This is a genomic window from Pseudomonas sp. DSP3-2-3 (assembly GCF_049898225.1).
Lineage (GTDB): Bacteria > Pseudomonadota > Gammaproteobacteria > Pseudomonadales > Pseudomonadaceae > Aquipseudomonas.
This window is the reverse complement of the sequence record NZ_JAFCXH010000002.1, coordinates 288,358-346,028: the sequence shown is the minus strand read 5'-3', so window position 1 is coordinate 346,028 and position 57,671 is coordinate 288,358. Positions and strand designations below refer to the sequence as shown.

At 59.6% G+C, this 57,671-nt stretch carries 44 protein-coding genes (2 of these 44 only partly in view); 27 read left to right on the top strand and 17 right to left on the bottom strand.

The window, feature by feature from the left end:
* The 3 genes from ACP7E4_RS04240 to recQ form a co-directional block, all read right to left on the bottom strand.
* A protein-coding gene (locus ACP7E4_RS04240) for a FimV/HubP family polar landmark protein (protein WP_426111599.1) crosses the window boundary here: on the bottom strand, window positions 1-1,246 show its 5' portion. 917 nt of this gene lie to the left of the window's left edge; only the first 1,246 of its 2,163 coding nucleotides appear in the window; it begins with the start codon at window positions 1,244-1,246; the stop codon falls past the left edge of the window.
* Window positions 1,247-1,351: 105 nt separating this feature from the next.
* A complete protein-coding gene (locus ACP7E4_RS04235) occupies window positions 1,352-1,786 on the bottom strand; it encodes a MarR family transcriptional regulator (RefSeq protein WP_331149481.1) in 435 nt (144 codons plus the stop codon).
* A gap of 117 nt (window positions 1,787-1,903) precedes the next feature.
* Entirely contained in the window at window positions 1,904-4,030 is a 2,127-nt protein-coding gene (recQ, locus tag ACP7E4_RS04230; RefSeq protein WP_331149482.1) for a DNA helicase RecQ, read from the bottom strand.
* Between the two features lie 176 nt (window positions 4,031-4,206).
* Between recQ and ACP7E4_RS04225 the strand changes: the two genes are divergently transcribed.
* Together ACP7E4_RS04225 and ACP7E4_RS04220 are read left to right on the top strand one after the other, a co-directional pair.
* Complete coding sequence (locus tag ACP7E4_RS04225) at window positions 4,207-4,794, top strand: YecA family protein (RefSeq protein ID WP_020290419.1); 588 nt, start codon at window positions 4,207-4,209, stop codon at window positions 4,792-4,794.
* A gap of 10 nt (window positions 4,795-4,804) precedes the next feature.
* Window positions 4,805-5,200, top strand: coding sequence for a YbaN family protein (locus ACP7E4_RS04220; protein WP_426111602.1), 396 nt, complete (start codon window positions 4,805-4,807; stop codon window positions 5,198-5,200).
* A 246-nt stretch (window positions 5,201-5,446) separates the two neighbouring features.
* Here ACP7E4_RS04220 and ACP7E4_RS04215 read toward each other — a convergent pair whose 3' ends face one another.
* Window positions 5,447-9,040, bottom strand: coding sequence for a retention module-containing protein (locus tag ACP7E4_RS04215; protein ID WP_426111604.1), 3,594 nt, complete (start codon window positions 9,038-9,040; stop codon window positions 5,447-5,449).
* A 418-nt stretch (window positions 9,041-9,458) separates the two neighbouring features.
* Here ACP7E4_RS04215 and ACP7E4_RS04210 point away from each other — a divergent pair, with 418 nt between their 5' ends.
* The 3 genes from ACP7E4_RS04210 to ACP7E4_RS04200 are packed head-to-tail and all read left to right on the top strand — an operon-like array spanning window position 9,459 to window position 14,357.
* Window positions 9,459-10,814, top strand: a complete 1,356-nt coding sequence (locus ACP7E4_RS04210; protein WP_426111606.1) for a TolC family outer membrane protein — start codon at window positions 9,459-9,461, stop codon at window positions 10,812-10,814.
* 24 nt (window positions 10,815-10,838) lie between these two features.
* Window positions 10,839-12,995, top strand: a complete 2,157-nt coding sequence (locus tag ACP7E4_RS04205) for a type I secretion system permease/ATPase (RefSeq protein ID WP_426111608.1) — start codon at window positions 10,839-10,841, stop codon at window positions 12,993-12,995.
* Between the two features lie 12 nt (window positions 12,996-13,007).
* A complete protein-coding gene (locus ACP7E4_RS04200) occupies window positions 13,008-14,357 on the top strand; it encodes an HlyD family type I secretion periplasmic adaptor subunit (RefSeq protein WP_426111610.1) in 1,350 nt (449 codons plus the stop codon).
* A gap of 162 nt (window positions 14,358-14,519) precedes the next feature.
* Here ACP7E4_RS04200 and pap read toward each other — a convergent pair whose 3' ends face one another.
* Window positions 14,520-16,016 (bottom strand): polyphosphate:AMP phosphotransferase, encoded by a 1,497-nt coding sequence (gene pap, locus ACP7E4_RS04195; protein ID WP_426111612.1) that lies wholly within the window; start codon window positions 16,014-16,016, stop codon window positions 14,520-14,522.
* 133 nt (window positions 16,017-16,149) lie between these two features.
* Entirely contained in the window at window positions 16,150-20,898 is a 4,749-nt protein-coding gene (locus ACP7E4_RS04190; protein WP_426111614.1) for an NEL-type E3 ubiquitin ligase domain-containing protein, read from the bottom strand.
* Window positions 20,899-21,016: 118 nt separating this feature from the next.
* Here ACP7E4_RS04190 and mnmC point away from each other — a divergent pair, with 118 nt between their 5' ends.
* The 8 genes from mnmC (at window position 21,017) to ACP7E4_RS04150 (ending at window position 33,099) form a co-directional block, all read left to right on the top strand.
* Window positions 21,017-22,993 carry a bifunctional tRNA (5-methylaminomethyl-2-thiouridine)(34)-methyltransferase MnmD/FAD-dependent 5-carboxymethylaminomethyl-2-thiouridine(34) oxidoreductase MnmC gene (mnmC, locus tag ACP7E4_RS04185; protein ID WP_426111616.1) on the top strand — a complete coding sequence of 659 codons (1,977 nt, stop codon included), beginning with the start codon at window positions 21,017-21,019 and terminating at the stop codon, window positions 22,991-22,993.
* Between the two features lie 276 nt (window positions 22,994-23,269).
* Window positions 23,270-23,938, top strand: a complete 669-nt coding sequence (locus tag ACP7E4_RS04180; RefSeq protein ID WP_426111618.1) for an ABC transporter ATP-binding protein — start codon at window positions 23,270-23,272, stop codon at window positions 23,936-23,938.
* Between the two features lies 1 nt (window position 23,939).
* Complete coding sequence (locus tag ACP7E4_RS04175; protein WP_426111620.1) at window positions 23,940-26,420, top strand: ABC transporter permease; 2,481 nt, start codon at window positions 23,940-23,942, stop codon at window positions 26,418-26,420.
* Window positions 26,410-27,504, top strand: a complete 1,095-nt coding sequence (locus ACP7E4_RS04170; RefSeq protein WP_426111622.1) for a lipocalin-like domain-containing protein — start codon at window positions 26,410-26,412, stop codon at window positions 27,502-27,504. The genes ACP7E4_RS04175 and ACP7E4_RS04170 overlap by 11 nt, the downstream gene beginning before the upstream one ends.
* Before the next feature lie 351 nt (window positions 27,505-27,855).
* A complete protein-coding gene (locus ACP7E4_RS04165; RefSeq protein WP_426111624.1) occupies window positions 27,856-29,628 on the top strand; it encodes an N-acetylglutaminylglutamine amidotransferase in 1,773 nt (590 codons plus the stop codon).
* Window positions 29,629-29,632: 4 nt separating this feature from the next.
* Window positions 29,633-31,381 carry an N-acetylglutaminylglutamine synthetase gene (ngg, locus tag ACP7E4_RS04160; RefSeq protein ID WP_426111626.1) on the top strand — a complete coding sequence of 583 codons (1,749 nt, stop codon included), beginning with the start codon at window positions 29,633-29,635 and terminating at the stop codon, window positions 31,379-31,381.
* Between the two features lie 96 nt (window positions 31,382-31,477).
* Window positions 31,478-32,680 carry an osmoprotectant NAGGN system M42 family peptidase gene (locus ACP7E4_RS04155; protein ID WP_065831328.1) on the top strand — a complete coding sequence of 401 codons (1,203 nt, stop codon included), beginning with the start codon at window positions 31,478-31,480 and terminating at the stop codon, window positions 32,678-32,680.
* A 191-nt stretch (window positions 32,681-32,871) separates the two neighbouring features.
* Window positions 32,872-33,099 (top strand): YheU family protein, encoded by a 228-nt coding sequence (locus tag ACP7E4_RS04150; protein WP_426111628.1) that lies wholly within the window; start codon window positions 32,872-32,874, stop codon window positions 33,097-33,099.
* Window positions 33,100-33,111: 12 nt separating this feature from the next.
* On the opposite strand, the gene csrA is transcribed toward ACP7E4_RS04150, so the two are convergent.
* The 4 genes from csrA to ACP7E4_RS04130 form a co-directional block, all read right to left on the bottom strand.
* Window positions 33,112-33,318, bottom strand: coding sequence for a carbon storage regulator CsrA (csrA, locus tag ACP7E4_RS04145; protein ID WP_426111630.1), 207 nt, complete (start codon window positions 33,316-33,318; stop codon window positions 33,112-33,114).
* 132 nt (window positions 33,319-33,450) lie between these two features.
* Window positions 33,451-33,783: a YnfA family protein gene (locus tag ACP7E4_RS04140; protein ID WP_426111632.1), complete on the bottom strand. Its 333-nt coding sequence runs from the start codon at window positions 33,781-33,783 to the stop codon at window positions 33,451-33,453.
* A 150-nt stretch (window positions 33,784-33,933) separates the two neighbouring features.
* The gene (locus ACP7E4_RS04135) at window positions 33,934-34,743 is read right to left on the bottom strand and encodes an SDR family oxidoreductase (RefSeq protein ID WP_426111634.1); all 810 of its coding nucleotides are present in this window, start codon (window positions 34,741-34,743) and stop codon (window positions 33,934-33,936) included.
* A gap of 105 nt (window positions 34,744-34,848) precedes the next feature.
* A complete protein-coding gene (locus ACP7E4_RS04130) occupies window positions 34,849-35,226 on the bottom strand; it encodes a DUF2784 domain-containing protein (protein WP_426111636.1) in 378 nt (125 codons plus the stop codon).
* Window positions 35,227-35,459: 233 nt separating this feature from the next.
* Here ACP7E4_RS04130 and ACP7E4_RS04125 point away from each other — a divergent pair, with 233 nt between their 5' ends.
* A complete protein-coding gene (locus ACP7E4_RS04125; RefSeq protein ID WP_020290439.1) occupies window positions 35,460-35,618 on the top strand; it encodes a DUF3309 family protein in 159 nt (52 codons plus the stop codon).
* Between the two features lie 281 nt (window positions 35,619-35,899).
* Here the strand turns inward: ACP7E4_RS04125 and ACP7E4_RS04120 are convergent, their stop codons facing one another.
* The 3 genes from ACP7E4_RS04120 to ACP7E4_RS04110 form a co-directional block, all read right to left on the bottom strand.
* Window positions 35,900-37,558, bottom strand: a complete 1,659-nt coding sequence (locus tag ACP7E4_RS04120) for a cation acetate symporter (protein WP_426111638.1) — start codon at window positions 37,556-37,558, stop codon at window positions 35,900-35,902.
* Complete coding sequence (locus tag ACP7E4_RS04115; RefSeq protein WP_003314526.1) at window positions 37,555-37,866, bottom strand: DUF485 domain-containing protein; 312 nt, start codon at window positions 37,864-37,866, stop codon at window positions 37,555-37,557. Before ACP7E4_RS04115 ends, ACP7E4_RS04120 begins: the two co-directional genes overlap by 4 nt.
* A gap of 277 nt (window positions 37,867-38,143) precedes the next feature.
* Complete coding sequence (locus ACP7E4_RS04110; RefSeq protein WP_426111641.1) at window positions 38,144-38,992, bottom strand: glycine betaine ABC transporter substrate-binding protein; 849 nt, start codon at window positions 38,990-38,992, stop codon at window positions 38,144-38,146.
* A gap of 359 nt (window positions 38,993-39,351) precedes the next feature.
* Here ACP7E4_RS04110 and ACP7E4_RS04105 point away from each other — a divergent pair, with 359 nt between their 5' ends.
* Window positions 39,352-40,971: a glycosyl hydrolase family 17 protein gene (locus ACP7E4_RS04105; RefSeq protein ID WP_426111643.1), complete on the top strand. Its 1,620-nt coding sequence runs from the start codon at window positions 39,352-39,354 to the stop codon at window positions 40,969-40,971.
* Between the two features lie 620 nt (window positions 40,972-41,591).
* On the opposite strand, the gene ACP7E4_RS04100 is transcribed toward ACP7E4_RS04105, so the two are convergent.
* Window positions 41,592-41,963, bottom strand: coding sequence for a hypothetical protein (locus ACP7E4_RS04100; protein ID WP_426111645.1), 372 nt, complete (start codon window positions 41,961-41,963; stop codon window positions 41,592-41,594).
* Between the two features lie 237 nt (window positions 41,964-42,200).
* On the opposite strand from ACP7E4_RS04100, the gene ACP7E4_RS04095 reads away from it, so the two are divergent.
* The 3 genes from ACP7E4_RS04095 (at window position 42,201) to ACP7E4_RS04085 (ending at window position 45,476) form a co-directional block, all read left to right on the top strand.
* Window positions 42,201-43,499, top strand: a complete 1,299-nt coding sequence (locus ACP7E4_RS04095) for a serine/threonine protein kinase (RefSeq protein ID WP_065831319.1) — start codon at window positions 42,201-42,203, stop codon at window positions 43,497-43,499.
* The gene (locus tag ACP7E4_RS04090) at window positions 43,492-44,304 is read left to right on the top strand and encodes an MlaA family lipoprotein (RefSeq protein WP_426111647.1); all 813 of its coding nucleotides are present in this window, start codon (window positions 43,492-43,494) and stop codon (window positions 44,302-44,304) included. Before ACP7E4_RS04095 ends, ACP7E4_RS04090 begins: the two co-directional genes overlap by 8 nt.
* 317 nt (window positions 44,305-44,621) lie before the next feature.
* Window positions 44,622-45,476: a pirin family protein gene (locus tag ACP7E4_RS04085; RefSeq protein WP_426111649.1), complete on the top strand. Its 855-nt coding sequence runs from the start codon at window positions 44,622-44,624 to the stop codon at window positions 45,474-45,476.
* Between the two features lie 40 nt (window positions 45,477-45,516).
* Here ACP7E4_RS04085 and ACP7E4_RS04080 read toward each other — a convergent pair whose 3' ends face one another.
* Together ACP7E4_RS04080 and ACP7E4_RS04075 are read right to left on the bottom strand one after the other, a co-directional pair.
* Window positions 45,517-46,698 (bottom strand): patatin-like phospholipase family protein, encoded by a 1,182-nt coding sequence (locus ACP7E4_RS04080; RefSeq protein ID WP_426111651.1) that lies wholly within the window; start codon window positions 46,696-46,698, stop codon window positions 45,517-45,519.
* A gap of 18 nt (window positions 46,699-46,716) precedes the next feature.
* Window positions 46,717-47,649 carry a lipid A biosynthesis lauroyl acyltransferase gene (locus ACP7E4_RS04075; RefSeq protein ID WP_426111653.1) on the bottom strand — a complete coding sequence of 311 codons (933 nt, stop codon included), beginning with the start codon at window positions 47,647-47,649 and terminating at the stop codon, window positions 46,717-46,719.
* Between the two features lie 119 nt (window positions 47,650-47,768).
* Between ACP7E4_RS04075 and minC the strand changes: the two genes are divergently transcribed.
* From minC to ACP7E4_RS04040, 7 genes are all read left to right on the top strand, one after another.
* Window positions 47,769-48,509, top strand: coding sequence for a septum site-determining protein MinC (gene minC, locus ACP7E4_RS04070; protein ID WP_426111655.1), 741 nt, complete (start codon window positions 47,769-47,771; stop codon window positions 48,507-48,509).
* A gap of 208 nt (window positions 48,510-48,717) precedes the next feature.
* Complete coding sequence (gene minD, locus ACP7E4_RS04065; protein WP_020290795.1) at window positions 48,718-49,530, top strand: septum site-determining protein MinD; 813 nt, start codon at window positions 48,718-48,720, stop codon at window positions 49,528-49,530.
* Complete coding sequence (gene minE, locus ACP7E4_RS04060; RefSeq protein ID WP_020290796.1) at window positions 49,530-49,784, top strand: cell division topological specificity factor MinE; 255 nt, start codon at window positions 49,530-49,532, stop codon at window positions 49,782-49,784. The genes minD and minE overlap by 1 nt, the downstream gene beginning before the upstream one ends.
* Window positions 49,785-49,877: 93 nt before the next feature.
* Complete coding sequence (locus ACP7E4_RS04055) at window positions 49,878-50,513, top strand: RluA family pseudouridine synthase (protein ID WP_426111657.1); 636 nt, start codon at window positions 49,878-49,880, stop codon at window positions 50,511-50,513.
* Window positions 50,514-51,281: 768 nt separating this feature from the next.
* Window positions 51,282-52,571 (top strand): M18 family aminopeptidase, encoded by a 1,290-nt coding sequence (locus ACP7E4_RS04050; protein ID WP_426111659.1) that lies wholly within the window; start codon window positions 51,282-51,284, stop codon window positions 52,569-52,571.
* Window positions 52,572-52,745: 174 nt separating this feature from the next.
* Window positions 52,746-52,910, top strand: a complete 165-nt coding sequence (locus ACP7E4_RS04045; protein WP_426111661.1) for a hypothetical protein — start codon at window positions 52,746-52,748, stop codon at window positions 52,908-52,910.
* 179 nt (window positions 52,911-53,089) lie between these two features.
* The gene (locus tag ACP7E4_RS04040; protein WP_426112062.1) at window positions 53,090-55,243 is read left to right on the top strand and encodes a mechanosensitive ion channel family protein; all 2,154 of its coding nucleotides are present in this window, start codon (window positions 53,090-53,092) and stop codon (window positions 55,241-55,243) included.
* Between the two features lie 113 nt (window positions 55,244-55,356).
* On the opposite strand, the gene ACP7E4_RS04035 is transcribed toward ACP7E4_RS04040, so the two are convergent.
* Window positions 55,357-56,076: a UTRA domain-containing protein gene (locus tag ACP7E4_RS04035; protein ID WP_426111663.1), complete on the bottom strand. Its 720-nt coding sequence runs from the start codon at window positions 56,074-56,076 to the stop codon at window positions 55,357-55,359.
* Window positions 56,077-56,436: 360 nt separating this feature from the next.
* Here ACP7E4_RS04035 and ACP7E4_RS04030 point away from each other — a divergent pair, with 360 nt between their 5' ends.
* Window positions 56,437-57,504, top strand: a complete 1,068-nt coding sequence (locus ACP7E4_RS04030; protein WP_426111665.1) for an ABC transporter substrate-binding protein — start codon at window positions 56,437-56,439, stop codon at window positions 57,502-57,504.
* A 123-nt stretch (window positions 57,505-57,627) separates the two neighbouring features.
* On the top strand, window positions 57,628-57,671 hold the 5' end (the start) of the coding sequence (locus ACP7E4_RS04025; protein ID WP_426111667.1) for an alkaline phosphatase family protein. Its footprint extends 763 nt past the window's final position; the window shows 44 of its 807 coding nt (coding positions 1-44); it begins with the start codon at window positions 57,628-57,630; the stop codon falls past the right edge of the window.

Genomic DNA, 57,671 nt, shown 5'->3' with positions numbered 1-57,671 from the left:
AAACCGAAGTTTCGGTAGCTTGCGCGGGCTTGATCAGCGGCGAGTCTGCCGGGACTGCGCCCGCCAAATGTTGCTGCTTGCGGCGGTTGCGGCGTACCGAATAAGCCAGGGCCAGCAGCAACAGCAGCACCAGGATCGCCCCCGGTAGCAACAGCGACGACAGCAACGAATCCTCCTGAGGCTCGACCACTACAGGCGGCTGCGTAGCGCTGGCGGGTAACGGCGCAATTACCGGCGCGCCTGGCGCGGGCGCCGGGGTTTTCTCGGACAGCTGGGTCTGCAAACCGACGATTTGCCGATCCTTGCCCGTCATTTGCTCTTGCAGGGCGGCAATCTGGCCTTTCAAGTCATCCAGATTTTTGTTCAATTGCTGATTTTCAACGGCAGCGGTAGCCAGTTGTTCAGCGCTGCGTTGCACCTCGGCAGGCAATGCTGCGGCCTTGGCTGGCGCAGCGGAAACAGGGGTCGGCACTGCATTGCGAGCGCTGGGCACGACGGCGGCGTCCGGCAGTAACAGGTTTTGCCCGACCTTCAGGACGCTGCCTTTACCGTTGGCGAAGGCTTGCGGGTTCAATGCCTGGATGCCATCGGCCAATCGGGCCGCCGAAGCATTGGCACCTTTGCCCTGCACACGGCGGGCAATCGAGTCCAGCGTATCGCCGCTGGCAACCGAATAGCGCTTGTCCTGAGAGGTGGCTGGCGGCGCAATGGGCATACGTGATTCAGGCGTTGCCTGGACCGACGCGTCCCGGGTCCGGCCACTTGTCGCTGCCATGCCTGCCGGCGAGGTGGCCGGGTCGAGCAGCACGGTGTACTCATGCAGCAGGTTGCCGTTTGGACGGACCACTTGCACCAGGAAATTCAGATAGGGTTCGGTGACCGGCTTGGTCGAAGCCACGCGTATCACGCCGCGATTGCCCTTGATAATCGGGGTAAAGCGCAGATCGTTGTAGAAAAAAACCCGCTCGACACCGGCCTTGGCGAAATCGTCCACCGAGCCCAGCCTCGCAACGATGTCCTCGGGGCTCAACCCGCCGGTTTCCACCAGTTCAATGTCGGCGTTCAGCGGCTGATTCAGGGCAGAATGCAGGGTAATATCACCCATTCCCAATGCCGACGCGATGGAAGCATGCAGCATCGAGACCGATGAAATGGCCGCCAGCAAGGCCGCTCGGCGCAGTGTTTTGCCCATGTGACTGGAATGGCGATGATAGCCCAGCGCAGCAGCCTGAAAACTCTTCAGCATACAGACCCTTATGGAAACCAAAGCAGGCTTCTCGGCATGTTCAATATAAAGCGCAGGCTTCAGCACCTGAGATCACAAGTATGAGCGAGAAGCTGCTCGCCTGCCTCAGGATCTTTCGAGGTTTGCCTGAATTTGCGCATGAACACGCATGCAAGTGCGCAGATCTTCCTCGTCGATACCCTCGAACACCTCGATACGCAGCGCCGTGGCGATGGCTTCGATTTTTTCGATCAGAGGCAAGGCGGTGTCGCAGAGGACGATTTTCTTCGCGCGGCGATCTTCCAGTACCGCCTGACGTTGCACCAGGCCCTGGGTTTCCAGACTGTCGAGCAAACGTGCCAGCGTAGGACCTTCAACAGCAACACTTTGCGCCAGCTCGCGCTGGGTAGGCGGTTCCTTGAAGCGGGCCAGATGCAGCAACACCAGCCAACGGGCCTGGGACAGCCCCATGTCAGCCAATCGTCGGTCAAGCTCGGCTCGCCACCCGCGGGTGATTTGCGCAAGTTGCATACCGAAACGGTGTTCATCAGTCATTGGCATAGAAAACTCATGGTTGAAACTAATTATTAGCCAGCTAACCATGGACCCCGGACGGAGGCAAGTTTCCTGCTGTGGCCTTTGGTCGCAGCACTGCCAGCGTCTGGGCTGCAGCCAATGTCAGACTTCGAATTCGGACTGCAATGCAGCGCGCACGCAATACAGCACACCTTCGGGCACGCGCCCGCTGAATTGCTCGGCAATGGCCGCTACAGGCGGCAGTTCGCCTTCACCATCAAGGAACGCGTCCTGAACTTCGCCCAGCAGGTCTTCCGGCAGATCAAGAGCCTGTTCAAGCGACAACTGCTGCTTGCCAATTGCCTCAGCGAGCATGGTGTAGACGTTTTTCTCCGAACATTGCAGCTGACCGGCAATCTGCATCGGGGTCATCCCGGCGCGAGCCAGACTGATCAGTTCATGGCGCACATCGGCAACCACTTTCGGCGTCTCGGCGGTGCCGCTCAGTACCTCAAGGAACGCCTGACCATAACGCTCCAGCTTGCGTGCACCAACGCCGCTGACCTGCGCCATGTCCGACAAGGTGTCGGGTTTGCTGCGCAGCATTTCCAGCAAAGTGGAGTCCGGGAAAATCACATAAGGCGGCACGCCATGCTCTTCGGCCAGCTTGCGACGCAGGGCACGCAAGGCTTCCCATTGTTCGCGTTCTTCGCCACGCACCAGTTGGCTGGCCGGGCTGGAACCGCCTTTGGCGGTGGTTTGCGGTTTCAGGTCGCGACGCAATTCCAGACTGACTTCGCCGCGCAATAAAGGCCGACACGTATCACTCAAGCGCAAGCCGCCGTAGCCTTCCAGATCGATATCAGCCAGCCCGCGCGCGACCAATTGCCGGAACAACGAACGCCACTCGCCTTCGGAGCGGTCCTTGCCGACACCAAACACGGCCAGGTGCTGATGGCCGAAGCTCTGCACCTTGTCGTTGGATTTGCCCAGCAAAACGTCGACCAGATGACCGACGCCATAGCGCTGCCCGGTGCGATAAATCGCGGAAAGCGCCTGTCGTGCAGGCTCGGTGGCATCCCAGGTTTGCACGCCATCGACGCAGTTGTCGCAATGCCCGCAAGGTTCGGGCATGTCTTCGTCGAAGTAGGCCAGCAGTGTCTGACGGCGGCAGCGGGTTTCTTCGCACAAGGCCAGCATCGCATCGAGCTTGTGTTGCTCCAGACGCTTGTGCCGTTCATCGCCTTCGGAGTTCTGCAACATCTGCTTGAGCATCACCACGTCTTGCAGGCCGTAGGTCATCCAGGCATCGGCTGGCAAACCGTCACGGCCTGCGCGCCCGGTTTCCTGATAGTAGGCCTCCAGCGACTTGGGCAGATCCATATGCGCGACGAAGCGCACGTTGGGTTTGTCGATGCCCATGCCGAAGGCGATGGTCGCAACCATGATCAAGCCTTCCTCATTAAGGAAGCGCTTCTGGTTGGCGGACCGGGTTTCCGCTGGCAGGCCGGCGTGGTACGGCAGCGCCGGATACTTGTTGTCGCAGAGAAACGCGGCAACTTCGTCGACTTTCTTGCGCGACAGGCAATAGACGATGCCTGCATCGCTGCGCCGCTCGGAGAGGAACGCCAGCAACTGTTTGCGTTGCTGCTCCTTGGGCACGATGCGATAAAAAATATTCGGCCGGTCGAAACTGGACAGAAAGCGCTCGGCGTTCTGCAAATGCAGGCGCGTGACGATCTCTTCACGGGTCCGTTTGTCGGCAGTGGCGGTCAGGGCGATGCGCGGCACGTCGGGAAACAACTCGGCCAACTGGCCCAGTTTCAGGTATTCCGGACGGAAGTCATGGCCCCATTGGGATACGCAGTGGGCTTCATCGATGGCGAACAGACCGATTTGCAGGTTTTGCAAAAACGCCAGCATGCGCGGCTGGACCAGACGTTCCGGGGCCAGATAGAGCATTTTGACCTCGCCCAGACGAATCCGGTTGGCCAGGTCACGTTGCTGTTCGGCGCTGAGCGTGGAATTCAACGCTGCGGCGGAAACGCCCAATTCCTCAAGCGTCGCGACCTGATCGTCCATCAAGGCGATCAACGGCGAAACCACGACCGTCAGGCCGTCGCGCAACAGACCCGGAACCTGGAAACACAAGGACTTGCCGCCGCCGGTGGGCATCAGCACCAAGGCGTCGCCGCCATTGGCCACGCGTTCAATAATGGCACCCTGGCGACCACGAAAGCTGTCATAGCCGAAGATGTCTTTAAGTACGCGTTGTGCCTGTTCGAGCATAAAAACCCCAGATTGTCCTGCTGCACTGCAAAGCGCGGCAGTATACCCGACCGCTCAAAGGCAAAGGACAGCGGCGACACGAGCGGTCGAAATTAACCTCAAACCGCCTCGCCGCTGGCGCCCACGGCTCTCAGAGCCTAGAATTCAGCATCGTTTATTTCCAAGGTAGTCTTTCAATGTCCTTCGCTGAGCAACTAAACCGCCTGCAAGCCTTCCTCGATGCCGATGAGCTGCATGACGAGGCGCTGGACTACGTGGCCGCTCACGGCTACATGACCGCCCTGTCCATCTGTGCCGAAACCGTTCCTGAGCGTGAATGGATTGATGCATTGTTCTCCGAGCCGCCGCATTACGAAAGTGATGCCCAGCGCGAAGAAATCGAAGCCACGTTGATCCAGTTGCAAGCGCACATCGCTCGCCAGCTGGCGTCCGACGAGGAATTCGAGCTGCCATGCGATCTCGATCTGGGCGACGAGCCTGACGATTCCGATCTGCGCGGCTGGTGCATCGGCTTCATGGAAGGCGTGTTCCTGCGTGAAAACGCTTGGTTCGAAAGCGCCGAAGAAGAAGTCAGCGAAATGCTCCTGCCGATCATGGTCGGTTCGGGCCTGTTCGACGAGCAGCCGGAATTCGCGGACATCGCCCAGGATGCCAATCTGATGGACGACATGATCGTGCAGATCCCGGAAGCCCTGACCGCGCTGTACCTGCTGTGCCAGGCTCCGGACGAGAAACCGGCGATCCTCAAGCCTCGCCACCACTGAGTCAGCGCCTATGGCGCAAGATTCACCCCGCACGAGTCGCAACCGGCTCGTGCGGTATGCCCTTCAAGCCATTGGCTGGGTGAGCGTGACGCTGGGTGTGATCGGCATATTCCTGCCCATCCTGCCCACCACGCCATTTCTGCTGCTGGCCGCCGCCTGCTTCGCCCGCAGCTCGCCGCGCTTTTATCACTGGCTGGTCAATCACAAACGACTCGGTCCGTGGATCCGCGATTATCTCGAAGGCAACGGCATCCCGCTCAGGGGCAAGGTCTACGCCATCGGCCTGATGTGGATCAGCATCGGTTTTTCCTGCTACCTGATCGCCCTGCCCTGGGCACGCGGCTTCATGCTGACCAGCGCGGTGCTGGTGACGATTTATATCGTGCGGCAGAGAACCCGGAAATAAACCTGCGCAGGCCTTTAGCGGATTCTTTGAAATCTGTTGGAGATTCTATGTCTGGGGGCAACCGCCAGGCGCCGCAGAAGTTTTGTCTGAACCGACGCCTTCCCGGCTAAAGCCGGTCCCACTGTGGGACCGGCTTTAGCCGGGAAGACGGCATTCCAGTAGACGCGAATGCATCGGCTGTACGTCCAGATCCGTTGGAGGCTTGCCCGCGAATGGGCTTGTCGGCCGACTGCGGTGGCGCACGCTTCAGACCGTATCGGTCTTCATCGAATGATCCCCCAGCATGCCGGTAATGATCGACGCGGTATCTGCGCCGCCAGCGACCATGCCGCCGGAGCCGGGAGTTACGCCGTAGTGAGTTGCCAGATCGACGCCCGCCAGATCAATGGTCTGGGTGGGAGCCGCGCCAGCGGTGGCGCTTACTTCGATGCTCGATACCAGATCCGCCCCGCTGCCGGTGACTTTGAAATGCAGATAGTCTTCCAGTGAATCCCCGGTAGCGTTGATGCCCTGCAGCAATTGCGAGAGGTCCAGGGTATCGGCGCCGATGGAGAAATCCGTGACCTGATCATGGCCGCTATCGCCCGCCAGCCATTGAAACGTGTCGTTACCCAAGCCGCCGGTCAGCGTGTCGTCACCGGCAGCGCCGTTTAGCACGTCGTTACCCTGCCCGCCGTTGATCACGTTGGCTTCCCAGTCGCCGGTCAAATGATCGTCGTAGTTCGATCCGATGAGGTTCTGGATGTTGATCAACGTGTCGGTGCCCCCGCCGCCCGTGTCCTGCGGTTCTGTCGAGGCGCTGGTGACAGTGACGCCGGCAGTCGCCAAGGCATAGCTGGCCGTGTTGTTGCCCGCGCCGCCATCCAGCACGTCATTGCCGGGTCCGCTGAACAGCACGTCATTACCATTATCGCCGTACAGGTCGTTATTCCCGGCGCCGCCATAGAGCACATCGTTACCATCGCCGCCCGACACGCTGTCATCGCCCGCGCCGCCAATCAGTACGTCATCACCCTGAGTTCCCTGCAGGATGCAGCCTTCCTGATAATCGATGCTCACGGCCGCCGAATCGCTGCCGCCGTGAGCATCGTTGACGGTGTAAAGGCTTTCATACGTGGGCGTGGTATCCACTGCGCTGTAGTCAATGGACAGGTTCAGCGTGTAGTGCTCGCCGGTATCGCTGACACCGGGATCGGGCTGATTGACCAGCAGGATGCGGTAAACGCCGTCTTCAGTGGCCGTGAAAGTCCCATCGGCATTCAGCGACTGAAACGCTCCCTGGTCCAGCTGCCAGAGCACGCCAATCGAATCGTTGGCGTTATGCACATCAACCAATACCGATTCACCGGCCTTAAGCTCGACGCTGTACTGATCGTGAGCATTGGCCGGAGCACCGCTGAAGGCGCCGAGATATCCGGTCAGGACCACCATGGCGGTAATCGCGCTGTTGCTGAAGAAATCGCTGCGTTCCAGGGTTTTCAGCTGATTGCTGACCTTGTCGCGGGTGCCATCGAAATCGATGGTCTTCAGGTGACTGGCAGAGAAGTCTTCGCCGCGCACCTGCCAGCCGGTGTTGAACACCGTCGGCGCGGCACTCAACGAATCGCCGTTGGCCGAGACGTCATTGACCAGCAGCAGCGCCGCTGGCACCTCGATGTTTGATGACAGCACGTTGGTGATAACGTGGTCGGCCACCGCCGTCGGGCCTTGATCCGCAACAGGGCTGCCCGGAACATGAATCAGCAGATTGGCACCGGACAGGTCGCCGTCGTTATCGCTGATGACGTAGCTGATCTGTTCCGTCAGCGCCGCGCCGCCCACCTCGCTCGCCGGGGTGTAAGTGAAGGCGCCGCTGAGCACATTGACCACCAGCGTGCCGCCATGATCGCTGACAACGGTAAGGTTGCCGGTCGTGGCGTTGAAACTGCCGTGATCCGCCCCTTGTGCAGTGACAGCGCCGGTTTTCGGGTCGTAGGAATAGACCGTCTGATCCACCGTGATCGACTGGATAAAGCCACCGTCAGCGCCGAATGTTCCGCCGCTCAGCAGGCTGCCGCTGGTGCCACCTTGCACAGTACCCGTGAGCACGGCGCTCAACTGGCCGAGATCGGTGACGATGACCGCGCTGCCGGTGCCCTGGGTGTTATGCGCGACAGGGTCAAGGTAAGTGCTGCTGACATCTTTACCCAGACCGATGGCGTAGGCATCGATGCCATGGCTGTCGAGAAAACTCACCCACGCGTCATGTTCGCCGGGATCGATGCCGTCGCCCTGTTGCGGATCGGGCTGTGGATTGGGGTTGGAATGGCTTGGCGACAAGGTTGGATTGCCGTCCGAGAAAAAGTAGGCAAGGTTCTGCGCTCCAGCCAGACTGCCCTCGGCAACAAAGGCGGCTTGCGCCCCCGCCAGCGCCGCATCGTAGTTGGTACCATTACCGGCATCCAATGCGTTGACCAGGCTCTTTGCCGTGGCGACATCAACCCAGACATCACTCAACACCCCGGCCTGACTGTTGAACGAGACGATCTGCACTTTCACATCGCCCATGGCGGCGTAGTTATCCAGCAGCTCACTGATGGCCTGCTTGGCCAACTCCAGGCGTGACAAGCCATCCACGCCGGACGGGTCTTTCATGCTCTCGGAATTGTCGATTATCAGCAGCAGATTGGTGCAGACCGGCTCGGTGGTCACCGCAACCTCGATGTTCGCAGCCTGCGGCAGGTCATCGACGATGGTGATGTCCAGCGTGCTGGTCGCCGAGTCGTTATCAAGGTCGGTGGCAATCACGCTGATCTGCTCGCCGGTCGTATTGGCGCCCTCGCCGTCCGCATGCGCTGTCGAGCCGTTCAAGGTGTAGCTGTAGCGCACCTCGCCCGTGTCGGGGTCATAACCGGTAACGCTGAAGGTGTTGCCCAGTCCCGTCGTGATGGGTTGCGAAAAGTCGGCGATCACACCACCGCTGACCACAACAATGCCGCCCACGGTCAGGTTCTGTAGACCATCCACGGCCGTCACCTTGAAACTGCCGGTCTGCGTCAATGCATCGCCATCACTGGCCGAACCTGATGGCAGATTCGCTTCGTTGAGGGTCAATGCGCCGCCAGACAGCTCTACGCCGTGGTTGGCTGGCGGTTCTACCGGAGGCTCGACCGGTGGTTCAACGGGCGGGGTAACCGGCGGCTCGGTTGGCGGTTCAACCGGTGGCTCGGTCGGGGGCGTCACCACGGGTGGCTCGATGGGTGGTTCTAGCGGCGGTTGCTCAGGAGGTTGCACAGGCGGCTCGATGACCGGCGGCAGGATGACCGGCGGCGCATCGGGCGAAGCATTGCGAAAGCCGTCGATCCGCCCTTCGGGAAATTCGGGCACATCGCTGAATCCGGCTGTCGGGAAGCCGATCACCGGGGTCACCACGCCAGCGGTTTCGGTCAACAGCACAATCGAATGACCGCCACCCAATGCGCTGGGGGCACCGCCGGGATTGTCGGGACCGGTCGCCGGCGCGTCGCTGACCTGCGTCGGGTCGGCCCCGGCGGCAATGGCCTGCTGCAACTGCTGGACTTCAGTGAGCTGGGCGATGGTCGGCGTGATCGGGTCCGCTGTGTCGACATGGGTGGCGTGATTGGCAAGGATTTGCGCCGTGAGCGGCAGCTGACTGTCGCGCCCGAGCGTCAGCTCGCCACCGGCTGCCAGATGCACCGCCACTGCGCCATTGGCGCCGGTCTGCAGTTGTTCTCCCGCAAACAGCCTATCGCCTTCTTGCAAGGCGCGGCGCGTACCGTCCCCCGCGACTGCAAAAACTTCCCCTACCACTTGTCGCACCGTACCGATGAGCCTGGCCATATTCCCTCCATTAATCACAACAATCAGGTTCGCAAACCTTACAAATTCGCTTGAAACTGCATCTGGTGCGTTACGGCACAGCGCAAAATTCCTGATATCGACAAAATAATGACACTTCGAAAAACGCCATATTTGCCTTAAAAATCAGCCAATTCGGACCAGTCAAAATATCGCCATTACGCCAGATTTATGAATTTATGACGCTTAAGCACCTGTATTTATTCAGTCAATCCAACCAACAATCGCTGTTCTCTGAAAAAACGCATAAGTTTTTTTTGGCATAAGGCTTATGAAAAAAACGTCTTGGCAACGCCCAAAGTTGTTCTTAGCTGTGATGTTACAAACCTGATACGGTTTCCATCGCAGTAAACGCCATTTTTATGGCGAATTGAACATTACTACTTAGGGAGAAGTACTCATGCGCGATTTGACCCCGCTCTACAGTGCAGTCGTGTTGGCGGTGGCCTGTGCCCAAGCGCAAGCCATGTCCTTGACCGATGCGATTCAAAGCACCATCGACAATCACCCGGAAATCCACGCCAGCAAGAACAATCGACTGTCCGCCGACGAGGATGTGAACGTCGCCAAGGGCGGGTACTTGCCCACCGTGGATTTGATCGCCGCTTATGGCCGGCAGCGCGTCGACAGCCCGACGACTCGTGCGCTCTACGGCCACGACGACAACTCCCTGAACTACACCCAGTCGGAGCTGCGCCTGCGCCAGTTGTTGTTCGACGGTTTCAACACCCCCAACGAAGTCGGGCGTACCAAAGCGGTGGTCAACTCCCGCGCCTATTACGTGCAAGGCACTTCGGAAAGCCTCGCCTTGCGCGCTATCGAGGTGTACCTGGAAGTCCTCAAGCGCCGGGAGCTGCTGACCCTGGCCAAGAACAACCTGCAAGCCCACTTGCGCATCAACGATCAGATCGGCTTGCGCAGCGAGCGCGGCGTCGGCAGCACCGCCGACCGCGACCAGTCCCGAGCCCGTCGGGCACTGGCCGAGAACAATTTCTATACCGCGCAAGTCGACCTCGCCGACGCCGAAGCGAACTTCTTCAGTGCCGTGGGACGCCTGCCGGACGAGCTGGAATCGCCGCCGTCGATCAAGGGTGAAGTGCCGCTGAGCCTGAGCGATGCGCAGAAAAGCATGCTGGTCAACAACCCGTACCTGAAGTCGGCCCAGGCCGATGTGCAGGCGGCAGAAAAGCAGTATGAGATCGCCAAGTCGCCGTTCTACCCGCGCTTCGACGCCGAACTGGCAGTCGGCGCCAACGACAATCTGCAGGGCGAGGAAGGCCACGACAACGAATGGCGCGCCGCCGTGGTGATGAATTACAACCTGTTCAACGGCAACCGCGACAAGGCGCGCATGCGTTCGGATTCCTACAAGACCGGCCAGGCCATGGATATCCGCAACAACGCTCTGCGCATGCTCAACGAAAACATGTCCCTGGCCTGGAACGCCATGAACAACGCCCGCCGCCAAACCCCGGTAGCGCGTGAATACGCCGAAACCACCACTCGGGTGCGCGCCGCGTATCAGGATCAGTTCGGCCTCGGCCAGCGCACATTGCTTGACCTGCTGGACAGCGAAAACGAGCTGTACAACGCCAGCCGTCGTTACACCGAAGTGCGCTACACCGAAGAGTTCGCCATGTACCGGGTGCTGGCCACCGAAGGTGAACTGCTACGCAAACAGCGAGTGGTGTTGCCCGCCGAAGCGCTGGCGCTGACGGAAGTCAAAAGCGAAGCCCGCCTGCCCGAACTGAAATAGTGCATCCGCCCAGGGAGTACGCCCGTGACAAGCATGGAATTGCCTCAACCCCTCGACCCTCGTTCAAGCTTTGACGACCCATTGCTCGACGGCTTGCTGATCCTTTGCAAGCTGCACGACCGCACGGCCAGCCGCTCCAGCCTCAGCGCCGGCCTGCCGCTGGCGCAACAGCGTCTGAGCGCGGATCTACTCCCCCGCGCCGCGGCCCGCGCCGGCTTGCAGGCACGCTGGTTGAGGCGCGAGCTGAACGCCATCGACCCCTTGAGCCTGCCGGTCCTGTTGTTGCTCGAAGGGCAAAGCTGCGCGGTATTGCGCGGCTGGGGCGAAGACGGTCGGGCGTTGATCCTGCCTTGCGAGAGCGACGGCGGTGAACAATGGGTCACGCGTGACGAACTGAGTCAACGCTACAGCGGCCAAGCGTTGTTCGCCCGCCCGCGCCATGAGCTGGAAGACCTGCGCGCGCCGCTGGTGCCAAGGGTCAAAGCGTGGTTTCGCGACACGCTGAAGCTGTCGCGCTGGCTGTACAGCGACGCCGTTCTCGCCAGCCTGTTGATCAACGTGCTGGGCTTGATGGTGCCGCTGTTCGTCATGCAAACCTACGACCGCGTGGTGCCCAATCAGGCGTTGTCGACGCTGTGGGTGCTGGCCATCGGTTTGCTGATCGGCACACTGTTCGAGCTGGCGTTGCGCTTGATTCGCGCCCATTTGCTGGATCAGGCGGGTCGCAAAACCGACGTGATCCTGTCCGCGACGCTGTTCGAACGCATCACCGGCATGGCCATGAAGGCGCGCCCCGCCACCGTCGGCGGCTTCGCCCAGAGCATTCACGACTTTCAGGGCCTGCGGGAATTTCTCACCGCCGTCACCTTGACCAGCATGATCGACCTGCCTTTCGCCGCCTTGATGCTGGTAGTGATCGGCCTGCTGGGCGGCTGGCTGGTGGTGATTCCGCTGCTGGCTTTTCCATTGACGATTCTGTTCGCCTGGCTGATCCAGGTTCGCCTGCGCGACACCGTGCAAAAAAGCCTGAGCCTGGGTGCCGAACGCCAGGCCCTGCTGATTGAAACCCTCGGTGGCCTGGAAACCCTCAAGGCCTGCGGCGCCGAAAGCCAGCGCCAGCATCAGTGGGAAACCACCCACGGCGCCCTGACCCAACTGGACAGCCACGCACGCAATCTCGCGGCGCTGGCCAGCAATGGCACGCTGTTCGTGCAGCAGTTTTCCGGCATGGCAACCATCGTCGCCGGGGTGTACAGCATCGTCGCCGGCAATCTCAGCGTTGGTGCGCTGGTCGCGACTTATATGCTCGGCAGCCGGGTCCTGGCGCCGCTGGGGCAGATCGCCGGGTTGATCACACGCTACCAGCAAGCGCAACTGACCATGAAAAGCACCGACGCGTTGATGTCCCTGCCCCAGGAGCGTGACACCGCCCAGCGATCCCTTGAGCGCACGCCGCTGCTAGGTGCCATCAGTTTCAGCCAGGTGAGTTTTCGCTATGGCAAGCCAGGCCCGGAAGCGCTGTCAGGCATCAGCTTCAAGGTTCGGCCGGGCGAGCGGATCGGCATTATTGGTCGCAGCGGTTCGGGAAAAAGCACCCTGGCGCGCCTGATGATGGGTTTCTATGAGCCCGAAGAAGGCCAGCTGTTACTCGACAATCTGGACCTGCGGCAGCTGGACATCGCTGACCTGCGCCAACAGATCGGCTATGTCGCCCACGACCTGCCGCTGCTGGCCGGTAGCCTGCGCGACAACCTGACATTGGGCGCGCGCTACATCAGTGATTCGCGAATGCTGGAAGTCGCACGCATTACCGGCGTCGATGAACTGGCCCTGCGTCACCCGCAAGGTTTCGACCGGCCGGTGGGCGAGCGCGGCCAGCTGCTTTCCGGTGGTCAGCGCCAGGCCGTTCTGCTGGCCAGGGCATTGTTGCTGGACCCGCCGATCATGCTGCTGGACGAACCCACCAGCCACATGGACAACGGCAGCGAAGACGTTCTGCGCCAGCACTTGTATGAACTGATGCCTGGCAAGACCCTGCTATTGGTCACTCATCGAATGTCGATGCTGACCCTGGTCGACCGGCTGGTGGTAATGGACAGCGGCAGGATCGTCGCCGATGGCCCCAAGGACGCGGTCATTGAAGCATTGCGCAAAGGCCAGATCGGCTCAGCCTCGGTTTAAGGAGCAACACTTATGGCAACCACTCAAACTCCGCGTTATTTCAACCCGCGCCTGCGCGACGACCTTGAATTCATCCCTTACCGGGCCGGCGCCTTGAACCATGACGCGTCCCGAACTTCGCGGGTGACCGTGTGGGTCATTGGCGCCCTGATCGTCACCGCGCTGGTCTGGGCCAAATTCGCCGTCCTCGAAGAAGTGACCATGGGCGAAGGCAAGGCGATTCCGTCGAGCAAGGTTCAGGTTATCCAGAATCTGGAAGGCGGCATCGTCACCGAGATATTTGTCCGCGAAGGGCAGATGGTCAACAAGGGCGAAACCCTGCTGCGCCTGGATGACACGCGCTTTCGCTCGAACAAGGGTGAAAGCGAAGTGGACCGCTACACCTTGACCGCCCAGGTTGAACGCCTGTCCGCCGAGGCGGAGGGTCGTCCCTTCAAGCTCTCTGATGAAGTGATCGCCAAGGCACCGCAAGTCGCGGCGGACGAATTGGCGCTGTATCAATCCCGGCAACGGCGTCTGGCCAGTGAGCAACGCACGCTCACCGAACAGCTGCGGCAGAAAACCCAGGAGCTGGCGGAATTTCGCTCCAAGCAGGATCAATACCGCAACAGCCTCGGCCTGGTTCAGCAGGAGCTGAACATGTCCGCCCCGCTGGTGGGCTCTGGCGCGGTTTCGCCTGTGGAAATCCTGCGCCTGAAACGCAGCGCCGTGGAAATCCGCGGCTCCATGAACGCCACGACCTTGGCGATCCCACGCGCAGAATCGGCGATCAACGAGATCAGGAGCAAGGTTCAGGAATCCGAATTCGCTTTCCGTTCGGACGCCTCGAAGGAGCTCAATGAAAAGCGCTCGGACCTGTCCAAGATCAGCGCCAACAGCATCGCCATCGACGACCGCGTGACGCGTACCACGGTGGTTTCGCCGGTGCGCGGCATCGTCAAGATGCTCAAGGTCAACACCATCGGCGGCGTCGTCCAGCCGGGCAGCGATCTGCTGGAAATCGTGCCACTGGAGGACAACCTGCTGATTGAAGCCAAAGTCCGTCCGCAGGACGTGGCCTTCCTGCACCCCGGCCAGAAAGCCATGGTCAAGTTCAGCGCCTACGACTACACCATTTATGGCGGCCTGCCGGCCAAGCTGGAACTCATCGGCGCCGACACCACTACCGACGACAAGGGCAACAGCTTCTACCTGATCCAGGTGCGCACTGATCGCAATCACTTGGGCAACGACGCCAAACCCCTGCTGATCATCCCCGGCATGATCGCCACCGTGGACATCATTACTGGCGAAAAAAGCGTGATGGATTACCTGCTCAAACCGGTGCTGAAAGCCAGGACCGAGGCGCTGCGGGAGCGGTGAATCACCACGAGATATCTGGTCTCATCGAGGACAAGTCCTCTCCCACAGGTTCTACACCGTCCTTGCTCTCCCACAGGTTCTACACCGTCGTTGTGGGAGAGGACTTGTCCTCGAAAGACTTTCAGGTGCCGCGGATTTGCTGGCTGATCTACACCTTCCCGGTTACTTCTTCTTGTCCCGCGCAAACGCCGCTTCCAGTGCTTCGTTCAAGGTGCGCAAAACCTTGACCCGCGCCCAGCGTTTATCGTTGGCTTCGATCAAGGTCCACGGCGCGATTTCGGTGCTGGTGCGGTCGACCATGTCGCAGACCGCGTCGCGGTATTGCGGCCATTTCTTGCGATTGCGCCAGTCGTCATCGGTGATTTTGTAGCGCTTGAACGGGATTTTCTCCCTGGCCTGGAAACGTTCAAGCTGGGTTTTCTCGTCAATGGCCAGCCAGAATTTGACCACCACGATTCCGGACTCGGTGAGCTGTTCCTCGAAGTCGTTGATCTCCCCGTAAGCCCGCAGCCAGTCCGCCTCGCTGCAAAACCCTTCGACCCGCTCGACCAACACCCGGCCATACCAGGAGCGGTCAAAAACGGTGAACTTGCCTTTGGCTGGAATCTGCCGCCAGAAGCGCCATAGATAAGGCTGCGCCAGTTCGTCCTGGCTCGGCGCGGCGATGGGCACGATGTTGTACTGGCGCGGATCAAGCGCCGCCGCGACCCGGCGAATCGCCCCGCCTTTGCCCGCCGCATCGTTGCCCTCGAACACCGCCACCAGCGCATGCTTGCGCATCCGTTTGTCACGGATGTTGCCGGACAGACGCGCCTGCTCGGTGATCAACTGCTCTTCGTAATCGTCCTTGCTCAGGTTCAGGGTCATGTCGAGGCTGCTCAACAAGGTGACTTCACCATGGCTTGCAGGTATCGGTGCCACCGTCACCAAGGTTGACTCGGAATTTGGCGTTTTCAATGCCGCCTGCAAGCCTTCAAGCAACAAGCGCCCGACAGTCAGGCTGCGGTAATAAGGGTCGACGCCCTCGATCACATGCCAAGGCGCGTAGTCGCGGCTGGTGCGACGCAACACCCGCTCGCCGAAGCGCACGAATTTGTCGTAGGTTTTGGACTGCTGCCAGTCCAGCGGGCTGATGCGCCAGCTGTGCAGCGGATCGTCCTTGAGTTGTTTAAGGCGCGATTTCATCTGTTTCTTGGACAGGTGAAACCAGAACTTGAAGATCACCGCGCCTTCATCGCAGAGCATTTTTTCCAGACGTTCGGAGCCGTTGATTGCCTGATCGAGCACAGCGTCCTTGAACAGCCCGTGCACGCGCCCCTGCAGCATCTGGCTATACCAGTTGCCGAAGAAAATCCCCATTCGACCCTTGGCGGGCAGCTGCCGCCAATACCGCCATGCCGTGGGATGCGCCAGTTCTTCATCGGTTTGCTGATCGAATGTACGCACCTCAATAAATCGCGGGTCCATCCATTCATTCAACAGTTTGACCGTTTCGCCCTTGCCCGCGCCCTCAATGCCATTGATCAGCACGATAATCTGGCGACCTGCCTGCTCGTGGAGTTCAAACTGAGCGTCCAGCAACGCCTCGCGCAAGGCGGGTACTTCGGCGTCGTAGGTTTCTTTGGCGATGACGTGACCAATTTCAGCGGATTCGAACATGAGCGCCTCTCTTCAGATGTCTGCGGCTAATGTAGACCAGCTTGATGCGCCGGCGATCCTCGTGGATCAATTAAAAGGCCCGCGAGTTTTAATCGCGGGCCTCTGACCGGGCAAAAGATGGCAATCCCGGCGTTTACCAGTTCTGACGCAGGTTGTTGGTCAACTGCTCCAGCAAGGCCTTTTCCGCAGCGGCCAGCCGGGCGATCAATGCCCGGCCCTGACGGTCGAATTCATCGTGATCCACAGGCGGGTTGGCGTTCAGCTCGGCAAAGTCCCTGGTGGCCGCCGCCAGCGCCGCTCGGTCATTCGCCGCATGTGCCGCATTCAGACGCTCGTAAATGGTGCCATGGCGACGAAGGTTTTCCGCCATATCGACCGGCGGGTGCTCCAACAGTGCTTCCTGCTCCGCCCGAATGGGTGCCGTAACGCGTTGCAGATCAGCTTGATACTCAACACGCAGGCGCTCGGTCCAGCGTCGATCCGCCAGGGCGTAGTCGAGAAACTCTGGCCCGGCTTCGCGCTGCCTGATCACACGCCCGGCATCGAGAATGTTCCGGTGTTCCACGGCAGCGACTCGATCCCAGACCATGCTGACCGGTTGCCCCGGCAGGTTCAGTTCGGTAGCCAGACCAATGCGGTAGGCCATGCGCACTTCGGCTGGGTCGACACGCACCCCACGCGCTTCTCGAGTGGCAATTTCGACATCGGCAATAACCTGAACTTCATTCAGGCGAAACAGGCTGCGAATCACGCCGAACAATACTTCGGTCTGCTGCGCTTCAGGCACGTCCCGCAATGCAGCCTCGGCATACACCGCAACCTGAATATCGCTGAAGATCAACCGCGCTCCGTCCTGACAAGTCTGGTCAGCGCCAAACAGGCGATCATTGGCCATGATTTCCAGCTCGGCGCGCAGCTGACTATTTTCCGCTGCGGCTTCAAGCACGCGCATGACATCACTGGCCAGCTCCTCATGAACCCGAGTGAAATCACGGCTTTCCCTTAATCTTTGCAGCAATATCAGCAAATTCGGTGCGTCACCTGCCTGCTCAACAACGTTCCAGGCGACACAAATTCTGGAATTGAGTTCAGTGCGCCCTTCCACGATCCAGATGCTCACGGTAGCCGTCGGTGCTGACTGAGGCTGGTCAAAGGAGTGGTTGTGCCCGACGTTGTCACCGTCCGACGAATAGCCGTCGTAGTCGGCTTCGGAGGTCGTCGGCGAGCGCGCCCGGTCACGAATGCTCGCGGGGAAATCGTATTCCAGTTCATACATATTGCTGTCGCGCTGGTTCAGCCAGCATTCGAGCAGTTCATCGTGATCGAACGGGTTTTCACTGCCGTAAACCGTCATCTGAAACAGCGGCCCCTGCTCGTTATCGATCAGAAACCGAGGCAAATGCACAATCTGGTTACCGCTGACATCCAGCACATTCAACAAAAGATCGTGAGTCCAGTCCGGCCACTCGGTCAATTGCATGTTCGCCATGTACAGCCGGGTGACATGCAGGCGGCTGGTGTCCGTCAAGTCGCCCAGCGTATTGCCTGACACGTCCAGCATTTCGAGGTCAGGCAGACTCATGAACAAGTCCATGGCCGCTTGATCGATGGTCAGCCCCGTATCCTCGAAGGACAGGTCAGTCAATCTGGATAATACGCCGAGCCCTTGGGGTACGCGGTTGAGCCCGCTTCCGAGGATTTCCAGCCGCGTCAGCCGGAGAAAACGCTGCAGAAACCGGTTCATCTGTTCTTCCGTCGTGGTGATGCTGTCGAGCGTGATTCTTCTGATTGTGCCCAGATACTCGGACAGCTCCGGCAGGTCTTCCAACAGCGAGAAATCAACTGACTCCAGCACCAGACCGCGTGAACTGAGAGGCGAGTACATCTGACTGGAACGCCAGCCATGGCTGATGGCCTCGGCAATGGAGCGGCGCGCGGCCGTCTGCGTTGCACCGCCGACCTCGACCCAGCCTTCCAGCACGGATCGGAGCACGTCAAACTCCCGCTGACTTTCCAGGGTAATGTTCAGCAAGGTTTGCACGTCATTGCCATTGTTTATCAGCCTGCGCAACACGTAGCCCTCAATATCAGCGGCCTCCGGGTATAACGTGCGCAAGGTTGCCACCAGCTCGCGTCTGGCAGCGGCCTGACCCTCGAATCGCGGAGCCTCCGGGTTGAGCTGACCCCTGCCACTCAATTTGTAGCCAATCCGCCCGTCGGCCAGTCGTCCAGGCCAGCGCACACCGGGCTTGAGCGCCCACTGGCGGAGGATTTTCGAGAGCCGAGGGCGATCCTTGAACGCTGCATCGATGATGCGATTGCGCAGCGCAGCGGCATCTGCCGAAACATCCAGAAAACCCATGGCCTGACGAGACGCCTCGGGCAACGCTTGCAAGACTGCGGAAAAGAAATTGTCCTGCTCGCCGCTGGCTTGTCCCGGTTCAGTACCCAGCCCGTCAACTGCCTGGAACGCCAGACCACGCTTGATCAGCACCCGGCGCTGCAGCGCGTCAGGTTTGCCAAGGCTCTCGATCAGCTCACCGTTCCAGGCACCATCACGAACATCGAGACGCAGATCGTTCGGCCAGCCCGGCAGATCGCCCAGCAACCCCAGGGAAACCTTGAGTGTGTCGACGTTATCCGCTTTGGACACAAGGCAAAAACCTTCCAGCACGCGATCAATGCGGATCTGCTGAACGTAACCATGGGCCTTGCCTGCAATTTCCAACGGCACGCGCCCTGTGGCGGTCATGCCAGCGATCTGTTCTGCAGAGGCGCAGGACAGCAGTTCCCGGGCGTCAGTTACCGGCAGTGCAGGAAAGTCGCGTTTGATCAGGTTGACCAGCGGGTCGTTGCTCACGTCCCGGCCCTCATACAGCCGGTCAAAAAGCCACGCAGAGCGCCCCTCGGCAATGCGGGCAATGTGCGCCGCAAGAGTCTCCGGCGTACGGGACGTCGAACGAGCAAAGACGCGGTTTTGCCCACCCTCGCCCAACCCTTCGATGACCGCTTGCAGAAGCTGGCCGTCGGCGATTTGCGTTTGCCTCACCAGCAACGGTTCAAGGCTCGGCACACGGTTGGGATGAGCCTGCGGTAGGGCGCTGGAACCGTATTCGGCGATTTTCAGCCCTTGAGTGTCAAGCACATGAATCGGCCGCCCGACAGGCCAGCCCGGCAATGTAACCAATAGCTCCATTTGCAACTGCGCGTCGGCCGAGGTGTAAGCGGCGACATCATTGATCTGCTGGCGGAACCTGTGGATTTCCTGGTCCAGCGCTACACGTTGCAGAACATCGGCCGCGCCCGGCAGCGGTGTGTCGGGCAGATGAGAATCGTGGGTGAAGGGCGTCGGATCCGGGGACGCCAAGCGTATCTCGCCACCTGGCAGCCTGGTCGGGACCAGTTTGTCGATAAAGGACGAACGTTTGAGGGGCGGCATCTCTGGCGCTTGTCCTGCCTTGACCAGCGCACCGAACGCGGCCATGAACGCGAGGTTTTCCGCGACGCTGCCCAGATGTTCCAGAGCCTCATCCATGTCGGAGTGGCTCCAGGCGTCGATACCCTGGAAAGTCTCTGTCAGCAATTGCGCACCGGCCACGACCATCATCGCCTCGCCCAGCAACGGCACAAACAGCGCGGCAAGGTTCACCGCGTTCAGGCCCAGGGAAAAGTATCCGGACAATCGAGCTCGACGCGACGCTTCATCTTCGTCGCCGGTTGGCACTGCCAGCACACGGGCATCGTCCTTGATGCGCAGCATTGTCTGGAAATAGAAATGGCCGAACAGGTCGTAGGGCATTTCATCGAGCTCAATATTCAGATCGAAATCAGCGTCGACTTCGCGAATATGGATCAAACGCGGAATAATAGTAGTGTCATCAGGATCCAAGCGCAGTCGGCCAGGCGCGACGCGATCCGCCACCTTGCTATAGAAAGCCGCTTTGCTGCGTTGCGCGATAAAACGGTTCATGAATCCCTTGCAATACGTCGGCGTGAACCTGTGGTTCAACAGCCTCTTGAGCTGTGCGAAGGAGTCGAACTCTTTCATGCCCTGCACCGGCTCACCGGGGACGTAGATGACGCAAGTTTCTTCACTTTTGATTCTGAAAACCAAAATGTCGCGCACGCTGAAGCCGCAGATTTTCAGGCAGCCGTAATCCAGTGCGCTGCTTCTGGCGCGCTCGGGAAGAGCCAGCAGGTGGGTGTAAAACGTTTCGGAAATATCCTTGCGCATATAGGCAATGTGCGCCTGAACCTGCAACGCGTTGAGCTCCTTGCGGCCGCACAGATCGGCGACCTGTGCAGCAGTCTCGGCTGGATCGCCGCTAAATGAGCCGACCACACTGTCCAGATGCAGCTGGTATTTACCGCCCAGATCCAGTTCGCGGCAGACCCGCATGAATCGGCCCGGATCGATATTCATAGGATGACGCGGGTACTCGTCATAACTGCCATAGCGCTGGTCGGTGACATGCCTGATGTCGACGATCCGCACGCGTCCCGACTTGTGCGGTGCATCGACCTCTTCCTGATGGAAGTTTTGCAACGCGGCATGCAGCAGCGTTTGCAGGCAAACCTCAGGAGGCGCGAGCTGCAACTGACCAAAAGCACCGCGCTGGTAAATATCTTTGAAGACGTAGGTGTTGTCGACGTCCAGGCCTGGGCCGAACTCATCGTCCAGTGCCTTGATCAGCAGCGGCCGGGCAAACTCGTCCAGTGGTTGGATATCCGCCAGGGTTTGGTCCCATTGCTGGCGCAGCTGTTGGCCACTGACCATGTCGCGATTCAAGGTTTGCCGGGTTGCCGCAGTCGCTTCTACGTACCACGCGGGCAGCGTATCGCTGATCAATTGATGATGGGGCTGGGCGATAGTCGAGGTCATGCTCAATGTCCTTATCGAGAAGAAAAGAAGCGAGAGCTGACCAGCTATTGCTCCGTGCCAAGGTATAAATAATTAATAGCCGTTAAGATGCTGCCCCCCGCGCACAGGCCCGACCGACATGACCGTTACCCGCCACGCCCAGATCGACTGGGATGAACAAGGCAATCCCCACTCACGGGAATTTTGCGATGTGTATTTCTCCACCGAATCCGGCCTGGCGGAGACGCGGCATGTGTTCCTCGTGCAGAACGATCTGCGCAATCGTTTCACTGCGCTGCCCGAACATGGCCGGTGGGTCATTGGCGAAACCGGATTCGGCACAGGCTTGAACTTTCTCTGCGCGTGGCAGTTGTTCGAGGAATGCGCAACGGCCAGCGCCTGCCTGCATTTCGTCAGCGTCGAGAAATTCCCGCTGAGCCTCGCCGACCTGCAACGTTCGCTGGCGCTGTGGCCGGAACTGGCGGCATTCGCCGAGCAGCTGCTCACGCAATACGTGGCGGTGCATGAAGGGTTTCAACGCTTTGTCTTTGACGGCGGGCGCGTGACGCTGACCCTGCTGATCGGTGATGCGCTGGACATGCTGCCGCAGCTGGACGGGCAGATCGATGCATGGTTTCTCGACGGTTTTGCCCCTGCGAAAAACCCGGAAATGTGGACCCCGGAGCTGTTCGCCGAGCTGGCCCGGCTGGCGGCGCCGGACTCGACCATTGGCACCTTCACCAGCACCGGCTGGGTACGTCGCGCCTTGAACGCCGCAGGTTTCAAGATGAAACGCGTGCCCGGCATCGGGCATAAGTGGGAGGTGCTGCGCGGGGTGTTTGTCGGTTGGCCCGAGGAAGCTCCGGCGTTCCCCGCCGCGAAACCCTGGTTCGCCCGGCCCTCGAAATATGCAGGTGAGCGCAAGGCACTGGTGATCGGCGCAGGCATGGCCGGTTGCACGACTGCCGCCAGCCTTGCGGCGCGGGGTTGGCAGGTCACTTTGCTGGAGCGGCATGCCGAGGTGGCCCAGGAAGCGTCGGGCAATCCTCAGGGCGTGCTGTATCTGAAACTCTCGGCGCACGGCACGGCACTTTCGCATTTGATCCTCAGCGGCTTCGGCTACACGCGCCGCGCCATCGAGCGTCTGCAACGCGGCGTCGACTGGGACGGCTGCGGCGTGCTGCAACTGGCGTTCAACGACAAGGAAGCCCAGCGCCAGGCGCAACTGGCCGAGGCGTTCAGCCCCGAGTTGCTGCAGCTTGTGGATAAGTCCGACGCCCAAGCCCGCAGCGGTATCACGCTCACCAGCGGCGGACTGTTTTTTCCGGAAGGCGGCTGGGTTCATCCGCCCGCACTGTGCCGTGCCCACGCTACGCATCCGAACATTGCGTTGCAATTGCATCGCGAGGTCGTCGAATTGCGTCGTGATGGCGATCAATGGCAAGCCTGGGATGGCGCGGTGCTGCTGGACTGTGCACCGGTGGTGATTCTGGCGGGCGCGGCCGATATCAAGCGCTTCCCGGCCAGCGCTGATCTGCCACTCAAACGCATTCGCGGGCAAATCACCCGTTTGTCGCAGACCGAGGCCAGTCAGGCCTTGAGCACGGTGGTTTGCGCCGAAGGCTACGTGGCCCCGCCGCGCTTGGGCGAACACACATTGGGCGCCAGTTTTGATTTCAAGAATGAGGACCTGAGCACCACCGTCGCCGATCACCTGGGCAATCTGCAGTTGTTGCAGGAGATATCCGCCGATCTGGTCGAGCGGCTTGGCGCACACAGCCTGGCGCCGGAAGCCTTGCAAGGCCGCGCGGCCTTTCGCTGTACCAGCCCGGATTACCTGCCCATCGTCGGGCCGCTGGCCGACAAGGACGCGTTTACCCAGCGCTATGCGGCGCTGAGCAAAGACGCACGTCAGGTGCCGGACGCGCCCTGTCCATGGCTGGACGGTTTGTACATCAACAGCGGCCACGGCTCACGAGGCCTGATCACCGCGCCGCTATGCGCCGAACTGCTTGCCGCCTGGCTGACCGACGAACCCCTGCCGCTGCCCCGCAGCGTCGCCGAAGCCTGCCATCCGAACCGCTTCATGTTGCGCGAATTGATTCGGGGCAAGTGAAAGTGCCACAGGTAGGCGGGGTCTTGTCCCCTCTCATCAAACACCCCATAAGCATCTGAGCGATGAGGACGTCGTGGGACCGGATTTATCCGGGAAGAGGTCGGCGCATTCACTGTATTTCGTCGTCAGAAATGCCGCCTTCCCGGATAAATCCGGTCCCACATGTTCGGTATTTGGTGGTCAACAGCGCCGTGCCAACAACACGGCGAAATCTCCAACAGATCTGGCAAAGCCGCTATCCTGCCCCTTCACTCCCGCGCCGGAATAAAGCCCGCCATGCTTGAAGTAACAAACGTCTTCAAGAGCTACGCCACCGCTCAAGGCCCGCTGGCGGTGTTGCGCGGGGTTGATCTGCGTCTGGAAAACGGCAGCAGCCTGGCGTTGATGGGTGAATCCGGCAGCGGAAAAAGTACGTTGCTGCACTTGGTGGCCGGGCTGGATCAGGCCGACAGCGGACAGATTGAAGTCGGCGGCCAGCGCCTTGACCGCATGAACGAAGCGCAACTAGCGAACTGGCGGCGCACGGAAATCGGCCTGGTGTTCCAGCAGTTCAACCTCATCGGCAGCCTGAAAGTCGAGGACAATCTGGCGTTCCAGGCGCGGCTGGCCGGGCGCTATGAGCCCAAGTGGCAGGCGCAGCTGGTGGAACGCCTGGGCCTCGGCGATTTGCTCAAGCGTTATCCCGAACAACTTTCCGGCGGACAGCAGCAGCGCGTGGCAATCGGCCGGGCACTGGCCTCACGTCCCGGCTTGCTGTTGGCCGACGAACCCACCGGCAACCTCGACGAAGCCACCAGCGATGAAGTCCTGCAATTACTGTTGGAGCTGCTGCAAGACAGTCCGACCAGCCTGCTGATGGTCACGCACAGCCCGCGGGTTGCCGAGCGTCTGGCGCAGAAAGTGGTGTTGCATCTGGGTCGTCTGGCGGCCGAGAGCGAGCGCTGAGGTGCGGGTTTTTTACTGGACGCTGCGCGCCCTGCTCAGCCACTGGCGGCGCCATCCGGTGCAGTTTTTCAGCGTGCTGACCGGTTTGTGGCTGGCCACCGCGCTGCTCACCGGCGTGCAGGCCCTGAACAGTCAGGCGCGGCAAAGCTACGCCCAGGCCAGTCAGTTGATTGGCGGCGAGCCACAGACCAGTCTTTCCACTGCCAACGGTGCACCGTTGGCTCAGGATCTGTTCGTCAGCCTGCGTCGTGCAGGCTGGCCGGTATCGCCGGTGGTGCAAGGCCGAATCACCCTGCAAGGCCCGGAAGAACGCCGCGTGCGGGTGATGGGCATCGAGCCGGTTTCCCTGCCCGCAGGTTCGGCGCTGGCCGGGCAAATCCTGGACATGACACAGATCGTCGCCTTCTTCACCCCGCCGGGGCGCACCTGGATAGCGCCGCAAACCCTCCAGGCGCTGGGCCTGCACGAAGGGCAACAACCCTTGACGCTCGACGGACAAGCCTTGCCGCCCCTGCACAGCCAGATCGGCATGGCGCCGGGCGTGCTGTTGATGGACATCGGTTTCGCGCAACCGCTGCTCGGTCTGCCTGGGCAGATTTCGCGACTGCTACTGGACAAAAAGTTCGCCGCTGACAATCCGGTTCTGCCCCCTGAGCTGAACGGCCAACTGCTGCTGAAGAAAAGCGGCGAAGAGAACAATCTGGCGCGCCTGACGGAAAGCTTCCACCTAAACCTTGATGCGCTAGGTTTCCTGTCGTTCGTGGTCGGTCTGTTTATCGTTCACGCCGCCATCGGCCTGGCCCTAGAGCAGCGTCGCGGGCTGCTGCGCAATTTGCGCGCCTGCGGGGTCAGCGCACGTTTGTTGATTGCCGCGCTGGGCGTTGAACTGGGCGTGTTGGCGTTGCTCGGCGGCGTGTTGGGCGTGGCCAGCGGTTATTGGCTGGCGAGCCTGCTGTTGCCGGATGTCGCCGCCAGCCTGCGCGGGCTGTACGGCGCGGAAGTGGCTGGCCAACTGACGCTGAGCCCGTGGTGGTGGCTGAGCGGTCTGGGCCTGAGTGTGCTGGGCGCGTTGCTGGCCGGGGCCAACAGTTTGCTGCGTGCCGCGCGCATGCCGTTGCTGGCCCTGGCCAACCCGCAAGCCTGGCATCAGGCCCATGGCCGCTGGTTGCGTCGTCAAGCCTGGGTTGCCAGCAGCGCCGCCGTTATCGCCTTGGCTGCATTGATATCGGGTGACAGCCTCGCCAGCGGTTTTATGCTCATGGCAGCGCTGTTGCTGGGCGCAGCGCTGGGCTTGCCGGTGTTGCTCAACGCCTTGCTCAACGTGCTGTTGGGCCGCAGTCGATCCGTATTGGGCCAATGGTTTCTTGCCGATTGTCGCCAACAATTGCCAGCCCTGAGCCTGGCGCTGATGGCCCTGCTGCTGGCGTTGGCAGCCAATATCGGCGCGGGCAGCATGACGTCCGGCTTCCGCGCAACCTTCGGCAACTGGCTCGAACAACGCCTGACCGCCGAGCTATACGTGACGCCGCAAGAAGCCGCGCAAGCGCCACAACTGCAAACCTGGCTGGAGCAGCAACCCAGCGTCACGGCCGTCTTGCCCAACTGGCAGGTGTCGATTCAATTGCAGGGTTGGCCCGCCGACTTGTTTGGCGTGATCGACCATCCGACCTATCGGCAACACTGGCCGCTGCTCGACGCGGCAGCCGGTGATCCCTGGGAGCAACTGGCCCGGCAGGACACGGTCATGGTCAGCGAGCAACTGGCGCGACGCCTGAAACTGGGTCTCGACGACACCATCGGCATTGCGACACCTGATGGCATGTGGTCGCCGCGCATCGTCGGCATTTACGCCGACTACGGCAATCCCAAAGGCCATCTGCTGGTGAACTCGCAACGCTTTCTCAGTCACTGGCCGCAATTGGCGCCGACCCGTTTCAATCTGCGCATCGATCCAGCCGCCGTGCCGCCACTGGTGCGTGCCCTGCAGGATCGCTTCAAACTGGACGACAATCACATCATCGACCAGAGCCAGCTCAAGGGCTGGTCGACGCAAGTCTTCGAACGCACCTTCGCCGCGACCGCAGCGCTGAACAGTCTGACCCTGGCCGTGGCAGGCATCGCGTTGTTCATCAGCCTGTTGACCCAGAGTCAAAGCCGCCTCGGCCAACTCTCGCCGCTGTGGGCGCTGGGTGTAACGCGGCGGCAATTGATGCTGCTCAATCTGGGCCAGACCTGGTTGCTGGCGGTGCTGACCCTTGCGTTCGCCCTGCCGCTGGGCTTGCTGCTGGCCTGGTGCCTGGATGCGGTGATCAACGTGCAGGCCTTTGGCTGGCGGCTGCCGTTGCAGATTTTCCCGGCACAACTCGCGCAACTGGCGGCGCTGGCGCTATTGGCCACCCTGCTCGCGTCGGCATGGCCGCTGTTCAAGCTGTACCGCACGCGCCCCGCCGACTTGCTGAGGACCTTCGCCAATGAGACGTAACTGGCTGGTTCTGGTCCTGAGCACCTTGTTGGTCGCCGCCTGCGACAAGCCGACCGCGCCGGAAGAAGGCTTCGCCGGGCTGGCGGACAAGGCTGAACAGTTTGCCCAGGTGACAGCGGGGCGGCATTTCGTATTCCCGGCTGATCACGGTCCCCACGATGGATACCGGATTGAATGGTGGTACATCACCGCCAACCTCAAGGACGACCAGGGCCAGCGCTTTGGCGTGCAATGGACACTGTTCCGCAACGCCCTGCGCGCAGGTCAAACCGGCACCGGCTGGAACGACGGCACGATCTGGATGGGCCACGCGGCGCTCACTTCCGCGACGCAACATTTCGCCGCCGAGCGTTACGCCCGGGGCGGCGTTGAGCAGGCCGGGGTGAACACCGCACCGTTTGCGGCCTGGATCGATGACTGGGCATTGCGCAGCACGTCGTCCGGGCCAGACGCAAAAACAGACGCGGATCCGCTGGCGGTCATGCAACTGACCGCCAAAGATCCACGCTTTGCCTATCGATTGACGCTCAAAGCGCAAAAGCCGCTGGTGCTGCAGGGCGAACAGGGCTTCAGTCAGAAATCCGAGCAAGGCCAGGCCTCGTATTACTACAGCCAGCCGTTTTTCCAGACCGACGGTGAATTGCAAATCGACGGCAAGACTTATCACGTCAGCGGCCCGGCGTGGCTGGACCGCGAATGGAGCAGCCAGCCACTGACCGCCAATCAGACCGGCTGGGACTGGTTCTCGGTGCACCTGGACGACGGCGCTGCACTGATGCTTTACCGCATGCGCCAGAAGAACGGCGAGCCTTACCTCACCGGAACCTGGATCGCGGCGGACGGCAGCACGCAGTTGTTGCATGCGCAGGACATCAGCCTGACGCCGCTGGATACCACGCAAGTCGCCGGACACAGCCTGCCGACCCGTTGGTCAGTGAAAATCCCCGGCAAAGGCCTGGAAATCACGACCACCGCGCTCAACCCCAAAGCGTGGATGGATTTGCGCATTCCTTATTGGGAAGGCCCGGTAACGGTCAGCGGCAGCCATCAAGGCGTGGGGTATCTGGAGATGACCGGGTATTAAATAGGCCCATTCGCGGGCAAGCCTCGCCAACGGATCTACGCGACGTTCGCGATAGGACATACAGCCGATGCATTTGCGTCTACTGGAATGCCGTCTTCCCGGATAAATCCGGGCCCACAAAACCAGCGCGATCCAGTGGGACCGGCTTTAGCCGGGAAGGCGTCGGTTCAGACAATACATCTGCGGCGCCTGGCGGTTGCTCAGACATAGAATCTCCAACGGGGCCATAGGCTATTCCCCAATTTCGTCCTTATAACCGATCGATCTAAAACTACCCGGTTTCACATAGGTCAGTTTCTGGGTGGCCGCCTTTTCTGGCCACCTTCCCCAACGGATAACCGGTAAGGACTTATGTGCGGATTAGCAGGTGAATTGCGTTTTGATCATCAACCGGCGGACCTGGCCGCGGTTGAACGAATTACCCATGAGCTGGCGCCTCGCGGCCCGGATGCGTGGGGGTTTCATAGCCAGGGGCCGGTTGCCCTTGGTCATCGTCGACTGAAAATCATGGACCTGTCGGACGGCTCGGCGCAGCCGATGATCGACAGCCATCTGGGTTTGTCCCTGGCCTTCAACGGCGCGATTTATAACTTTCCGGAATTGAGGACCGAGCTGGAAGGCTTGGGTTATCAGTTCCATTCCGGCGGCGACACGGAAGTGCTGCTCAAGGGTTATCACGCCTGGGGCGTGGACATGCTACCCAAGCTCAACGGCATGTTCGCCTTCGCTATCTGGGAGCGCGACAAGCAAGAACTGTTCATCGCTCGCGACCGCCTGGGCGTCAAGCCGCTGTACCTGTCGCGCACCGACAAACGCCTGCGCTTCGCCTCGACGCTGCCAGCGCTGCTCAAGGGCGGCGACATCAGCGGCATGCTCGACCCGGTGGCGCTTAATCATTACCTGAACTTCCATGCCGTTGTGCCAGCACCGCGCACACTGCTGGCCGGCGTTGAAAAACTGCCGCCAGCCAGCTGGATGCGTATCGACGCAACGGGCAAGACCGAGCAGAAAGTCTGGTGGCGCCTGCCTTACGGGCCGCATGCCGACGAAGCCAACCTGACGCTGGAAGACTGGCGCGACCGGGTTCTGGACAGCACGCGCGAAGCCGTGGCGATTCGTCAGCGGGCGGCGGTGGATGTCGGTGTGCTGCTTTCCGGTGGTGTCGACTCAAGCATGCTGGTCGGACTGCTGCGCGAAGTGGGTGTCGAGGATCTTTCGACCTTCTCCATCGGCTTTCAGGATGCGGGCGGCGAGCGTGGTGACGAGTTTCAGTATTCGGACTTGATCGCCAGGCACTACGGCACCAACCATCATCAATTGCGAATTCAGGAAAGCGAGATCATCGAGCAACTGCCTGCGGCGTTCCGCGCCATGAGCGAGCCGATGGTCAGCCACGACTGCATTGCGTTTTATCTCTTGTCCCGGGAAGTCGCCAAACATTGCAAAGTGGTGCAGAGCGGCCAGGGTGCTGACGAGTTGTTCGCCGGTTATCACTGGTACCCGCAAGTGGACGGCGCCAGCGATCCGGTCGCGGCCTATCGCGATGCCTTCGTTGATCGCAGCTACGACGAGTACAAGGCCACCGTGCAGCCGCAATGGCTGACTGCCAATGACGCCGCCGGTGACTTCGTGCGCGAGCATTTCGCCCAGCCAGGCGCTGATGCCGCAGTGGACAAAGCCCTGCGCCTGGACAGCACGGTGATGCTGATCGACGACCCGGTCAAACGCGTGGACAACATGACCATGGCCTGGGGCCTGGAAGCGCGGACGCCGTTTCTGGATTACCGCCTGGTCGAACTGTCGGCACGCATTCCCGGCAAGTTCAAGCTGCCGGACGGCGGCAAGCAGGTCTTGAAAGAAGCCGCACGCATGGTCATTCCTGCCGAGGTCATCGACCGCAAGAAGGGCTACTTCCCGGTGCCGGGCCTCAAGCATCTGCAGGGCGACACGCTGAATTGGGTGCGCGAGTTGCTGCTCGACCCGAGCCAGGATCGCGGGCTGTTTAACCCGGCCATGATCGACAAATTGCTGACCGACCCTCAAGGCCAGTTGACCCCGCTGCGCGGCTCGAAACTCTGGCAGTTGGCGGCGCTGAACCTGTGGCTCAGCGAACAAGGACTTTGATCTGATGAAACAGAATTCGACGGCTTACAGCCAACGCCTGTTGCGCGGCCAATCGCCCTCGTATGAACGTCTGCAAGCACGCCTGGCCGAAGATGGCAGCGCAATCGATGCGCAACCGCTGGCGCTGCATTGCGGCTGGGGTCGGCTGTTGATTGGTCACACCTATCCGGACCCGGCGAGCCTGGCCAACGAGCTGCTCAATGAAAAGCCCGGCGAGCGTGACATCGCGCTCTACGTCGCCGCGCCGCAGCAAGTGCTGGCGCAGTCGCCGCAACAATTGTTCCTTGATCCATCCGACACGTTGCGCCTGTGGTTCAGCGATTATCGTCCGGCGCAGCGGGTGTTTCGCGGTTTCCGCATTCGTCGAGCGCAGAACAGCAACGATTGGCAGGCGATCAACAATCTGTATCTGGCGCGCGGCATGTTGCCGATCGACCCTGAACTGCTGACCCCGCGTCATCAGGGCGGCCCGGTGTACTGGATTGCCGAGGATGAAAGCAGCAACGCGGTGATCGGCAGCGTCATGGGCCTGAATCATCAAAAGGCTTTCAATGATCCTGAAAAAGGCAGCAGCCTGTGGTGTCTGGCCGTTGATCCACAGTGCACGCGGCCCGGTGTTGGCGAAGTGCTGGTGCGGCATCTTATCGAGCATTTCATGAGTCGCGGTCTGAGTTATCTGGACTTGTCGGTGCTGCATGACAACGAACAGGCCAAGGCGCTGTACGCCAAACTGGGCTTTCGCAACCTGCCGACCTTTGCCATCAAGCGCAAGAATGGCATCAACGAGTCGTTGTTCCTCGGCCCCGGTCCGTTGGGAGATTTCAATCCTTATGCGCGGATCATCGTCGAAGAAGCGCATCGCCGCGGGATTGAAGTTCAGGTCGATGATGCTGAAGCCGGCCTGTTTACCCTGGCCTACGGCGGCCGGCGGATTCGTTGTCGGGAATCCCTCAGCGACCTGACCAGCGCCGTAAGCATGACGCTGTGCCAGGACAAGAGCATGACGAATCGGGCGTTGAAAGCTGCCGGGCTCAACCTGCCCGCCCAGCAACGCGCGGGTGAAACCGCAGCGAATCTGGCGTTCCTCAAAGAACACGGGCAGATCGTCGTCAAGCCACTGGATGGCGAACAAGGCCAGGGCGTCGCCGTTAATCTGCGCACCCCGGAAGAAATGCAGGAGGCCATCGAGCGTGCTCGCCAGTTCGACTCGCGGGTGATTCTGGAAAGCTTCCACGAAGGCCTTGATCTGCGCATCGTGGTGATTGGTTTCGAAGTGGTGGCGGCGGCAATTCGTCGTCCGGCAGAAGTGGTTGGCGATGGCCGACACACGATTGGCCAGTTGATCGACGCGCAAAGTCGCCGCCGCGCGGCTGCAACCGGAGGCGAAAGCAAGATTCCACTGGATGAGGAAACCGAACGCACGGTGCGCGACGCGGGTTTTAGCTATGACAGCGTGCTGCCCATGGACCAACGCCTGGCCGTACGCCGCACTGCCAATCTGCACACCGGCGGCTGCCTCGAAGACGTCACCGGGATTCTGCATCCGGTGCTCAACGACGCGGCGATCCGCGCGGCGCGTGCGCTCGACATCCCGGTGGTCGGCCTGGACCTGATGGTCCCTGCTGCCGATCAACCCGAATACGTATTCATCGAGGCCAACGAACGTGTTGGCCTGGCCAACCATGAACCGCAACCCACGGCAGAACGCTTCGTCGATCTGCTGTTCCCGCACAGTTTGCCTGTTCACAGCTGAGAGCAGCTGCAAGCATCCAGCGTCAAGCTGCAAGCAGACCTGCTCTGCCTTGCAGCTTGCGGCTTACCGCTTTCAACTGCTCCGAAGGAGCCATCCATGACCACTGCAAGAAAAATCCCCGAACCGGATCTGAATTACCTGCAGAAAGTCCTGTTGGAAATGCTCGCGATCCCAAGCCCCACCGGTTTCACCGACACCATCGTGCGCTACGTCGCCGAGCGTCTTGAAGAACTGGGCATCCCGTTCGAACTGACCCGGCGCGGGACCATTCGCGCCACCTTGAAAGGCAAGCAAAACAGCCCGGACCGCGCGGTTTCTGCGCACCTGGACACCATCGGCGCCGCCGTGCGCGAAGTGAAAGACAACGGACGCTTGTCGCTGGCGCCGATTGGCTGCTGGTCGAGCCGTTTTGCCGAAGGCAGTCGGGTCAGCGTGTTTACCGACAACGGCGTGATCCGTGGCAGCGTGCTACCGCTGATGGCGTCCGGGCATGCGTTTAACACTGCGGTGGACGAGATGCCGATCAGTTGGGATCACGTCGAACTGCGCCTCGACGCCTACGCCACGACCAAGGCCGATTGCGAATCCCTGGGCATTGGCATCGGCGATTTCGTGGCCTTTGATCCGCTGCCGGAATTTACCGAAAGCGGGCACATCAGCGCCCGCCATCTGGACGACAAGGCAGGCGTAGCGGCGTTGCTCGCGGCATTGAAAGCCATTGTCGACAGCGGCGCCGAACCGCTGATCGATTGCCATCCGCTGTTCACCATCACCGAAGAAACCGGCACCGGCGCGGCAGGCGTATTGCCATGGGATGTCAGTGAGTTTGTCGGCATTGATATCGCGCCAGTTGCGCCGGGCCAGCATTCCAGCGAGCACGCAGTCAGTGTCGCGATGCAGGATTCGGGCGGTCCTTACGATTACCATTTGTCCCGGCATTTGTTGCGCCTGGGTGCTGAAAACGAACTGCCGGTGCGCCGGGACATGTTCCGCTATTACTTCAGCGACGCCCATTCGGCGGTTACCGCCGGGCATGACATCCGCACCGCCCTGCTGGCCTTCGGCTGCGACGCGACCCACGGCTACGAACGCACGCACATCGACAGCCTCGCCGGTCTGAGCCGGTTGCTCGGCGCATATATGCTCAGCCCGCCGGTCTTCGCCAGCGACGCAAAACCGGCAACGGCGTCGCTTGAAAAATTCAGTCATCAGATCGAACACGACGCGCAGATGGAATCCGACACCCGCGTGCCAGCGGTGGACAGTCTGATTGGGCAGAATCGGGAAGAGGTCGAATAGTCCACGGCCTCTTCGCGAGCAAGCTCGCTCCCACAGGTTCAGCTACCTTGCACGATTTGTGGGAGCAAGCTTGCTTGCGAAGGCGGTATCTCATCCGTAGAAGATACCCCGTCGCGTAGCAAGCACCGGCCGCCGCTCGCTCCGACGACGCTCGTGCACTATCATCGCCGGGAATTGATGCGAGAACTCTCATGCTGATCCCCTACGACCAACTCGAAGCCGACACCCTCACCCGCTTGATCGAAGATTTTGTCAGCCGCGATGGCACTGACAACGGCGACGACACGCCTCTGGAAACCCGTGTCCTGCGCGTAAGGCATGCATTGAACAAAGGCCAGGCGGTGATTTTCTTCGATCTGGAAAGCCAACAGTGCCAGCTGATGCTCAAGCATGAAGTGCCCAAGGAATTCTTTGACTGAAGCGCCGCTGTCTCAAGGACGACCTTCTCCTGCGACTTCCGCGCGCTGCTGCGACAGGCGCTGGGCAATGCGTCGGTATACCTCGGCACGATGAACCTTGATGTGGCTGGGCGCAGTGATACCAAACCGTACCTGATTGCCCTGGATGGCCAGGATTTGTACGGTGATGTCATCGCCGATAGAGAATGTTTCGCCAACTTCCCGCGTCAGTATCAGCATTTTCCTATTCTCTTTTAGTTAAAGAGAATCAGCTTGCATGGGCCTTTTCTGCCCTTCAATGCACAGACGGAAAATCAGTCATGTCCTGCAAGGCCGCCGGAAAAGCTTGAAGGAAACGTCTTACATTCAGGATTATTGAGCCGACCAGCGCGGACCAAACAGAATGATCGTCGCACCGATCACACACAGCGCGGCACCGAGCCAATCGGTGTTCAAGGGCCTGACCCGCTCGATAACACCCAGCCAGGCGATGGACGCAATGATGTAGATCCCGCCATACGCCGCATAGGCGCGCCCGGCATAAGTTGCCTCCACGCGAGTGAGCAAAAGCGCGAACAATGTCAGGCTGATCAGCCCGGGAACAATCCACAGCGCGCTTTTACCCAGGCGCAGCCACATCCAGAAGGCATAGCAGCCGGCAATTTCGAACAAGGCGGCGAGGAAAAACCACAAGTAATTGAGCACGGAGAGTTCTCTACAAAAGTTGCCAGCGAATGGCGGCAACCCTATCAGAAAGCGCTAACTCACCGTAGGAGTGAACTTGTGTGGGAGCGAGCTTGCTCGCGAAGCTGTGCAGCGCACACATCGCCTCGCCAACAAGTTGGCTCCTACAGTCTAGCGGCGACGCATTTTCTCTGACATCGCCGCCATCTCGTCATACAGCAGCTGCGGATTCTTGCACTTGAGCTGCCAGGCCATGCGTCCCTGCTCGTGCGGGAGGATCATGAACTCGCCTTGGGCGACCTGTTCGAAGATGTAGTCGGCGATTTCACTGGCATTGATCGGCGAGCTCTCCAGCAACTTGCCAACCTGAGCTTTCATGGCCGGCGTCGGCCCTCGGAAAGAGTCCAGCAGGTTGGTCTGGAAAAACGACGGGCAAACCACATGCACGCCGATTTCCTGTTGGCGCAATTCAATCAACAGGCTTTCTGACAAGGCCACCACACCGGCCTTGGCGACGTTGTAGTTGCTCATGGCCGGGCCCTGCATCAAGGCGGCCATGGACGCAATGTTGATGATTTTCCCCTTGCTGACTTCGAGCAACGGCAAGAACGCCTTGCAGCCCTTGACCACGCCCATGAGGTTGATCGCGATTTGCCAGTCCCAGTCTTCCAGGGACAGCTCGCTGAAGAAGCCACCGGAAGCAACTCCCGCGTTATTGACGATAATGTCGATGCCGCCGAATTTTTCTTCGCAGGCCTGGGCGAAAGCAGTCAGCTGGCTGTAGTCGCGGACATCGCAGCGCTGCACAAAACTCTCATCACATGCCTCACCGCCCACCTCGCGCACCAGTTTGAGGGTCTCCTGCAAACCCGCATCGTTGACATCGGACAATGCCAGACGCCAGCCTTCACGGGCCCAGCGCAGCGCGATTTCGCGACCCAGGCCAGACCCGGCGCCAGTGATCATGATGCGATTTTGCATAGGGGAACGCCTTGTCTTTGCGAAGAAGATAAGCCGCAGTGTAACCACTGCCAACGCCAATCCGATCCACCATCAAAGCGCTGAATGACTGAGGCAAACCCTGCGTTACGGGGATTTGCGGCGCGACCATCGGCGACTGGCCAGCCAGCTGTAAACCACCAGGTTGCAGAGCACGACAATGCCGCCCAGCCACAGTTGAATCTGCGGCGTCAGGCCTGCGGGATAGATCAGCGGGATCAGGTAATGCTCGATAAAGCCGCCGTCGTAGCCTTCCGTGCCGGCCCGGCTGCGCAACGTGTTCTCCAGCGGGGTCAACGGGCAATAGAAATGAAAAAACTCCACCACCGCGCCCCACACCAACGCCGGAATATGCAGGATCAGCAGCCAGCGCCAACGCAGCACCAGCAGCCCGCCAAATAACACGAACACAATGAACAATAAATGCACCACGACGACGGCGTCGGCTGCCAGGCGAAAAAACATGGAGTAGATCCTGCTGCAGCGCGGTTATAAAAGCGCGATCTTTGAAGACCGGTTAAAGTTCAATAATCCACTGATAAATATAAATATTTTATTATTTTCAGGCTTTCTTGAAACCGACATGGACTTTTTCCGAAACACGATAGTCGGAGTAGTTAAGCAGCACAAACTTTACGCCGGTTTGGCAAAAGCTTGAACTGTTAAAGCCACTCCACGAACACCAGAAGGAACTCGTCATGGGCATCGGCACAATTCTTATCATTATCCTCATCTTGCTGTTGGTTGGTGGTCTGCCGGTATTCCCGCACTCCCGCAGCTGGGGTTACGGGCCGTCGGGCATCATCGGTACTATCCTGGTTATCCTGCTGATCCTGGTATTGCTCGGAAGAATATAACTTCCCGGCTTCAACCAAAAAAACCCCGCCAATCTGGCGGGGTTTTTTATTGGGTTGAATAAGGGTGTATGGATGGCTGCGCTTTCACTCGGCTAACCCGTGGGACCGGATTTATCCGGGAAAGCAATATTCCTTACAACAAATATGTCGTGGATGTACCGGCCTCTTCCCGGATAAATCCGGTCCCACAGGATCCTCGCCAACACGTTGGCTCCTGGAAACAAAAACGCCCCGAATCATTCGGGGCGTTTTGTCTTGCTGGTTACTTCACATCAGACAGATCAGTGCGACACCGCGCCGCTGGCGCCCAGGCCAGTCTGCGAGCGTACGAACTGCGGGTAGAACAAGGCGCGCTCGCCCTCCGCCGCTTTCGATTTGTCGGTGATGGAGAAGAACCAGATACCGACGAAGGCGATGGCGATGGAGAACAGCGCCGGGTATTCGTACGGGAAGATGGCTTTCTCGTGATGCAGGATCGATACCCAGATGGTCGGACCGAGGACCATCAGCACCACGGCGCTGATCAAGCCCATCCAGCCGCCGATCATGGCGCCACGGGTGGTCAGGTTTTTCCAGTACATGGAAAGCAGCAAGACCGGGAAGTTACAGCTCGCCGCGATGGAGAACGCCAGGCCAACCATGAACGCGATGTTCTGGCTTTCGAAGGCGATGCCCAGAAGGATTGCCACGATTGCCAGGGCAATGGTGGTGATCTTCGAAACGCGGATCTCGTCTTTCTCGTTGGCTTTGCCGGCCTTGATCACGCTGGCATACAAGTCGTGGGAAACTGCCGAAGCGCCCGCCAGGGTCAAACCGGCAACCACTGCCAGGATGGTGGCGAAAGCAACTGCCGAGATGAAGCCCAGGAACAGACTGCCACCGACCGCATCGGCCAGGTGAACCGCTGCCATGTTGTTACCACCCAACAGCGCACCCGCTGCGTCCTTGAACGCCGGATTGGTGCTGACCAGCAGGATCGCGCCGAAGCCGATGATGAAGGTCAGGATGTAGAAGTAGCCGATGAAACCGGTGGCGTACAGCACCGACTTACGGGCTTCTTTGGCATCGCTTACGGTGAAGAAGCGCATCAGGATGTGCGGCAGGCCAGCAGTACCGAACATCAGTGCCAGACCCAGGGAGAACGCCGAGATCGGATCTTTCACCAGACCGCCCGGGCTCATGATCGCTTCACCTTTAGGGTGAACCTTGACCGCTTCGGCGAACAGCATGTTGAAGTCGAAGTTGACGTGCTTCATGACCATCAGGGCCATGAACGACGCACCGGACAACAGCATCACGGCCTTGATGATTTGTACCCAGGTGGTTGCGAGCATGCCGCCAAACAGCACATACAGGCACATCAGGATACCGACCAGCACCACCGCAACCGCGTAGTCCAGCCCGAACAGCAGCTGGATCAGCTTGCCGGCGCCAACCATCTGCGCGATCAGGTAGAACGCAACCACCACCAGCGAACCGCAGGCAGACAGGGTACGGATCTCTTTCTGCTTGAGGCGATAGGACGCCACGTCAGCAAACGTGTATTTACCCAGGTTACGCAAGCGTTCGGCGATCAGGAACAGAATGATCGGCCAGCCCACCAGGAAGCCGATCGAGTAGATCAGGCCGTCGTAGCCGGAGGTATACACCAGCGCGGAAATACCCAGGAAAGAAGCGGCGGACATATAGTCACCCGCAATTGCCAGGCCATTCTGGAAGCCGGTGATCTTGCCGCCTGCCGAATAGTAGTCTGCTGCTGTCTTGTTTTTCTTCGATGCCCAATAAGTGATGTACAGGGTAAAGCCGACGAAAATGACGAACATGACGATCGCCGAAACGTTCAGCGGTTGTTTCTGCACAGCGCCGGTCAACGCTTCTGCCGCCCAAAGGGACGGCGCGAAGGCGGCCAGGCCGAATACTGCCAAGAGGCGCCGGATCATTGCTGAGCCTCCTTCAGAATCGCGTTGTTCAGGTCATCGAATTCACCGTTTGCGCGGCGAACATAGATCGCGGTGAGTATGAATGCAGAAAGGATCAAACCGACCCCAATAGGCATTCCCCACGTAATCGTTGATGTCGGGCTTAATTTGGCCCCCAGAATATGGGGTCCATAAGCAATCAAAAGAATAAAGGCCGCATACAGGCCAAGCATGATCGCCGAGAGAATCCAGGCGAAGCGCTCTCTTTTTGATACCAGCTCCTTGAAACGGGGGCTGTTTTGAATCGAGAGGTAAATGCTGTCGTTCATTGTTTTTGTCCTCGCAGCACAGATGAGATGTCACACATTCACTTTAGTCAGGTCTGGCGCGCGCTCCAGACGACCTTAGTATTAGAACGACACTGTAGGACCGGCTACTGTGGGACCGGCTTTGCCCGGGAAGGCTGTATAACGGGCGATATAAATACCGTGAATGTATCGACCCTTTCCCGGCTAAAGCCGGTCCCACGGGATAAATGCGCTCACGCAAAAAAACCGCCCGGTCGTTAAACCGGGCGGCTCTGGATGTTGCGTCAGGCGTGAAGGCTTATTTGCCGGTCCACTCTTTGACACGGTCCGGGTGCTTGGCGACCCATGCTTCAGCGGCGGCTTCAGGCTTGGCGCCATCCTGAATGGCCAGCATCACTTCGCCGATTTCATCCTTGGAAGCCCACTGGAATTTCTTCAGGAACTCGACAACTTCCGGAGCCTTGGCGGCCAGTTCTTTACTGCCGATACTGTCCACGGTTTCTGCGGCACCGTAGACACCCTTCGGATCTTCAAGAAACTTCAACTTCCATTTGGCGAACATCCAGTGCGGCACCCAGCCAGTCACAGCGATGGATTGCTCTTTTGGATAAGCCCGGGTCAGCTCGGCGATCATGCCGGCACCGGAACTGGCCTGCAGTTTGTAGCCATCCAGACCGTAGTCCTTGATAGCCTGATCGGTCTTGATCATGACGCCCGAACCGGCATCAATGCCGACAATCTTTTTCTTGAAGGACTCATCAGTCTTGAGATCTTCGATGCTCTTGGCTTTCACGTACTCAGGTACGATCAGGCCGATCTTGGCGTCCTTGAAGTTGGAACCGTAGTTCACCACGTTGTCTTTGTTCTTGGTCATGTACTCGCCATGAGTGACCGGCAGCCAGGCCGACAGCATCATGTCCAGTTTGCCGGTAGCCACGCCTTGCCACATGATCCCGGCCGCAACGGCTTGCAGTTTTACGTCATAGCCCAGCTTCTGCTTGATCACCACAGCCGCAACGTTAGTCGTGGCGACGCTGTCGGACCAACCGTCGACATAGCCAATGCTCACTTCTTTGGCACTGGCCAGCGTGGAACTGACAGCAAGGGCCAGAGCGGCACTCACGCCCAGGATTTTTCGCATCTTCATCGTTACTTCCCCGGTAGTCCTGCGCCCGACGGCGGTCGGGCATCGTTGACGTTGTTATTAAGGTCGCAGGCCGCGCCCAACTTTGGAGCGCCGCGCACCTTTCACGCTTCAACCACTGTTGCGAACGATGACCAGCACCGTGTCGACGCCTTGATAATCAACCGTGACGATGATGGAACGTGCTCTGTCAGCGACGTCAATGCATCGGGAAACGACATCACGCGGCCATCAACGACATCCATGTCGTAAAACGCGCTTTGATCCGTCCAGAAATTGCATGTCGAAAGTAATGCAGTGAGTCTGCGGCAAAATCACCGCAGTCAGCCGACGTCGCCGCCGCTGACAAACCCAGTGCTAAGATGCGGCCTTCGCCCCATTTCGGCCCGATCATGCCCGCCACTTCCCGCTCATTCCTTGTGCCCTATCTGTTCGCTTGCCTGCTTGGCGTGATCGCCATGTGCAGTTACTGGTACACGATGGGCAAGCCGGTGATTCTCCCGGACGCTGCCACCCCGACCCATAAGCTGCAATGCGCGTCGTACACGCCGTTCGACAAGGATCAGTCGCCATTCGACCAGCCTTTCAAGCTGCGACCCGAGCGCATGGACGCCGACCTGGCCTTGCTCGCCACGCGTTTCGAGTGCATCCGCACTTATTCGATGACTGGCCTGGAAGCGATCCCCGCATTGGCGCGCAAGCACGGCTTGAAGCTGATGCTGGGTGCCTGGATCAACAGCAATGCGCAGGACACAGCCAAGGAGGTCGATGCGCTGATCGCTTCGGCCAATGCCAATCCGGATGTTGTTACATCGGTCATCGTCGGCAACGAAGCCTTGCTGCGCAAGGAAGTCACCGGCGCGCAGCTGGCGAAGTTGATTGGTCAAGTCAAAAGCCAGGTCCGGCAACCGGTGACCTACGCCGACGTCTGGGAGTTCTGGCTGCAGTATCCGGAAGTCGCACCGGCCGTGGACTTCCTGACCATCCACTTGCTGCCTTACTGGGAAGACGACCCCAAAGGCATTGATGACGCATTGGCCCACGTGGCGCAGATCCGGCAGATCTTCGGCAGCAAATTCGCCCCCAAGGACATCGTGATCGGCGAAACCGGCTGGCCCAGCGAAGGCCGCCAGCGGGAAACCGCGCTGCCGAGCCGGGTCAACGAGGCGAAGTTCATCCGTGGCTTTGTCGCCATGGCCGAGCAGAATGGCTGGCACTACAACCTGATTGAAGCCTTCGACCAACCCTGGAAACGCGCCGCCGAAGGTGCGGTGGGCGGTTACTGGGGACTGTTCGACGCTGATAGACAGGAAAAAGGCGTGCTCGCCGGACCGGTTTCCAATCTGGGCTGGTGGCCGTTTTGGCTGAGCGTCAGTGGTGGCATCTTCCTCCTGACTCTGGCGTTTGCCGGACGGGTCGACAATCGCCGCAACGCGCTGATTCTGCCGCTGCTGGCCGCGCTGGGCGCTTGTTGCATCGGCACCTGGGGCGAACTGGCGCGCATCACCAGTCGCTTTTACGGCGAATACCTCTGGGCCGCCTTGCTGGTGGGCTTGAATCTGGTGGTGATGGCCCATGCTGCGCGGGTGCTTTCAGCGGGAGATGGATGGCGCAGCAAAGCGCTGCTGTGGTTCGAAGCGCGGGCCGGCTGGCTGGTGGCAGCGGCGGGTTTCGCGGCGGCGATCATGATGCTGGCGCTGGTGTTTGACCCGCGCTACCGCAGCTTTGCCACACCGACGCTGATTGTGCCCGCACTCTTCTATCTGGCGCGCCCCGTGGCGGTTCCCCGTCGCGAAGTCGCGCTGCTGACGTTTATCGTCGGTGCAGGCATCGCGCCACAACTGTTCCGTGAAGGCCTTGCCAATCAACAAGCGCTCGGCTGGGCGCTGGTCAGCGTCCTGATGACTGCTGCGTTATGGCGCTGCCTGCGGGTGCGCCAGTCGCAAGCCGTTACGGCGCTGCGCACTGCGCCGTCGGTGTAACACGGCCAACGTGAACGGAAACATATTGTGTTACCTCTTCGGGACAGCGAACGCCGCAAGCGGGTAACACGGAAACAAACGGCAAGGATTTTTTGCCTGACCCGCTCTGACACTTCGTCCTAAGCCATTGTTTTTAAAGCATTCGCAAAAGTTGGCACAGGTCCTGCTATATATCTGGCATAACAAGAATAAAAAGTGGCATACCTAATAAAAACAAGACGTAACGGCTCTGACATAACAAAAACAACGGCACAGAGACGCAGCTAACAGATTTTTTTGGAGTGGATCAGCTTTACAGAAGCGCCGTAAGGAACTTCGCAACCGGGCAGAGAACAATAAAACTACCCTCAGGTAGCTCCCGAACTGGTTGGATCAGATGCATCGATCAAAGCGAGTCAGCGCTCAAAAAAATACGTTTGCTCTTGATCCCGCATGGGGATCGCACAAGAACGCAGTAAAGGGACCGGTCGCCAAAAACAAGAACAGGCCACCCTAGAATAATAAAAATAGAGCATGCAAAACGATTTAAAGGGGAGCCTCGGCTCCCCTTGATGCTGTCTGGGGTTTGGGTATTGGTTTTCCAAATCCTACGCAATCGTATTGCGGTTCCAGAAATCTGATCAGGCCGCTTGCCTGGACGCACGAACCAGTCGCAAACCTGCAATCACCACCGCAAATACCCCGATGCTCGCGCTATAAAGCACCAACGCCGCAATCCCCAGCAGCAACCCCAGCACTGCCAGACGCCAACCGGCGACGCCGCGTAAAAAGAACGCCACCAGCGAAACCGCCAGCGCCGACCAGGAAATAATCCCGAAGTGGATCATCCAGCCCAATCCAGAGCGAACCTGGCACTCCCATTGCAAGGCCTCGTTGGCACAGATGCCAACCCATTGCGCATCTTCCATTAACAGGTAACGCACGCCATAGCTGGCGCCGAGCCAGATTGGCAAGGCGATCAGCAGCAGAATCAAGGGCAAACGGCGAGGCATCAAGGACTCCATCCAGGTCAAAACTTTGGCGCGAAATGGCGCCCAGAATAGCCGCCTCGCCTCGCCATGCAAGGGATGCAGGCGAATTTAAAGTACCGTGCTTCGCTATTGATGCAACAGAACGTGTATTGTCTCGAAGATTTTACGAAACTTAGACTGTCAGTGCGGCACTTGGCACTCGATCAGCGGTCATAGCCCGCGTACCTCATCAGCACTTCGTTCCCAAGGGATTTAGTCATGCTCCGTTTTCTGCGCTTTGCTGCCGTCATTGGCGGCCTCTGTTTGAGTGCGTCCGCTATGGCGGTCAATGTCGACCCCGCCACGTATGGCTTCCCTCTGACCAACCCGTTCGAAGCGACCATCGCCACGACACCTCCGGATCTACGCCCGGATCTGCCGGCTGATGAGGATATCGACCAGGACGATTACACCCTCAATCTGCACCCTGAGCGCGAGTTCACCCTGCCGGATAACTTCTGGGCGGTGAAGAAACTGCGTTATCGCCTGGCCAAGCAGGATCACCCGGCACCGCTGATCTTCCTGATCGCGGGCACCGGCGCACCTTATAACAGCACCTTGAACGAGTTTCTGAAGAAGCTTTATTACGGCGCTGGCTACAACGTGGTGCAACTGTCTTCGCCAACCAGCTATGACTTCATGAGCTCGGCTTCGCGTTTCGCAACGCCGGGTGTTTCCAAGGAAGATGCCGAAGATCTGTACCGCGTCATGCAGGGCGTTCGCGCCCAGCAGAGCAAACTGCAAGTTACCGACTACTACCTGACCGGTTACAGCCTGGGCGCACTGGATGCTGCATTCGTTGCCCACCTGGACGAAACCCGTCGCAGCTTCAACTTCAAGAAAGTGCTGCTGATCAATCCGCCGGTGAACCTGTACACGTCGATCACCAACCTCGACAAACTGGTGCAGACCAACGTCAAGGGCATCGACAACAGCACCACGTTCTATGAACTGGTTCTGGAAAAACTGACCCGTTACTTCCGTCAGAAAGGCTATATCGATCTCAACGATGCACTGCTTTACGACTTCCAGCAGTCCAAGCAGCATCTGACCAACGAACAAATGGCCATGTTGATCGGCACTTCGTTCCGTTTCTCTTCGGCTGACATCGCGTTCACTTCCGACCTGATCAACCGTCGTGGCCTGATCACCCCGCCGAAGTTTCCGATCACCGAAGGCACCAGCCTGTCGCCGTTCCTCAAACGCGCGCTGCAATGCGACTTCGATTGCTACCTGACCGAACAAGTTATCCCGATGTGGCGCGCCCGTACCGATGGCGGCAGTTTGCTGCAACTGGTCGATCAAGTGAGCCTGTATGCGCTCAAGGATTACCTGCACACCAGCACCAAGATCTCCGTCATGCACAACGCTGACGACGTGATCCTCGGTGCGGGCGACCTGGGTTTCCTGCGCAAGACTTTCGGTGATCGTCTGACCGTTTACCCTTACGGCGGACATTGCGGCAACCTTAATTACCGCGTCAACAGCGACGCCATGCTGGAGTTTTTCCGTGGCTAAACGTCTTTTACTCATCGCTGCCCTGCTTTGCTCGGGCGCGACCTATGCCGCTGACGCGACCAACAGCAACCTTGCGGCCCACCCCGCCACCGTCGCCCGCGAGGACGATGCAGACGGCTTCACGCATCCGCTGAACGCATTGAAGTTCAATCCGGGCCTGGACCAGCGGGAGTTCGAACGCGCCACGCTCAACGCGCTGGAAGTCTACGATCCGCTGGAGTCGATGAACCGTCGGGTTTACCACTTCAACTATCGCTTTGACGAATGGGTATTCCTGCCGGTAGTCAACGGCTACAAATATGTCACGCCGGGCTTCTTGCGCACTGGCGTCAGCAACTTCTTCGCCAACCTGGGCGACGTGCCTAACTTGCTGAACAGCCTGCTGCAGTTCAAGGGTAAGCGTTCGCTGGACACCACCGGTCGCCTGCTGGTCAACACCACCATCGGCATCGCCGGCCTGTGGGACCCGGCAACCATGATGGGCCTGCCGCGCCAGGCTGAAGACTTCGGTCAGACCCTGGGCTTCTACGGTGTACCTGGCGGCCCATACCTGGTTCTGCCGTTTCTCGGCCCGTCGAACCTGCGTGACACCGGTGGCCTGGTATTCGACTTCGCTGCCGAATCCCAGATCAATTTCCTGAACGTCTCGCAAGTCAGCTCGGACCATCCGGAACTGTACGCCCTGCGAATCGTCGACCGCCGCTACACCACCAGTTTCCGCTACGGCCAGATGAACTCGCCGTTTGAATACGAGAAAGTGCGCTACGTCTACACCGAAGCCCGCAAGTTGCAGATTGCCGAGTAACTGAAAAGCTTCACAAGAACGGCCAACCGGAGTGATCGGGTTGGCCGTTTTTTTGTGGGTGAGAACCAAACTCCGTGGGGACCGACTTGTTAGGGCGAATCCAGACTGACCGCGTTTTTTGTGGGAGCGTTCGGAGGTCACGACGGCCGCGAAGCGGTGTGTCAGGCAGATTAATATCGCTGCCTCGCGTTGCTCGTGAACTCCCACAGGACTGCAACCAATCGAAATAAACGATTGATGGCATGCAAAATCAGCACCCATCCATCAACCCGACAGGCATACCATAGCCAGCATTCCCACTTGAGGAGCAGGTTCAGATGACTCAATTTCGCAAAGTGCTGTCGATTCAGGCAGGTCAACCCACTTCGGATGGCGCTGGCGTCAGCCTGACCCGTGTGTTTGGCGGGCCGGGGGTCGAGCAGTTTGATCCGTTTCTGATGCTTGATGAGTTCGGTTCGGACAAGCCGGATGAATACATCGCAGGCTTTCCGCCGCATCCGCATCGGGGCTTCGAGACGGTGACTTACATGCTCGAAGGCCGCATGCGGCACGAAGATCACATGGGCAACGTCGGTTTGCTGCAGGGCGGCGGCGTGCAATGGATGACGGCGGCGCGGGGCATTATTCACAGTGAGATGCCGGAGCAGGAAGAAGGCGTGATGCGCGGTTTTCAGCTGTGGCTGAACCTGCCGGGCAAGACCAAGCTGAGCGATGCCAGCTATCAGGACATCCAGCCGGATAACATTCCGCGCCTGACCACCGACGCCGGTGTTGAAGTTGTGGTGATTGCCGGTCAGTTCGATGATGGATCGTTGCAACAGGCTGGCGCGGTGCAGCGGCCGGATACCGAGCCACAGTATTTCGACTTCCACATGCCGGCTGGCAGCAGCATCAGCCCACGTCTTCCTGATGGGCACCGCGCGTTGTTGTATGTCTATGAAGGCACCCTGGAGGTTGCCGGTCAGCCCCAAGCGGTCGGCGCCAGCCGTCTGGTGCGTTTGTCCAATGAGGGCGAACTGCTGCTGAGCAGCGCCGCCGGAGCTCGGGTGTTGTTGATTGCCGGCAAGCCGCTGGGCGAACCCATCGTGCAGTACGGCCCGTTCGTGATGAACACGCGGGAAGAGATCGAACAGGCACTGCGGGATTTTCGCGATGATCGGTTGACGGCTTGAGCCTGGCTAGTTTGGTGGGCTTTTGTGGGGGTCGCACCTGTTACAAGCGCAAAAACCGCTTCAACTGTTCGCCCTGGGCAATCGCGTCGTAGCGGCCCAGTTCGATCAGTTCGCTGCAATACCCCGCTTCGAACAGCAGATAGCTGAGCACGCTGGCACCGCTGGTCTTGGTTGCACCGGGTCCGCGTAGAAAAGTACGCAGGGCCGGGGGTAATTCGCGGCGATGGCGGGCAGCTATCTGGTCGATTGGCTGGCTGGGCGCGATCACCAGCACTTCCACCGGGGCCAGGCCTTGCTGGCGTATGCGCTGTTCACTGGGCAACAGATGGCTGAGGAGGTTCATGCGTTCCAGCACTTCGATATCGCTTTCGAGGCTGTCAATGAAGGTGCTGTTGAGCAAATGTCCGCTGATCTGCGCCAGGCTCGGCTGCCCACCAGTGGTGACCCGTCGCACGTCACGATTGGCGTCGGTACCGCGCGGGTTACCACTGACACCGACCACCAGCACCCGATTGGCGCCCAGATGCAGCGCAGGGCTGATCGGCGCAGACTGGCGCACGGCACCGTCACCGAAATATTCCTGATCGATTTTCACGGGTGCGAACAACAACGGGATTGCTGAACTGGCCAGTAGATGATCGATGGTCAACTGGGTCGGAACACCCACGCGACGGTGGCGCAACCACGGATCAATGGTGCCTTTGCCCTGATAGAACGTCACCGCGTGCCCGGATTCGTAACCGAACGCAGTCACCGCCACAGCGCGCAGATGCCGTGCCTGGATTGCAGCGTCGATGCCCTCCAGATCCAGCCGTTCCGTCAGCAGGCCACGCAACGGCGAACTGTCGAGCAGCGCGACCGGGATCTGCGAGCCCAACCCAAGCAAGCTTTTGCCGAGGAAACGCGCGGCCTGCCGGCTGACACCCGGCCAATCGCTGCGCAGCACCTGATGGCTGCGAAAGCCCTGCCAGAATTCGGTGAGTTGATGGATCGCGGTGCGAAAATGCAAGGCGCCACTGGCCAGTTTCACCGCATTGATTGCCCCGGCCGAGGTGCCGACAATCACCGGGAATGGATTGGGTGCGCCCGCGGGCAACAAGTCGGCAATCCCCGCCAACACCCCAACCTGATAAGCCGCTCGGGCGCCGCCACCGGACAGAATCAACCCGGTGACGGGTTCGACGTCATTCACAGCGTCCATCGCGACGGCATTTTCGAGCATGTGGGCGTCAGCCTCGGGTTATTTACGCTTCTTATACAGCTTCGCTTCGCCCACCGGTCGGCTTTTAAAGCGTCTATGCGCCCAAAGATACTGCGCCGGGCATTCAGTGATGGCACTTTCTACCCATTGATTGATGCGCAGGCAATCCGCCTCGTCGCTCTCACCGGGAAAATCCTGCAGGGGCGGATGAATCACCAAGCGATAGCCGCTACCATCGGCCAGACGCTGCTGAGTGAAGGGCACGACCTGGGCGCGGCCGAGTTTGGCGAACTTGCTGGTAGCCGTCACCGTTGCCGCCTGAATACCGAACAGCGGCACAAAGACGCTCTGTTTGGCGCCGTAATCCTGATCCGGCGCATACCAGATTGCGCGGCCGGCACGCAGCAGCTTGAGCATGCCGCGCACGTCTTCGCGCTCCACGGCCAGGGAATCCTGATTGTGCCGCTCGCGGCCGCGACGCTGAATGAAGTCGAACAGCGGGTCCTTGTGCTCGCGGTACATGCCGTCGATGGTGTGCTGCTGCCCCAACAATGCCGCTCCCACTTCCAGCGTCGTGAAATGCAGCGCCATGAGAATCACGCCCCGGCCTTGTTGCTGCGCGGCTTGCAGATGCTCCAGTCCTTCGATATGGGCGAGTTTGGCCAGGCGCTCTTTGGACCACCACCAACTCATGGCCATCTCGAAGAACGCAATGCCGGTGGAGGCGAAGTTTTCCTTGAGCAGACGCTTGCGCTCAACCTTGGTCAGGTGGGGGAAACACAGCTCCAGATTGCGCGAGGCAATGTATTTTCGATCAGTGGCAAATCGGTACATGACCGCGCCCAGAACACGACCAATGACCAGCAGGGCGCGAAAGGGCAGCTGGACAATCAGCCATAGCAGCCCCAGCCCAAGCCACAATGGCCAGAATCGGGGGTGAAGAAAACAGGCTCGAAAACGCGGGCGATCCATCAAAGCTTCCGTCAGAAGAATGGCCGCGCATTCTACATCGGTTCGACCCGGCTTGCGGCTAGCGGGCGTTCTCGTTATAAGTCTCGGCACTTTTAGCGACAAGCTGTTGTATTTCGACCATGAGCCAAATCGAATCGCAAGACCAGGATCCAGTCTTCCAACTGAAGGGCAGCATGCTTGCCATCACGGTGCTGGAGCTGGCCCGGAACAATCTTGAAGCGCTCGACCGCCAATTGGCGGCGAAGGTGGCGCAGGCGCCGAATTTCTTCAGCAACACCCCGCTGGTGCTGGCGCTGGACAAACTTCCAGCCAATGGTGGCCCCGTGGATCTGCCCGGCCTGATGCGCATCTGCCGCCAACACGGCCTGCGCACCCTGGCGATTCGTGCCAATCGCATTGAAGACATCGCCGCTGCCATCGCCATTGATTTGCCGGTACTGCCGCCGTCAGGCGCCCGGGAGCGTCCACTGGACCCGGCCGAAGGTGAAGCACCCAAGCCAAAAATCGAAAAACCGGTCGAGCCGACGATCAGGCCGACCCGGGTCGTTACCCTGCCCGTGCGCGGCGGACAGCAGATTTACGCCCAGGGCAGCGACCTGATCGTGATTGGCCCGGTCAGTCCCGGTGCGGAACTTCTGGCTGATGGCAACATCCATGTTTACGGCCCTATGCGCGGTAGAGCATTGGCAGGCATCAAGGGCGATACCAAGGCGCGGATCTTCTGCCAGCAATTAGGCGCCGAACTGATCTCGATTGCCGGGCAATACAAGGTCTCCGAAGACTTGCGCAGGGACCCGCTGTGGGGATCTGCGGTACAGGTCAGCCTGTCCGGTGACGTGTTGAACATCATCCGGCTTTAACGGATACTGCGCCATTTTTAAAGCATCTCTGATTCGTCGCGAAAACGTAGCAAAGGTTGTAGGAAATCCCGGGATCTTCACTTTTCCGGCACATCTCCCTTCGATTCAGAAGTCAGGGTTGAGTAATTTCCATCATTGTTCGACTGCCGCCGCTTCAAGAGACGCTCTTCAGGGACTAACTGTCCTTTTCCTCTAGGGGTGAAACACCTTGGCCAAGATTCTCGTAGTTACATCCGGCAAAGGCGGTGTGGGTAAGACCACCACCAGCGCCGCGATCGGTACCGGCCTCGCATTGCGCGGCCATAAAACAGTTATCGTCGACTTCGACGTTGGCCTGCGTAACCTCGACCTGATCATGGGCTGCGAGCGACGCGTGGTGTATGACTTCGTCAACGTGGTCAATGGCGAAGCAACGCTGACCCAGGCGCTGATCAAAGACAAACGCCTGGAAAATCTTTACGTGCTGGCCGCCAGCCAGACACGTGACAAGGACGCCCTGACGGTCGAAGGCGTCGAAAAAATTCTCATGGAGCTCAAGGAGACGTTCGAATACGTCGTCTGCGATTCTCCAGCCGGTATCGAAAAAGGCGCTCACCTGGCCATGTACTTCGCTGATGAAGCGATTGTCGTGACCAACCCGGAAGTGTCTTCGGTACGTGACTCGGACCGCATGCTGGGCCTGCTGGCCAGCAAATCCCGGCGCGCCGAGCGTGGCGAAGATCCGATCAAGGAACATTTGCTGCTGACCCGCTACAACCCTGAGCGCGTGGTCAATGGTGAAATGCTGGGCGTAGAAGACGTTGAAGAGATCCTCGCGATCCGTTTGCTGGGCGTTATCCCGGAATCCCAGGCGGTCTTGAAGGCTTCCAACCAGGGTGTTCCGGTTATCCTCGACGACCAGAGCGATGCCGGTCAGGCCTACAGCGATGCTGTGGACCGTTTGCTGGGCAAGGAAGTGGCGCACCGGTTCCTCGATGTGCGTAAAAAGGGCTGGATAGAGCGGTTGTTCGGAGGCAAATAATGAACATTTTCGACTTCTTTCGTGCCAGCAAAAAGGTCAGCACCGCGTCGGTGGCGAAAGAGCGTCTACAGATTATCGTGGCGCACGAACGCGGCCAGCGTACGACCCCGGACTATCTCCCAGCCTTGCAGAAAGAACTGGTTGAAGTGATCCGTAAATACGTCAACATCGGCTCCGATGACGTGCAGGTTGCTCTGGAAAACCAGGGCAGCTGTTCGATTCTGGAACTCAATATCACCCTGCCAGATCGTTGATCCGGCGGGTGCCCGCGGCGGTATACGCGGTGTTCTGCAAAGAGCATCGTCTATACCGCCGTTGGCGTTTCTCGCGTTTCGAGGCCGTTACACATGCCGTTGTCGAACATCCGCATCATTCATCAGGACGCTGCCGTCCTGGTGGTCGATAAGCCGACCCTGCTGCTTTCCGTTCCTGGCCGTGCCGAGGACAACAAGGATTGCCTGATCACCCGCCTGCAGGAAAACGGTTACCCCGAAGCCCGCATCGTCCATCGCCTGGACTGGGAAACTTCCGGAATCATCCTGCTCGCCCGCGACCCGGACACCCATCGCGAACTGTCACGCCAGTTCCATGACCGGGAAACCGAAAAAGCCTACACCGCGCTGTGCTGGGGCCAGCCGACGCTGGACAGCGGCCGCATTGATCTACCGCTACGCTACGATCCGCCGACCAAGCCTCGGCATGTGGTGGATCACGAACTCGGCAAACACGCGCAGACCTTCTGGAAAGTCCTGGAACGTTGCGGTGATTACTGCCGTGTCGAGTTGACGCCGATTACTGGCCGCTCCCATCAATTGCGGGTCCACATGCTTTCAATTGGCCATCCGCTGCTGGGTGACGGGTTGTATGCGCATGCCGAGGCGCTGGCGGCTTTTCCACGCCTGTGTCTGCACGCCAGTATGTTGGCGTTTACCCATCCGCAGACGGGCGAGCGGCTGCGGCTTGAGTGTCCGGCGCCGTTTTGATGGGGTGCGTCACTCTGCGGGGGCGTTATTAATTTTGGCGCTGCGCTTCGAAACGGGGGGCACCAACAGCATTCGCGGTGCGGCTTATTGAGGTTTCGCCCTGACGGTCGAGTCCATTTTGTTTCGGCAAAATAGACGAAAACCATCTGCGCTGACGTCCGGCCCCTGCTTCGCAGGGGTTCCTTCGCTCCGGTGCCGTGGTGTGGGTACGCGCCGACGCGCCATCCATGGCGCAACGGCGCTCGACCGGCATCCATGCCGGTCGCCCCACCCCACGACACCTACGCTCAGCCTCCCGACGCGCGTTTGGCGGTGTCTGCCAGATCGTGGCACGGAAAATCAAAAGCAAATACGCGTTGCGGATCTTTCTGCCTGTCTCACCGCAATCCCAGGCCGGTGAATGTGCGCAGAACGCATGGGCGACACAATTGCGACTTGTGGACGGCCGAGCGCAGGTATTGCGTTGTGGGTGATTCGGCATGGATGCCGAATTAGCCGCACTGGGCCAGGGATGGCCCTTTGCGGCGACCCACGGAGCAATGCCGGAGCGAGGGAAGTCTGAGCCTTGGCGAAGACCTGGGCAAAGGAGCGAGACCTTTTGGTTACTTTTGGGGCGTTTGCCAAAAGTGACCCGCTGTAAGAGCGGAACCATAATTTCAGCAGACGCGATAATGGATATGTTCGCGATTGAAGAGACCAAAACAAACCCACAACCACACGCCCCAGCCCAATACGGTAAACTCGCGCCATTGCTGTCTGGAGTAACTTATGCGCGAAGAGCTGAACCAGGGTCTGATCGAATTCCTCAAGGCCTCTCCTACACCGTTTCACGCCACTGCCACCCTCGTTCAACACCTTGAAGCCTCGGGCTTTCAGCGTCTGGACGAGCGGGAAACCTGGTCCACCGAAACCAGCGGGCGCTATTACGTCACCCGCAACGACTCTTCGATTGTTGCGTTCCGCCTGGGTCGCCAGTCGCCGCTGACCGGCGGCATCCGCATGGTTGGCGCGCACACCGACAGTCCGTGCCTGCGGGTCAAGCCGCAACCTGAATTGCAGCGCCAGGGTTTCTGGCAGTTGGGCGTCGAAGTCTATGGCGGCGCCCTGCTCGCTCCGTGGTTTGACCGCGACCTGTCGCTGGCCGGGCGCGTCACGTTCCGCCGCGACGGCAAGGTCGAAAGCCAGCTGATCGACTTCAAGCTGCCGATTGCGGTGATTCCGAACCTGGCGATCCACCTCAATCGCACCGCCAACGAAGGCTGGCCGATCAACCCGCAACTTGAATTGCCGCCGATTCTTGCTCAGGTTGCCGGTGACGAACGTGCGGACTTCCGCGCCCTGCTCACTGACCAGCTGGCCCGTGAACATGGTCTGAACGCTGACGTCGTGCTCGATTACGAGTTGAGTTTCTACGATACCCAGAGCGCTGCGGTGATCGGGCTTAATGCTGACTTCATCGCTGGCGCGCGCCTGGACAACCTGCTGTCCTGTTACGCCGGACTGCAAGCGCTGCTCGGCACCGATAGCGACGAAACCTGTCTGCTGGTGTGCACCGATCACGAAGAAGTCGGTTCATCGTCAACCTGCGGTGCCGATGGGGCGATGCTGGAACAGATCATCCAGCGCCTGCTGCCCGATGGCGCAGACTACGTGCGCACCATTCAGAAATCGTTGCTGGTGTCCGCCGACAACGCCCATGGCGTGCATCCCAACTACGCCGAAAAGCACGACGCCAACCACGGCCCGAAACTCAACGCCGGCCCGGTGATCAAGGTCAACAGCAACCAGCGTTACGCCACCAACAGCGAAACCGCAGGATTCTTCCGCCATCTGTGCATGGCCGAAGAAGTGCCGGTGCAGAGCTTCGTGGTGCGCAGCGACATGGCTTGCGGCTCGACCATCGGCCCGATCACGGCCAGCCATCTCGGCGTACGCACGGTGGATATCGGCCTGCCGACCTTCGCCATGCATTCGATTCGTGAACTGGCGGGCAGCCATGACCTGGCGCATCTGGTGAAAGTACTCGGCGCGTTTTATGCGAGTCATGAGTTGCCGTGATTTGCAGGGTTTGAGCTGAAGCCAGGCATTTAGTGGGAGCGAGCTTGCTCGCGAAGACATAGGTGAATCAGACCTGTGTGCGGGCCTGAAAACCGCTTCGCAAGCAAGCTTGCTCCCACAACTTATCTCCGGACCACCTAAACTAAAGGCATCTGACTCCGGAGGGTCGATGCCATGAACGCCTTTTATGCAATGCTGCTGCCGATCATTATCGGGATGTTGCTGTTGTGCATCGGCTTCAGTTACCAGGAGCGTGGTGGCGGTGTGTTCATGATCTGGCTGGGGATGATGCTGATGCTGGGTACGATCGGCTTCAAGATTCTGGAAAAGCTTGCCTGATGGTCAACCTCAGGTAATGCGCGGCCCGCAGGGGAGAAAAGCTGCTCGCCAAGCCCGCAGACCACTCGTAAACTCATCGCTCACTCATGCCAGGGATGACAGCTGACGCCGTTCTGTCTCGGGCAACTCGATGTTGACTTGAGGTTTACTGCCCGGTGACTGCTTTCCCCCGCTATTGTTTGCTGACTCGCCTGCTTTTCGTCTGCCTGCTGGCCCTGTTTCCTATCGCCGCAGCTCAGGCGGTCGCTCTGCCGGGCGTGCTCGGCGGTGGGCAGAAAACCCAACCGCAGGCGCAGGAACCGCTGGGGCAGTCGCTTGATGAAGTGATCAAGACCCTGGAAAACGACCAGCAACGCAGCCAGTTGCTGGCGGACCTGAAAAAACTTCGCGATGCCACGCACAAAGCCCAGCCTGGCACCGATCAAGGCGTGCTGGGGTTGATTGGCAGCACCTTGAGCGACTTCGAGAAAAAATTCGCTGGTGAAGACAGCCCGATTACACGCTGGTCCGAAGAAATCGATCTGGCTCAGGATGAACTGCTGGCGCTGGCCTTGCCGGCCAGGGAGTGGCTGCCGATCATCTTCGGTTTCGCCGTGGTGCTGTTGCTCTGGAGTCTGTTGGCCGCCGCGCTGATCTGGCTTGGCCATTGGGTGCGTGTGCGCTTCGGCTTGTCGGAAGATCTGCCGCAAAATCCCGGCACCCTCGACATGCTGCGCTTTGCCTTGCGTAAATTGGGACCATGGCTGATCGCACTGGTGATCACGGTTTATCTGAGCTACTCCCTGCCCTCTTCCCTGGGCAAGGACCTGGCGATGGTGCTGGCTTATGCGCTGGTGGTCGGCACGCTGTTTTCGGCAATCTGCGTCATCGCCTTCTCGGTGCTCGACGGACCGCATCGCCACCGGGCCCTGTACATCCTGCGCCACCGGGCCTTCCGCCCACTGTGGCTGATTGGCAGTTTCGCGGCATTCGGTGAGGCCCTGAACGATCCACGCCTGATCGCCAGCCTCGGCGTGCATCTGGCCCATACGGCCGCGACCTTCGCCAATGTCATGGCGGCGCTGTCTACCGGACTGTTCATCCTGCGTTTCCGGCGGCCCATCGCGCATCTGATCCGCAATCAGCCGCTGTCCCGACGCCTGACCCGCCGCGCCCTGACCGACTCCATCGAGATCATCGGCAGCTTCTGGTACGTGCCTGCGCTGATGCTGGTGGGCGTGTCGCTGTTTGCCACGTTCTTTTCCGCAGGCGATACCAGCACCGCGTTGCGTCAGGCCTTGTTGTCCACGGTGTTGCTGGTGGTGAGCATGGTCATCAATGGCCTGGTGCGCCGTCATGCCATGAGGCCGCGTCATGGCCACAAACGTCACGCCCTGTATTCCGAGCGCCTGCACAACTTTTTCTACACCCTGATGCATATGTTGGTCTGGCTGGTGTTCATCGAACTGGGTTTGCGGGTCTGGGGCCTGTCGCTGATTCGTTTCGCCGAGGGTGATGGCCACGACATCAGCATGAAACTGATCAATCTGGCCGCCACGTTGATGTTTGCCTGGCTGGTGTGGATTCTCAGCGACACTGCCGTGCATCACGCCTTGACGCGTTCGCGCAAAGGGCTGGCCAATGCTCGGGCGCAGACCATGATGCCGCTGATTCGCAACGTGCTGTTCATTGCGATCTTCATCATTGCGCTGATCGTCGCCCTGGCCAACATGGGCATGAACGTCACACCGCTGCTGGCCGGTGCCGGTGTGATCGGCCTGGCTATCGGTTTTGGCGCCCAGTCACTGGTGGCGGACTTGATCACCGGGTTGTTCATCATCATCGAGGATTCGCTGGCCATCGATGACTATGTGGATGTCGGCGGGCATCTCGGCACCGTCGAAGGCCTGACCATTCGCACCGTTCGCCTGCGCGATATTGATGGCATCGTGCATACGATCCCGTTCAGCGAAATCAAAAGCATCCAGAACTATTCCCGGGAATTCGGCTATGCGATTTTCCGCATCGCCATCCCTTCAAGCATGAACATCGACGATGCGCTGAAGATGATCCGCGATGTGGGTCAGAAAATGCGCACCGACCCGTTGCAGCGCCGCAATATCTGGTCGCCGCTGGAGATTCAGGGCGTGGAAAGCTTTGAGTCGGGCAACGCGATCCTGCGCGCCCGCTTCAAGACCGCGCCGATCAAGCAATGGGAAGTTTCCCGGGCGTTCAACCTGTCCCTGAAACGCCATCTGGATGAAGCCGGAATGGACCTGGCGACGCCAAGATTGAGCGTGCAAGTGATGACGGCGGGAAGTGCGGAGCGCAAGGAGCTCAAGTCGGGTAGCTGAATTGCTTTCGCCAAACCTGTGGGACCGGATTTATCCGGGAAGGGGCCAGTCGAGACAATGCATCTGCGGCGTCTGAAAATCCTTCGCGGGCAAGCCTCCAACGTATTGCGCGCTCAGATATCGCTGACCACCGCGCTCACATGAATCGCATCATGGCGCCAGTACTCCAGGTCGCAGTCGATCAGGCGTCCCTGCTGGTCGAAGTTGACCCTGGCGATGCGCAGGCCAGGGCTGCCGAGGGAAACCTTCAAAGCAGCCGAGGCTTCGGCGTGCAGCGCGGTGGGTACCATTTCGAAACGCACCTGGCCGTAGCGCAAGTCATAACGGCTGGCGTACAGCTCGGTCAGTGACTGATTGAGATCGCAGTCGAGAATTCCGGGAAAGTATTCCGGGTTCAGGTAATGCTCCACGTACAGCACCAGCCGCTGATCTATACGCCGCGCGCGGCAGATCTGGATCACGCTGGACAGCGCGGGTAGCTGGAGCAATTCGCAGATTTTCGCGGAAGCCGGCTGCAGACGCGCGCTGATCACCTGAGTCTCGGCAATCCTGCCCTGGGCACTGACCATCGCGTGAAAGTGACTGCGGCGCATCAGGTCATAGGCCAGACGCGGCGGCGAAATAAACCAGCCACGGCGCTCCTCGCGATAAATCAAACCCAGTGCTTCAAGCTGTACCAGCGCTTCGCGCAAGGTAATGCGAGTGGTATCGAACACTTCGCTGAGTTTGCGTTCGGCGGGCAACTTGCTGCCGGGCGGCAGCAAGCCATGCTCGATCTGCTCTTGCAGCGCATTGCAAATCGTCGTCACCGCACGTGGTACGTCTTCGCGCATCAAGTTACCTATCTGGACTAGACCAGCGCCATTTCGGGGCACGGGCTGCTCGGGACGCACCGCACGATGCGTGCAAACAGCCTAGTGAGCGTAGATGACTATTGAGTGACAAGGTGCATCACAAACCATGCCAAGCCCGTCTTGATAAACTGCTTAGCCCTTGCAGATCAACCGTTTGCCGATGGTCTACGCTTACGCCACGGCGTACGTCTCGCCTCGGGACGAAGCCACCAAAAAGCCATGCCGACATGAAAATGTCATTGAACGAGCCTAACTTGGCTCAGGTATTGCTGACCTAGACCAACTCACCCGCAACGATCACTTCTAAAAAATCTTGAAGAAGTGCACAAGGAGCTTCGAATGAAACACCTTTTGCTGGCATCACTCCTCGGTTCCGCTATTGCATTCAGCACCGCTGCCATGGCTGCGGACGTTGACCTCAAGACCCTCGAAGCCGCCGCCAAGACGGAAGGCGCGGTCAACAGCGTCGGCATGCCGGATGACTGGGCGAACTGGAAAGGCACCTGGGCAGACCTGCAAACCAAATATGGTCTGAAGCACATGGACACCGACATGAGCTCGGCGCAGGAAGTGGCCAAGTTCGACGCGGAAAAAGATAACGCCAGTGCCGACATCGGTGACGTAGGCGCGGCCTTTGGCCCCATCGCCACGGCCAAGGGTGTTACGCAACCCTACAAGCCAAGCACCTGGGATCAGGTTCCGGACTGGGCCAAGGATAAGGAGGGTCACTGGGCGCTGGCCTATACCGGCACCATCGCATTTATCGTCAACAAAAAGCTGCTGCACGGTTCTGAAGTCCCAACCAAATGGGCTGACCTGAAAAACGGCAAATACAAAGTCACCATCGGCGACGTCAGCACCGCAGCCCAGGCTGCCAACGGTGTGCTGGCTGCCGCGATCTCCATGAAAGGCGACGAGACCAATCTCGCTCCGGGCCTGCAGCTGTTCACCGAGCTGGCCAAGCAAAAACGCCTGGGCATCAATAACCCGTCTATCCAGAGCATGGAAAAAGGCGAAGTCGAAGTCGGCATCGTCTGGGACTTCAATGGCCTGAGCTATAAAGCCAAGATGACCAACCCGGATGACTACGTGGTGCTGATTCCATCTGACGGATCGGTGATTTCCGGCTATACCACCATTATCAACAAATACGCCAAACACCCGAACGCCGCCAAACTGGCCCGTGAATACATCTTCAGCGACGCCGGCCAGACCAACCTGGCTCGTGGTAACGCGCGTCCGATTCGTGCCGAACACCTGAAACTGCCGGAAGACGTGCAGAAGCAACTGCTGCCGAACGAGCAGTACAAAGGCGTAACGCCGATCAAGAACGCTGCCGCATGGGAAGCGACTTCCAAGAAGCTGCCACAACTGTGGAACGAGCAAGTCATCGTCGAAATGCAATAACCCGCAATCGGCTTCAGGGATGAAGCCACGCAGCTCACACAACGTTTGCAACACACGCAACAGAAGGCGAGACAGGTCCACTGTCTCGCCTGTCCCGTATGAATTCCGCCGGAGCGCTGGCTCATGAAACACAACGTCATCCTGATCGTGCTCGATGGCTTGAACTA

Coding starts and splice junctions, on each gene's coding strand:
- ACP7E4_RS04165 (WP_426111624.1), top strand. CDS start 27,856: ATGTGCGGATTAGCAGGTGAATTGCGTTTTGATCATCAACCGGCGGAC.
- ACP7E4_RS04135 (WP_426111634.1), bottom strand. CDS start 34,743: ATGCAAAATCGCATCATGATCACTGGCGCCGGGTCTGGCCTGGGTCGC.
- ACP7E4_RS04035 (WP_426111663.1), bottom strand. CDS start 56,076: ATGCGCGAAGACGTACCACGTGCGGTGACGACGATTTGCAATGCGCTG.
- ACP7E4_RS04150 (WP_426111628.1), top strand. CDS start 32,872: ATGCTGATCCCCTACGACCAACTCGAAGCCGACACCCTCACCCGCTTG.
- ACP7E4_RS04100 (WP_426111645.1), bottom strand. CDS start 41,963: ATGCCTCGCCGTTTGCCCTTGATTCTGCTGCTGATCGCCTTGCCAATC.
- ACP7E4_RS04085 (WP_426111649.1), top strand. CDS start 44,622: ATGACTCAATTTCGCAAAGTGCTGTCGATTCAGGCAGGTCAACCCACT.
- ACP7E4_RS04190 (WP_426111614.1), bottom strand. CDS start 20,898: ATGACCTCGACTATCGCCCAGCCCCATCATCAATTGATCAGCGATACG.
- ACP7E4_RS04030 (WP_426111665.1), top strand. CDS start 56,437: ATGAAACACCTTTTGCTGGCATCACTCCTCGGTTCCGCTATTGCATTC.
- ACP7E4_RS04220 (WP_426111602.1), top strand. CDS start 4,805: ATGGCGCAAGATTCACCCCGCACGAGTCGCAACCGGCTCGTGCGGTAT.
- ACP7E4_RS04045 (WP_426111661.1), top strand. CDS start 52,746: ATGAACGCCTTTTATGCAATGCTGCTGCCGATCATTATCGGGATGTTG.
- minE (WP_020290796.1), top strand. CDS start 49,530: ATGAACATTTTCGACTTCTTTCGTGCCAGCAAAAAGGTCAGCACCGCG.
- ACP7E4_RS04120 (WP_426111638.1), bottom strand. CDS start 37,558: ATGATCCGGCGCCTCTTGGCAGTATTCGGCCTGGCCGCCTTCGCGCCG.
- ACP7E4_RS04130 (WP_426111636.1), bottom strand. CDS start 35,226: ATGTTTTTTCGCCTGGCAGCCGACGCCGTCGTCGTGGTGCATTTATTG.
- ACP7E4_RS04235 (WP_331149481.1), bottom strand. CDS start 1,786: ATGCCAATGACTGATGAACACCGTTTCGGTATGCAACTTGCGCAAATC.
- ACP7E4_RS04115 (WP_003314526.1), bottom strand. CDS start 37,866: ATGAACGACAGCATTTACCTCTCGATTCAAAACAGCCCCCGTTTCAAG.
- ACP7E4_RS04080 (WP_426111651.1), bottom strand. CDS start 46,698: ATGCTCGAAAATGCCGTCGCGATGGACGCTGTGAATGACGTCGAACCC.
- ACP7E4_RS04170 (WP_426111622.1), top strand. CDS start 26,410: ATGAGACGTAACTGGCTGGTTCTGGTCCTGAGCACCTTGTTGGTCGCC.
- minC (WP_426111655.1), top strand. CDS start 47,769: ATGAGCCAAATCGAATCGCAAGACCAGGATCCAGTCTTCCAACTGAAG.
- ACP7E4_RS04050 (WP_426111659.1), top strand. CDS start 51,282: ATGCGCGAAGAGCTGAACCAGGGTCTGATCGAATTCCTCAAGGCCTCT.
- ngg (WP_426111626.1), top strand. CDS start 29,633: ATGAAACAGAATTCGACGGCTTACAGCCAACGCCTGTTGCGCGGCCAA.
- csrA (WP_426111630.1), bottom strand. CDS start 33,318: ATGCTGATACTGACGCGGGAAGTTGGCGAAACATTCTCTATCGGCGAT.
- ACP7E4_RS04055 (WP_426111657.1), top strand. CDS start 49,878: ATGCCGTTGTCGAACATCCGCATCATTCATCAGGACGCTGCCGTCCTG.
- ACP7E4_RS04180 (WP_426111618.1), top strand. CDS start 23,270: ATGCTTGAAGTAACAAACGTCTTCAAGAGCTACGCCACCGCTCAAGGC.
- recQ (WP_331149482.1), bottom strand. CDS start 4,030: ATGCTCGAACAGGCACAACGCGTACTTAAAGACATCTTCGGCTATGAC.
- ACP7E4_RS04225 (WP_020290419.1), top strand. CDS start 4,207: ATGTCCTTCGCTGAGCAACTAAACCGCCTGCAAGCCTTCCTCGATGCC.
- pap (WP_426111612.1), bottom strand. CDS start 16,016: ATGTTCGAATCCGCTGAAATTGGTCACGTCATCGCCAAAGAAACCTAC.
- ACP7E4_RS04210 (WP_426111606.1), top strand. CDS start 9,459: ATGCGCGATTTGACCCCGCTCTACAGTGCAGTCGTGTTGGCGGTGGCC.
- ACP7E4_RS04105 (WP_426111643.1), top strand. CDS start 39,352: ATGCGGCCTTCGCCCCATTTCGGCCCGATCATGCCCGCCACTTCCCGC.
- ACP7E4_RS04200 (WP_426111610.1), top strand. CDS start 13,008: ATGGCAACCACTCAAACTCCGCGTTATTTCAACCCGCGCCTGCGCGAC.
- ACP7E4_RS04110 (WP_426111641.1), bottom strand. CDS start 38,992: ATGAAGATGCGAAAAATCCTGGGCGTGAGTGCCGCTCTGGCCCTTGCT.
- ACP7E4_RS04155 (WP_065831328.1), top strand. CDS start 31,478: ATGACCACTGCAAGAAAAATCCCCGAACCGGATCTGAATTACCTGCAG.
- mnmC (WP_426111616.1), top strand. CDS start 21,017: ATGACCGTTACCCGCCACGCCCAGATCGACTGGGATGAACAAGGCAAT.
- ACP7E4_RS04095 (WP_065831319.1), top strand. CDS start 42,201: ATGCTCCGTTTTCTGCGCTTTGCTGCCGTCATTGGCGGCCTCTGTTTG.
- ACP7E4_RS04125 (WP_020290439.1), top strand. CDS start 35,460: ATGGGCATCGGCACAATTCTTATCATTATCCTCATCTTGCTGTTGGTT.
- ACP7E4_RS04075 (WP_426111653.1), bottom strand. CDS start 47,649: ATGGATCGCCCGCGTTTTCGAGCCTGTTTTCTTCACCCCCGATTCTGG.
- ACP7E4_RS04215 (WP_426111604.1), bottom strand. CDS start 9,040: ATGGCCAGGCTCATCGGTACGGTGCGACAAGTGGTAGGGGAAGTTTTT.